The sequence below is a fragment of the Mesorhizobium sp. M2A.F.Ca.ET.046.03.2.1 genome (genome assembly GCF_003952425.1).
Lineage (GTDB): Bacteria > Pseudomonadota > Alphaproteobacteria > Rhizobiales > Rhizobiaceae > Mesorhizobium.
In genome coordinates this window covers 5,071,930-5,126,964 of record NZ_CP034449.1, presented here as the reverse complement: position 1 = coordinate 5,126,964, position 55,035 = coordinate 5,071,930, and the positions used below count along the sequence as shown (strand labels likewise).

Sequence of the window (55,035 nt, the reverse complement as noted above, 5' to 3'; positions counted from 1 at the left end):
CCATCGAACACCTCGATCGGCAGGCCGCCTGGATTGGCGTCGCTCTTCAGCATGATCGGCGGCACCGCCCCAATCAGCACGGCCTTGGCGACACGACCACCGCCGCCATATTGGGCGACGTAGCGCGCCACCTCGCCGCCGCCGGTCGAATGACCGACATGGATCGCGTTCTTAAGATCGAGATGCGCCACGAGCGCCGCTACATCGGCGGCATAGGTGTCCATCTCGTTGCCGGTGTCCGTCTGGGTCGAACGGCCGTGTCCACGCCGGTCATGCGCGATGACGCGGTAGCCCTTCGACAGGAAGAACAGCATTTGGGCGTCCCAGTCATCGCTGCTCAATGGCCAGCCATGGTGGAAGACGATCGGTTGGCCGGTCCCCCAGTCCTTGTAGAAGATCTGCGTGCCGTCCTTGGTGGTGATCGTGCCACTGCCGATCTTGGTCTGCGAAGCTTCAGTCATCTCTATCTCCTTTGTAATTTTCGCAATAAATAATATCACGATAACGATATGGGTACCGCCATCGAGCCGGCTTGTCCATAGAAATATGTATCACGATAACATTTTCCGTGGTACATAATCGTTGCTCAGTCGGCAAAAGGATCGTGCCGTGCCTCTTCCCTTGGACAATCAGCTCTGTTTCACGCTTTACGCGACCAGCATGACAATCAATCGTACCTACAAACCGATGCTGGACGAAATGGGCATCACCTATCCGCAATATCTCGTGCTCAATGCGCTGGGCGAGGCTGACGGCATGTCGGTGGGCGGCATCGCACACCGGCTCGCTTTGGAATCGAGCACCATCACGCCTCTGGTGAAGCGAATGGAACAGGCCGGCCTCGTCACTCGCCAGCGCAGCCAGGCCGACGAGCGCCAGGTGCAGGTCGACCTGACGCCTAGCGGACGAGCCCTGCTCGTCCAGTGCAATTGCCTGAACGAGACCCTGATCGAGCGCTCGGGCATGACGTTGGCCGAGCTCGATGCCTTGAACCGGCAAATCCAGGCGCTGCGCGACGCGCTGAATGGCGGCCAGGCAGACGACGCCTAGCGTCCGGAATCGCGCAAAAGCTGGGTCACGCCTCGATCTTCACCGGCGCCAGCGGCGGTGCCTCCAACCCCTGGAACGGGTCGCGCCAGGCGTCGATCGCCTCCAGCCGGCCGTACCAGCGGCGTGTCGCCGGATAGTCGTCGAGCGGCAATCGGGCGGCGTCGTTGAAGGGCAGGAATGTCGCCATGCGGAAATCGGCATAGGAGATGGAATTGCCGACCAGCCAGTCGCGTCCGGAAAGCTCGGGCTCCAGGATCGCCGCGGCGCTATGGAATTGCCTCAACCCCTCCTCGACCAGCGCCTGATCGATGGGACCGATCCCATAGCGCTGCTTGGTCCCGCGCTCGAAATGCACCATGTCGCACGCGAAGGCGAACCGTTCCTTGCCCCAGCTTAGCCAGCGGATCATGTCCGGCTCGTCGTTCCCGCTACGCCAGAAATCGGAGCGAACGTCGCGGGACAGCCGGCAGGCGATGGCATCGGCCTCCCAAAGGCTCCAGCCCGGACCGACCAGGATCGGCAAGGTCAGATTAGGGTTGAGCGCCCGGTAGTGCTCGGCCTGCCCCGGCGCCGTGGGCGATGCGTATTCGAACGCGATCTCTGCCTTGAGATGGCGCGCCGTGGCGACAGCGAGGCGAGGATTTGGATTGCGGCTGAACAGGAGTTTCATTTGCGTCCCCACGCGTTTTCGGGTGTCTGCCCCAGGACGATTGAAACCCGCCCGATCCTACATTCACACATCTCATGTCGCCGAGACCGATCTCGCCCGCTGGATGAAAAATTCCCGTCGCGGGCGCTTGCGGCACGACAAAAGGTCTGCTTCGTTCAATCGACGTCAGATTTTAGCAATTCGGCCAGTTCCGGGAGATTGGCATGTACAGGATGGTCGTGGCCGCGTTGGGCCTGCTCCTTTCCGCTTTGCCGGTTTCGGCGAAGATTGTCCCGTTCCCTCACGGCTTCAAGACACAGACGATCGAGACCAACCGCACCAGCCTTCATGTCCGCGTCGGCGGACAAGGCCCGGCCGTCATCATGCTGCACGGCTTTGGCGACAGCGGCGACATGTGGGCGCCTGTCGCGGCGAAGCTGATGAAAGATCACACCGTGATCGTGCCCGATCTGCGCGGCATGGGGCTGTCGGCGCATCCCGACACCGGTTACACCAAGAAGAACCAGGCCCTCGATATCGCCGGCATCCTCGACCATCTGAAGATCGACAAGGCGGATCTCGTCACACACGACATCGGTAACATGGTGGGTTACGCCCTCGTCGCACAGTATCGCGACCGCATCACCCGCTGGGTCGTCATCGACGCGCCGCTGCCCGGCATCGGCGACTGGGACAACATCATCCGCCTGCCGCTGTTGTGGCACTTCAATTTCCGCGGTCCCGACATGGAGCGTCTGGTCGCCGGGCGCGAACGCATCTATCTCGACCGCTTCTGGAACGAGTTGTCCGGCGATCCCAAGAAGATCGACGAGGCCACCCGCGCGCATTATGCCGCGCTTTATGCGCGTCCCCACGCCATGCACGATGCGTTCGAGCAGTTCGCCGCCTTCAGCCAGGATGCCACGGACAACAAGGAATTCCTCGCCAAGGGCGGCAAGGTCGCCATGCCGGTTCTGGCCGTCGGTGCGGAGAAGTCTTTCGGCGCGGCGCAGGCCGACGATCTGCGTTTCGTCGCCAGCAATGTGACGGCCGGCATCGTGCCCGGCTCCGGCCACTGGATCATGGAGGAAAATCCCGACGCGACCGTCAAGCTGATCCTGGACTTCCTCGCCAAATAGCGCTGATGCCGACAGGCCTTTGGGCACGGCTGGGGAAATCGCCAATACGGCGTCCTTCTCCAATTCTACGAATGTCCTTCATGGTCGCCTCGGTAAAGCCGGCCCATGCCGGCACGAGCATCGTTTGAAGCCCTGGCGGGCAGCGCCGAGGCCTACCGCCGTTGATCTTGCGCCCTTGCCCGCCTTCCGCTATAGAGCCGCCACCCGCGTAGACACCCTTGGAGGCAACGCGGAGGAAGGCCGGCCAGGCCTCGCATGATTCCAACGCATTTGGATTGCCAAACGCATCGGACGGATCGTGCAAGGCCGCGACGGCTTTCGACGTTTACGGTCGGGCTTACGCCGACCGCGAGCGCTCCACAACACGCGAAAGGAAATGCCATGAGCCACGATGCTTATGAGCTCAAAGCCGAAGCGCGCGAACAGGTCGGTAAGGGGTCCGCCCGTGCAGTTCGCCGCAACGGTAAAGTGCCTGCAGTTATCTACGGCGACAAGCAGCCTCCCCTGGCGATTGCGCTGAACTACAAGGACATCTTCTACAAGATCCATGGCGGCGGGTTCCTGACCACGGTCGCCACGATCGATGTCGACGGCAAGAAGATTCAGGTCCTGCCGAAGGACTTCCAGCTCGACCCGGTCAAGGATTTCCCTGTCCATGTCGACTTCCTGCGCATCGGCAAGGACACCGAGGTCAATGTCGACGTGCCCGTCCACTTCATCAATGAGGACAAGTCGCCCGGCATCAAACGCGGCGGCGTGCTCAACATCGTTCGCCACGAAGTCGAGTTCCACTGCCCGGCCAACGCGATCCCGGAATTCATCACCGTCGATCTCGCCGGCACCGACATCGGCGACTCGATCCACATCTCGGCGGTCAAGCTGCCGGCCGGCGTCAAGCCGGTCATCTCCGATCGCGACTTCACCATCGCGACCATTGCCGGCTCGTCGGCCATGAAGCCGGAGACGGAAGCCACCACCGAAGTGGCGGCGACCGAGACGGCGGCCCCGGCGGCCGAAGAGAAGTAACCTATTTCTGCATCCGGAGGCGGCGATGCTTGTCTTTGCAGGCCTCGGCAATCCGGGCGCGAAATACGAAAACAACCGGCACAATGTCGGCTTCATGGCGGCGGACGCGATTGCCCGCCGCCATTCCTTTTCGCCCTGGTCGCGAAAATTCCAGGGCCTGATTTCGGAAGGCACGCTCGGCGGCGAGAAGGTGCTGCTGATCAAGCCGCAGACCTTCATGAACCTTTCCGGACAGTCGGTGGGCGAAGCGCTGCGCTTCTACAAGCTCGAGCCGTCCGCGCTCACCGTCTTCTACGACGAGATCGACCTTGCCGCCGGCAAGCTCAGGGTCAAGGTGGGCGGCGGCTCCGGCGGCCATAACGGCATCCGCTCGCTCGATCAGCATGTCGGCAATGCCTATCGCCGGGTGCGCATCGGCGTCGGCCACCCCGGCGTCAAGGAGATGGTGCACGGCCATGTGCTCGGCGATTTCGCCAAGGCCGATCGCGAATGGCTGGATGTCCTGCTGGACGCAATCGCCGACGATGCCGCTCTGCTCGCCAAGGGCGACGACAATTCCTTCATGAACCGCGTCACGCTCGCCTTGCGTGAAAAACTCGTGCCGACCGGCGATGAGGACCGCCCGCCGCCCAAACCGCCGAAGCAGCAAAGCCATGTTCGCCAGGCGCGCCCGCAGCAGCCGGCGGCAAAGCTTCCCGAGAGCGGCCCGATGGCCGCCATGCTGAAGAAGCTGTTCAGCAAGGAGTGAGCGCCGAACGAACGGGCGCCTGGGGCTTGACGTTCGTCACCGCTATCGCCCATAGCCCTCAGCAAAATCGAATTCCGACGGGACTGGACGAACATGGGTTTCAAATGTGGCATCGTTGGCTTGCCCAACGTCGGCAAGTCGACGCTGTTCAATGCGTTGACCAGGACGGCCGCCGCGCAGGCCGCCAACTATCCTTTCTGCACCATCGAGCCGAACACCGGCGAGGTGGCGGTGCCGGATCCGCGCCTGCAGAAGATCGCGGCGATCGGCAAGTCGAAGGAGATCATCCCGACCCGCATCTCCTTCGTCGACATCGCTGGTCTGGTGCGCGGCGCCTCCAAGGGCGAAGGGCTGGGCAACCAGTTCCTTGCCAATATCCGCGAGGTCGACGCGATCGTGCATGTGCTGCGCTGCTTCGAGGATGACGACATCACCCATGTCGAGGGTCGCATCGATCCGGTCGCCGACGCCGAGACGGTCGAGACCGAGCTGATGCTTGCCGACCTCGAAAGCCTCGAGCGCCGCATCGCCCAGGTCCGCAAGCGCGCCGCCGGCAAGGACAAGGAAGCCATGGCCGTCCTGCCGATGATGGAGGCGTCGCTCGAACTGCTGCAGGCCGGCAAGCCGACGCGCTTCCTGCTCAACGGCATCGCGGCGGAGGATCTGCGCATCCTGCAGGGGCTGAACCTGCTCACCTCGCATCCCGTTCTCTATGTCTGCAACGTCGCCGAGGCGGACGCCGCCACGGGCAACGAGCACACCAGGGCGGTGGAGAAGATGGCGGCAGCCCAGGGTGCCGGCACGGTGGTGATCTCGGCGGCGATCGAGGCGGAGGTCGCCCAGCTTTCCGACGAGGAGGAAATGGAGTTCCTAGCCTCGATCGGCCTCGACGAGCCCGGCCTCAACAAGGTGATCCGCGCCGGCTACGAACTCTTGCATCTGATCACCTACTTCACCGTCGGACCGAAGGAGACGCGCGCCTGGACGATCCACAAGGGCGATAAGGCGCCGCAGGCGGCCGGCGTCATCCATACCGACTTCGAGCGCGGCTTCATCCGCGCCCAGACCATCTCCTACAACGACTTCGTCACGCTGGGCGGTGAAGTGGCCGCCAAGGAAGCCGGCAAGGCGCGCGACGAAGGCAAGGAGTATGTCGTCCAGGACGGCGACATCATGCTGTTCAAGTTCAACACCTGATCCTTCAGGAGACCCGGCGATGATAAAGGCCTTCGTCGTGGACAATGACCGCCTGCGTCTCACCGAGGATCTCGCGGCGGATGGCGACAGGGTCGTCTGGGCTGACCTCTTCAACCCGACCAAGGAGGAAGAGGCGCGCATCGAGAGCTGGCTGGGCATAGCCATCCCGACCCGTGAGGAGATGGAGGAGATCGAGATATCGAGCCGCCTCTATGTCGAGGACGGCGGCTACTTCATGACCGCCGTGCTGCCGGCACAGACCGAGGCCGACGATCCTTTGATGTCGCCGGTGACCTTCGCGCTTGCCGGCAATCGGCTGATCACCATCCGCTACCACGAACCCAAGGCCTTCAAGACCTTCCCGCTGCGCGCCGAAAAGGTGGCGACCGGCTGCACCAGCGGCGACACCATCCTGATCGGCCTTCTCGAGGCGATCGTCGATCGCCTGGCCGACATCCTCGAGCGCGCCGGCCGGGAGGTCGAGGCGATTTCGCGCGACATTTTCCAGGCGCGCTCGACCAAGGCTTCGAAGCGCAACCGCGATTTCCAGGAGCTCCTGAAAGGCATCGGCCGCAAGGAGGACCTCGCCTCCTCGGTCCGCGACAGCCTGATCTCGCTGCAGCGCCTCGCCGGCTTTCTTGCCCATGTCGCGGGCCAGACCAAGATGAGCAAGGATGTGCGCGCCCGTATCAAGACGCTGTCGCGCGACGTGCTGTCGCTCGCCGACCATGCCACCTTCCTGTCGCAGAAGATCTCCTTCCTGCTCGACGCCACGCTCGGCATGATCTCGATCGAGCAGAACGCCATCATCAAGATCTTCTCGGTCGCCGCGGTCATCTTCCTGCCGCCGACGCTGGTCGCCTCGATCTACGGCATGAATTTCGACATCATCCCCGAGCTCAAATGGGAGTTCGGCTATCCCTTCGCCATCGGCCTGATGGTGGTCTCGGCCATCCTGCCCTTCTGGTATTTCCGCCGCCGCGGCTGGCTCTGACAGTGTCGGCCAGCGACGGCTGGCTTACCAGAAATCACTTGACCAAATTGCCTTGGACCTTCATCCGGGAATGCCGATTTGGGGATCACGCATTCGTCAACCGGATTGCCAGCATGACCGGAAAGACCTGGGCCTATGAGGATTTCGTCGAGGGCTCCTCGCTCGACCTCGGCAGCAAGACTGTAAGCGCTGCCGAGATCATCGAATTCGCCTCGGAATTCGATGCCCAGCCGATGCATCTCGCCGAGGAAGCCGGCAAGGCGAGCATCCTCGGCGGCCTTTCGGCTTCGGGCTGGCACACCTGCGCGATGTTCATGCGCATGCTGTGCGACGCCTTCCTGCTCGATTCGACCTCTCAAGGGTCGCCCGGCATCGAGCATGTGAAATGGAAGAAGCCGGTTCTGGCCGGCGATACCTTGCGCGGCACGGTCACGATCCTGTCCAAGCGCCAGTCCAAATCGCGGCCTCAGCTCGGCTTGATCACCATGCGCAGCGAACTGGTCAACCAGCGCGGCGAGAGTGTCTTCGAGCTGGAGAACACCGGCATGTTCCTCGCGCGTGATGCCGCACGAGGCCTATCATGACTTTGGACGAATACTTCCTGATCGGCCAGACCGTCACGCTCGGCTCGCACAAGTTCGAGGCCGACGAGATCAAGGCGTTCGCCAGGAAATACGATCCGCAGGTCTTCCATGTCGATGAGGAGGCGGCGAAGAAGAGCGTGCTCGGCGGGCTCTGCGCCTCGGGCTGGCACACCGCCGCCACCTGGATGAAATACAATCTCGAAAAGCGCATGGAGACCGAGGGCGTGCGCTGGACCGGCCCCGGCCCGCAGCCCGAATTCGGTCCCTCGCCCGGCTTCCGTAATCTGAAATGGCTGAAGCCGGTCTATGCGGGCGAGACCGTGACCTTCACGCGCACCGCGCTGGCGCACCGCCCGCTCGCCCGACGCCCCGGCTGGAACCTGCTCACGTTGCGCTCGGAAGGGTTCGATTCGACCGGCGACAAGGTCATCGAATTCGACAGCGCCGTGCTGGTGAAGGTGGAGTAGCGCCTCTTCCTTCTCCCCTTGTGGGATAAGGTGGATCGGCGCGTAGCGCCGAGACGGATGAGGGGTGTTCCAGCGGAGTGAGACGTTGGCTTTCCCTGGAGCACCCCTCATCCGTCGCCTTCGGCGACACCTTCTCCCACAAGGGGAAAAGGAAGAGGCGCCTCAATGCCCCTCGAACCCGATCAGCGTCCTCACCGGCACGCCGAGCGCTTCCAGCTTCTTGCGACCGCCAAGGTCCGGCAGGTCGATGACGAAACAGGCCGCGACGATGTCGGCGCCGATCTGCCTGAGCAGCCTGACCGCTGCTTCCGCGGTGCCCCCGGTGGCGATCAGGTCGTCGACCACGATCACCTTCTCGCCGGGCGACACGCCGTCCTTATGCATCTCCATCTCGTCCAGGCCGTATTCGAGGCTGTAGGCGACGCGCACCGTCTCGTAAGGCAGCTTGCCCTTCTTGCGGATCGGCACGAAGCCGGCGGAAAGCTGGTGCGCCACGGCGCCGCCCAGGATAAAGCCGCGCGCCTCGATGCCGGCGATCTTGTCGATCTTCAGCCCGGCATAGGGATGCACCAGTTCGTCGATGGCGCGGCGGAAGGCGCGGGCATCGCCAAGCAGCGTGGTGATGTCGCGAAACAAGATGCCAGGCTTGGGGTAATCCGGAATGGTGCGGATGGCCGCAAGCAGCGTGTCTTCGAGGGAGGATTTCATAAGCGGTTGATCCGTTGCCGCACAGTTTTGCCGGCAAGCGGCCGAAAAGAAAAGGGCGCCTTTCGGCGCCCGAGCATTTTTCTGGAAGCCGGCCGGCTCAGTGCGCGACGTCTGCCCACACCCTGCGCTTGGTCATGTAGACCAGCGCGCCGAAGAGCAGCAGGAAGACCATGACGCGGAAGCCGGTCTTCTTGCGGTCCTCGAGATGCGGCTCGGCGGCAAACATCAGGAACGCCGAGACGTCACGGGCATACTGGTCGACAGTCTGCGGCGAGCCGTCGTCATAGGTCACCTGGCCGTCCGAGAGCGGCTTCGGCATCTTCAGGGACACGCCGGACAGGAAGTACGGGTTGTAATGCGTGCCTTCCGGGATCACCATGCCGGCCGGCGGCGTCTGGTCGTAGCCTGTGAGCAGCGAGTGGATGTAATCCGGGCCGCCCTGCGCATACTGGGTGAAGATGTCGAAGATGAAGCGCGGGAAGCCGCGCTCGACGCCGCGCGCCTTGGCGAGCAGCGACATGTCCGGCGGGGCGGCGCCGCCATTGGCGGAAGCCGCAGCCTGCTCGTTCGGGAACGGCGCCGGGAAGTGGTCCGACGGCTTGCCGGGACGGTCGAACATGTCGCCGGCATCGTTCGGGCCGTCATGGATGGTGTATCCGGCGGCCAGCGTCTTGATCTGCGCTTCCGAATAGCCGAGCCCCTCCAGCGTGCGGAAGGCCACCAGGTTCATCGAATGGCAGGCCGAGCAGACTTCCTTGTAGACCTTGAGGCCGCGCTGCAGCTGCGCCTTGTCGTAGGTGCCGAACGGGCCGGCGAAGCTCCAGCTCATTTCCTTCGGCTCGTTGATCGGGAAATGCGTCGGAGCGGCCGCGTTGTGTTCCTCTTCCGCGGCGATGGCCCCAGCACTTGACATCCAGGTGCCCGCGACCACCAGGCCGAGCAGCGCCAGCGAGGTGAGAATCTTCTTCATACCCAAAATCCCCTCAGATCCTCAGCCTTTGGTTTCCGGCGCGGCGGTCGCGCCTGCCGGATGTCCGCTGCCGCCCTTGTTCTTTTCCAGCACCGCTTCGGTGATCGAGTTCGGCAGCCTGCGCGGCGTCTCGATCAGGCCAAGCACCGGCATGACGATCAGGAAGAAGGCGAAATAGAACAGCGTCGCCATCTGCGCCATGAACACGTAAGCGCCTTCCGCCGGCTGCGAGCCCAGCCATCCAAGCAGGATGGCGTCGGCGACGAACAGCCAGAAGAACAGCTTGTACCACGGACGGTAGACCGCCGAGCGCACCTTGGAGGTGTCGAGCCATGGAACCAGGAACAGCATGGCGATGGCGCCGAACATGCACAGCACGCCGCCGAGCTTGGAGTTGATCGGGCCGATGTTGAAGGTGATGGCGCGCAGGATCGCGTAGAACGGCAGGAAGTACCATTCCGGAACGATATGGGCCGGCGTCTTCAGCGGGTTGGCGACCGTGTAGTTGTCCGGGTGGCCGAGAAAATTCGGCAGGTAGAAGACGAAATAGGCGAAGAAGAACAGGAACACGATCATGCCGAACGCGTCCTTGATGGTCGCGTAGGGCGTGAAGGCGACGGTGTCGGTCTTCGACTTGACTTCGATGCCGGTCGGGTTCGACTGGCCAACGACATGCAGCGCCCAGATATGCAGCACGACGACGCCGGCGATCATGAACGGCAACAGGTAATGCAGCGCGAAGAAGCGGTTCAGCGTCGGATCGTCGACCGCGAAGCCGCCGAGCAGCAACTGCTGGATCCAGTTGCCGACCAGCGGAATGGCGCTGAAGAAGCCGGTGATGACGGTGGCGCCCCAGAAGCTCATCTGCCCCCAGGGCAGCACATAGCCCATGAAGCCGGTGGCCATCATCAGAAGGTAGATGATGCAGCCGAGAATCCACAGCAGCTCGCGCGGCGCCTTGTAGGAGCCGTAGAACAGGCCGCGGAAGATGTGGATGTAGACGGCGACGAAGAAGAACGAGGCGCCATTGGAATGGAGATAGCGCAGGAGCCACCCCGAATTCACGTCGCGCATGATCTTCTCGACCGAATCGAAGGCGAGATTGGTGTCGGACGTGTAGTGCATCGCCAGCACGATGCCGGTCAGGATCTGCGAGACCAGCATGATCGACAGGATGCCGCCGAACGTCCACATGTAGTTGAGGTTGCGCGGCACCGGATAGGCGACGAAGCTGTCATAAATCAGCCGCGGCAGCGGCATGCGCGCATCGAACCAGCGCTCGACACCGGTCTTGGGCGTATAGGTCGAGTGTCCCTCGCTCATCGAAATGTCCCCTGCCTCAACCGATAAGGATCTTGGTATCGGAAATGAACTTGAATACCGGGATCGCCATGTTCTCCGGCGCCGGGCCTTTGCGGATGCGGCCGGCGGTGTCGTATTGCGAACCATGGCACGGGCAGAACCAGCCGCCGAAATCGCCTTCCTGGCCGAGCGGGATGCAGCCGAGATGGGTGCAGACCTGCACCATCACCATCCAGGCTTCCTTGCCGGGCGTCGTGCGGTTGGCGTCGGTCGCCGGCGCGTCGGAAGGCAGGTTGGCATTGCGCGCGATCGGATCCTTGAGATCGGCAAGATTGACGGCCTCGCCGTCCTTCATTTCCTTTTCGGTGCGGTTGCGCACCACCACCGGCTTGCCGCGCCACTTGACGATCAGCGAGCTGCCAGGCTGCAGCGAGGAGACGTCGACCTCGACCGAGGCCAGCGCCAGCGTCGAGGCGTCGGGGCGCATCTGGTCGATGAACGGCCACGCGACGGCTCCCGCGCCGACAACGGCGGCCATGCCGGTGGCTACGTAGAGAAAATCGCGACGGTTGGGATCGTGGATGTCGGTTGCGCTCACGGGTGCCTGATCCTTTCGCCTCTTCCTAACCGGAGGCCGAGCCTTGTCCCCGCTCAATCGCACCTGCCCGACAGCGCATGGCGAACAGGCTAGCGAATTCCTCCGGCATTTGGATTTTCGGTTTATGCGTGCGGCCCGTTTTTGTCCAGCGGGGTGAGGCCACAAGGGCAGATTGTCGCGGGGATGCGCGGCAGCCGTGACCGGCACGTTCCCGCCAGGCCGCCGGACGGCTTCAAACAGCGGGAAATCTGGGATGAAATCGGGGCGGTGTTCGCCTCGACATCAGCTCCTGGCCCGGTCTATTCTGTCGCCATGGCGCATGTCATTGAACGCGACAGCTGGGCCGCATCCCCCGACCGCTGGAAGGGCGAGCTGCAATGCGGCCAGTTCGGCGCCAACTCCTGCCTGATCTTCAACTATCAGGAAAGGATCGGCGGCGGCCCGCGCCTGCACAAGCACCCCTATGCGGAGATCTTCGTCATCCGTTCCGGCACCGGCCTTTTCACCATCGGCGACCAGGAAATCAAGGCCACCGCCGGCCAGATCCTGATCGTGCCCCCCGACACGCCGCACAAATTCACCAATCTCGGCCCCGGTCCGCTCGAAAGCACCGACATCCACGAGAACGGCCACTTCATCACGGAATGGCTGGAATAGACCATAATACCGAACCGCAGGTCAGCGCAGCAAAAAGTGGGAACCGGTTTTCGGGAAAGATTGTGGTCAAACCAAAGAGCGCCTAGCTGGCGCCGAGCCTGACCAAAACCGCCCGTGGGATGTCGTATTCGCGGATCACTGCATCGTGCTTGCGCAGACCGCAAAGCTCGCGCTGGATGAAATAGGCGTGCACGGCCGCGGCCGCTTCCTTGAGCAGCCGGTTGCGGTGCTCGCCCTCCCCACTCTGGCGCAATCTGGCAAGGATTTCCTCCACGCGCTGGCCGGCGCGGCCGAGCGCTGCGGCCTTTTCGGCGAGGATTTCGTGGCCGAGCAGGTCGAGCGCGCTTTCCTGCGCGCCTGACCGTCCAAAGTTTGTGGGCATGCGTACCGGCATGACGCCGTTCTACTCCGCCGGCCGCGTCTCTGCCAGCGCGCTTTCCTCGTTGAACAGGAAGCCGCCGGACTGCCGTTTCCACAGCCGCGCATAGAGCCCGTCGAGCGCCACCAGCTCGTCATGCGTGCCCTGTTCGACGATGCGGCCGCCGTCGAGCACCACCAGCCGGTCGAGCGCCGCGATGGTGGAGAGCCGGTGCGCGATGGCGATCACGGTCTTGTTTTCCATTAACCGAGTCAGGTTTTCCTGGATCGCCGCCTCGATGTCCGAATCGAGCGCCGAGGTCGCCTCGTCGAGGATGAGGATCGGCGCGTCCTTGAGGAAAACGCGCGCGATCGCCACGCGCTGCCGCTGCCCGCCGGAGAGCTTCACGCCGCGCTCGCCGACATAGGCCTCGTAGCCGGCGCGGCCGCGGTTGTCGCGCAGTCCCAGGATGAAGTCATCCGCCTCGGCCTTTTGGGCCGCGGCAATCACCTGCGCGTCGGTAGCGTCCGGCGTGCCGAGCTTGATGTTGTCGCGCAGCGAGCGGTGGAACAGCGCGGTGTCCTGGCTGACCACGCCGATATTGCCGCGCAGCGAGTTCTGCGTCACATGCGCAATGTCCTGGCCGTCGATCAGGATCCGGCCGCCTTCCAGGTCGTAGAGGCGCAGGATCAGATTGGTCAAGGTCGTCTTGCCGGCGCCGGACGGACCGACAAGGCCGACCTTCTCGCCCGGACGCACGACAAGGTCGATGCCGTCGAGCACTCCTGCCCCCTTGCCGTAATGGAAGGTGACGTTGCTGACGTCGATGCGGCCGCCGGTGACGATCAGTTCCTTTGCATCCGGGGCGTCGGTGAGGCCGAGCGGCTGCGAGATCATCGCCTTGGAATTCTCCAGCACACCGAGATTTCGCAAAATGCCGTTGAGCTGCATCATCACTCTTCCAAGCAGCATGTTGAGCCTGAGGACGAGAGAAAGCGTGAAGGCGACAGCGCCGACCGTGATCGAGCCTTCGACCCAGAGATAGATGGCGAAGCCGGCGATCACGGTGATCATGACGCCCGACAACGTCGTCAGCGCCATGCGCACGCCGGTCAGACGGCGCGTGAACGGACGAAGCGCGTCGAGATAGATGTCGAAACCGTTCCTGATGTAGCGGTCGTCGCCATCCGCCGAGAACAGCTTCAGCGTCTGCACGTTGGAGTAGGAATCGACGATCCGGCCGGTGATCATCGACCCGGCCTCGGCCGTCGCCTCGGCGTTCTTGCGGATCTGCGGCAGATAGAGTTTGGCCAGCCAGCCGAACACGGCGATCCAGACCACCACCAGAACCGCCAGCCTGAGGTCCAGGCCGGCGACCAGCGCCAGCGTCGTCACAGTATAGATGATCATGAACCAGATGACCTCGATGAAACTTTCCATCAGGTCGCCCGTTGCCTGCCCCGCCTGCCAGACTTTTGTCGCGATGCGGCCGGCGAAATCGTTCTGGAAGAAGGCATAGGACTGGCGCGAGACATGCCGGTGCGCCTGCCAGCGCACCAGATTGTAGAAGCCGGGCGTGATCGTCTGTTCGTCGACCAGCGCCGACAGGCCGACCACGGCGGTGCGGATGACGAGCACCACTGCGCCCATGAACAAGAGCTCAGGTCCGGCCGCGGCCCACAGCGCATGCCAGCTGCGCTCGCCGGGCAGCTGATCGAGGATGTCGACCAGCCTGCCGACGAAATAGAACAGGCCGGCCTCGACCAGCGGCGCGATGCCGCCGATGATCAGCATGGCGAAGAAGGCAAGCTTCGCCTGTCCGACATAGTGGCAGAGGAAGCCGCCGACGCCGGCGGGCGGCCGCAGATTCGCGGGCTCGCGGAACGGGTAGACCCAGTGCTCGAACCAGCGATAGATGGCCTGCATCATTCGGCGGCTTCACCTTTCGTCGGCGGGGCGTCGGCGACCGGCTTTTCCTCCAGCAGGAAGCCGCCAGACTGGCGGCGCCAGAGCTGCGCATAGAGCCCGCCCTTGGCGATCAGCGCCTCATGCGAGCCGTCCTCGACGATGCGGCCCTTGTCCATGACGACGAGCCGGTCCATCGCCGCGATCGTCGACAGCCGGTGCGCGATGGCGATGACGGTCTTGCCCTGCATGAGCTTGTAGAGGTTCTCCTGGATGGCGGCCTCCACCTCCGAATCGAGCGCGGAGGTCGCCTCGTCGAGGATGAGGATCGGCGCGTCCTTCAGCATAACGCGGGCAATGGCGATGCGTTGCCGCTGGCCGCCGGACAGTTTCACGCCGCGCTCGCCGACAAGCGCCTCATAGCCGCTCTGCCCATGCGGATCGGTCAGCCCCGCGATCACCTCGTCGATCTGGGCGGCTTTCGCGGCGTTGAGCATCGCCTCGTCGCTGGCCGACTGGCGCCCATATTTGAGGTTCTCGCGAACAGATCGATGCAAGAGCGAGGTGTCCTGGTTGACGAAGCCGATCGCCCCACGAACGCTCTCCTGCGAGACGTTGCGGATGTCCTGCCCGTCGATCAGCACCTTGCCGTCCTGCACGTCGAACAGCCGCAGCACGAGATTGACCAGCGTCGATTTGCCGGCCCCGGAACGGCCGATCAGGCCGACCCGCTCGCCCGGCGCGATCTTCAGCGACAGGTTGTCGATGACGCCGCCTTTGCCGTCCTTGCGCCAAAAGTTGAAGTTCACCCGGTCGAACTCGATGCCGCCGGCGGTTACGACGAGGGCCGGTGCGTCCGGCTGGTCCTGCATGACGATCGGCCGCGCGATCGTCGTCATCGAGTTGCTGGCGACGCCGATCTGCCGGAAGACATTGGCGCCGACATCGAGGATCCTGCCGGAGATGTTGGCGATCTGCAGCGCGAAAGGTATCGCGGTCGCCACGGCGGCGGTGGTCATCGTCCCGGCGTTCCAGCCGGCGAGCGCCACCCAGCTCACGGCGATAAGCAGCGCCGCGTTGAGGACGAATAAGGCCGACCACATCAGCGTGAAAACGCGCATCAGCTGGTAGAATGTGTCGGCGTGCTCGACCACCGCCTGCGAGACATATTTGTCCTCGTGCTCGCCGGTCGAGAATGTCTTGAGCGTCAGGATGTTGGTGTAGCTGTCGACCATGCGGCCGCTCACCTGCGACCACCGCTCCGACAATTGGGACGAGCGTTGCGTGATCCTGGGCATCGCGGACCAGAAGATCAGGCAATAGAACACCAGCCAGACCGCCACGACCGCCAGCAGAAGCGGGTCGAGCCGCGCCAGCACCACGATGGCGACCGCGACGAAGACCAGCGCATACCAGACGGCATCGACGGTGAGATTGACGCTCATCTCCACCGAATCGCCGCTCTGCATGACCTTGGTCCCGATGCGGCCGGCAAAGTCGTTCTGGAAGAACGACCAGTCCTGGCGCACGACATGCCAGTGGCTCTGCCAGCGGATGAGGTCGATGAGGTTCGGCGCAATGGCATGGTTGCGGATCAGCGCATCGACGACCATCGACAGCGGACGCAAAAGCACGACGAAGGCCATCAGGACGAGCAGCGGCCCATGCGCGGCGAAGAAATCGCCGGGCCTGGTGCTGGCGAGCAGGCCGACGATCAGGCCGACGAAAATCGGCAGCATCGCGTCGATGATCGCCGCCACGGCAACGATGATCATGCGCAGCCGATAGGCGGCGCGAAACTGCCTTATGAAATACCAGTAGAACCGCCAAAGCCCCATTGGCGGCTGCCCGTCGTCGGCCAGCGCCACCGGCGAATAACGGCTTTCGAAGCAGGTGAAGATGCGGTCGAACATTTTTCTCTCGTGGAGGCCACAAACCCGCCGGCGTCCGATCTGGTCGCCGGCGGGGCTCTACGCAGGTAACCACGGCAGGACCTCTGGCCGTGCCGTGGTTACGCCCGGGATCGATTCCCGGCAATCGCCGTAACCTTGATCCCAATCGCGATCGCGTTACTCCGCCGCCATTTCCGTCGCCTTGGCGTCGGACTCGGCCGGTCCGTCATCGAGCAGGAAGCCGCCCGACTGACGCTGCCAGAGCTGGGCGTAGAGCCCGCCCTTGGCGACGAGCTCCTCATGCGAGCCCTCCTCGATGATGCGGCCCTTGTCCATGACGACGAGCCTGTCCATTGCCGCGATCGTCGACAGCCGGTGCGCGATGGCAATGACGGTCTTGCCCTGCATCAGCTTGTAGAGGTTCTCCTGGATCGCCGCCTCGGCCTCCGAATCGAGCGCCGAGGTCGCCTCGTCGAGGATCAGGATCGGCGCGTCCTTCAGCATGACGCGGGCGATCGCGATGCGCTGCCGCTGGCCGCCGGACAGTTTGACGCCGCGGTCGCCGACATGGGCATCGAACCCTTTGCGCCCATTGTGGTCGGAAAGCCCGGCGATGAAATCGAGCGCCTCCGCCCGCCGCGCCGCTTCGATAAGCATCTCCTCGGTCGCGTCCGGCCGGCCGTAGAGGATGTTCTCCTTCACCGACCGGTGCAGCAGCGAGGTGTCCTGCGTCACCATGCCGATCTGCGCGCGCAGCGAATCCTGCGTCACCGCCGCGATCTCCTGGCCGTCGACGAGGATCCTGCCGCTTTCCAGGTCGTAGAAACGCAGCAGCAGGTTGACCAGCGTCGACTTGCCGGCGCCGGAACGGCCGACGATGCCGACCTTCTCGCCGGATTTCACGGTGAGCGACAGGTTCTCGATGACGCCCTTCTGCTTGCCGTAATGGAAGCGGATGTCCTCGAAGCGGATCTCGCCCTGGCTGACGGCGATGTCCCTGGCGCCCTGCCTGTCTTCGACCAGGCGCGGCAGCGAGATCGACTGGATGCCGTCCTGCACCGTGCCGATATTCTCGAACAGCCCGGACATCTCCCACATGATCCACTGCGACATGCCCCACATGCGCAGCACCAGGCCGATGACCACCGCGACCGCGCCGATCGTTACCGCCTGGCCGAGCCACAGCCACAGCGAGATTGCCGTCACCGAGAACAGAAGCAGCGAGTTCAGGATGTAGAGCAGGCCGTAGAGCACCGTGACCAGCCGCATCGAACGGTAGACGGTGTCAAGGAAGCTCGCCATGCCTTCCCTGGCGAAGGTCGCCTCGCGGCGCGCGTGGCTGAACAGCTTCACCGTCTGGATGTTGGTGTAGCTGTCGACGACGCGGCCGGTCATGGTCGAGCGGGCATTGGCCTGCTCCTCGCCGACCTTGCCCAGTCTCGGGATGAAAAAGCGCAGCAGCCCGATATAGCCGACCAGCCAGACGGCGAGCGGTGCCGCCAGCCGCCAGTCGGCCGAGCCGACGATGAACAGCATGCCGAGGAAATAGACGATGACGTAGTTCAAGACGTCGATCAGCTTGATCACGCATTCGCGCACGGCGAGCGCCGTCTGCATCAGCTTGGTGGCGATGCGGCCGGCGAATTCGTCCTGGTAGAACGCCATCGATTGCTTGAGCAGGTAGCGGTGCACCTGCCAGCGGATGCGCATGGGATAATTGCCCATCAGCGTCTGCTGGTTGAGCAGCGAATGCAGCCAGACCGTGCCCGGCAGCGCGAACAGCACGACGAAGGCCATGCCGGCGAGCTTCCAGCTCTCGGTCTGCAGGAAGGTTTCGCGGTTCTGCCCCGACAGCCAGTCGACGATGCGGCCCATGAAGCCGAACATCCACACTTCGGCGATGGAGATCGCCGTCACCAGCACCGCATCGAGGAGGATGTAGGGCCAGGCGCCGCGCGTATAATGCACGCAAAACGCGACCAGCGTCTTCGGCGGCTCGACCGGCTCCGCGGCGGGAAATGGATCGAGCCTCTGTTCAAACCAGCGGAACATTCCAGGCACTCACGATGCTATGCGCGCTCACGCGGCGCGGGATTGATGGGCTAGGCTTTGCGGCCGCGCGGCATTGCGGGCCGGCGATACGGAATCATCCGCATCGCCGGCCTTGCTGCTCGCAATATAGGGTTTCGCCGGCATTTCGCCGACAGGCTCGTTCGACGATCCTGACGGCGCCGGGCTTCCCGACGAAAAGCCGGAGCCTGCCCGGTTTCGGTCGCCCGGCCGGAACAGACGGATGATCCGGCGCACCAGCGTCGGCCGGCTGTGGTCGGGCACCGCGCGCGAGAAATCGACGTCCGGCAGCATGCCGCGATGCGGCCTGCGCCGCTCCTCGGCATGCACCGCCGACGAATAGGTCTCGCCGATCAGCAGCGCCCAGGTCGCCGCCTTGCGCTCATGCAGGCTTCTTGACCCCGGTATCTTGTAGGGATCGAACATTGGTCCGTCCTCCATATGCAAATGCGTTAAAAAGGGTGATATGGCCTCGATCCTCGGCATTCGACCGAAGGCGCGGATCGAATCGGTCGTAACGGCGCGGCAAGCGTCGGTCTCGACACGTTCAGCTGGGGCGCGGCGCCCCTTTGGCAGTTTGAAAAACATCGCAAGATTCCTTCGAAGGCCGAAAATTGGGTTCGGCGGGAATCGGTGCGATGAAGACTTAAAGTGTCAGTAGAATCGTCGTACCGAAACCGCCATTGGGCATAGGAGAGCCCAGGAGAGGCGCTGGATGTGCATGGTCATCATGTGTTCCCCTCCATTCGGTTCGGGTTGACGATGATGGTCCTATACTCGACTTCGCAGAAATTGGCCACCCGACAGGCCAGAAATCGCCGAAAGCGGGAGATGCCTGTGGCCGATCTGCCACTTATTAGCAGGATGCGAAAATGAACGACCGTCTCCGCATCGCGCTCTACCAGCCGGATATCGCCGGCAACACCGGGACCATCCTGCGCTTCGCCGCCTGCCTCGACATCGCCGTCGATATCATCGAGCCTGCCGGCTTCCCGCTCTCCGACCGGGCGCTGGAACGGGCCGGCATGGACTACCTCGAAATGGCGACGCTCACCCGCCACGCCGACTGGCACGCCTTCGAGGAATGGCGAAACGCGCATGCGCGCCGCCTTGTGCTGCTCACCACCAAGGCCACGGCCGCTTATACCGGCTTTGCTTTCGCCGCCGGCGACATCCTTCTGTTCGGTCGCGAATCCGCCGGCGTGACGGAACAAGTCCACCAGGCGGCGGATGCCCGACTGACCATTCCGATGCGGCCGGGCGCACGCAGCATCAATGTCGCGCTGTCGGTCGCCATGGTCGCCGGCGAAGCGCTCCGCCAGATCGGCTAAAGCAATTCCAGGAAAAGTGTGAAACGGTTTTCTGCCCGGAATTGCGTCGAAACAATGAGCCAGCTTTCGCGCCTCCGCGCTATCCCGAACCGCCATCCCTTCCGCCGTCATTCCTGCCCAGGCGCACATCGCCTTCTCCTGCAATTGCCCTAGCGATATTTCCTGGCTACAAGCTCAACTTAACTTGAGGTCAAGCAGGAATTTGAGAATGGCTCCGGTAAGGGAATTGACGGTCGGCCAAGTGGCGATGCGCAGCGGCGTCGCGGTATCGGCGCTGCATTTCTACGAGGCGCGCGGGCTGATCCGCAGCCATCGGACGGCTGGCAACCAGCGGCGCTACGGCCGCGATGTGCTCAGGCGCGTTGCGATCATCCGCGTTGCCCAGGAGGTCGGCATCTCGCTTGCCGACATTGCACGGGCGTTCCAGTCCCTGCCCGAAGAGCGCACGCCGACGCGCGAGGACTGGAACCTGCTTTCGACGGCCTGGCGCGACGAGCTCGATCAGAAGATCGCCCAGCTCAAGAAATTGCGCGACGGCCTGACCGACTGCATCGGCTGCGGCTGCATGTCGATCGACAAATGCCCGCTGAGGAACAAGGAAGATCGGCTGGCCCGGGAGGGCACGGGCGCGAGAAGGCTGGCGGTGCGCTGACGGGTTGGCCGCCAAAGATGTCTCAGTCGGCCGCCGGCAGCCGGCGCATGGTGAATTCGATCACATCGCCTGGGCGTTCGAACCAGCTTTCGATCTCGGTCCAGTAGGCCTGCTTCGGAAAGCGCTCGAACCACTCCTTGGCCTTGAGGCGGGCGGCGGGCCTCGGCAGCACGAAGGTCTCGCGCAGGAAACCGTCGCGCGGCAGGTTTGCGCGCTCGGCGCGCGAGCGCTCCAGCCTCTTCTTCAAGCCATCCAGCGGCGGTCTTGCCGGGGTGCGCACGAAGGAACTCCTTTGCACCTGGATCAGACAGGACTTGACCCTTGTCTTTAACAGATTAGGGATCGCGCGCAGAAAAAACGAGTCATTTGTCGGCCGCGACTGGAGACAGCTTTTGGAACGACCCGAAATACCGGTGGGGTTGCCGGCCGACATCGAGCAGAAGAAGATGAAGGCCCGCCTCTGGTTCGAAGCGCTGCGCGAACGTATCTGCGCCACCTTCGAGCAGCTCGAGCAGGAGCTTCAGGGACCGCTGTCCTCATGGTCGCCCGGCCGTTTCGAGAAGACGCCCTGGGAGCGCGACGAAGGCCGCGGTGGCGGCGGCACCATGTCGATGATGCGCGGCCGCGTCTTCGAGAAGGTCGGGGTGCACACTTCGACCGTCCATGGCGAATTCTCGCCGGAATTCAGGAAGCAGATACCCGGCGCCGAGGAGGATCCGCGCTTCTGGGCAAGCGGCATCTCGCTGATTGCGCATCCCTGGAACCCCAACGTGCCTGCCGTGCACATGAACACGCGCATGGTCGTCACCACGCGCCAATGGTTTGGCGGCGGCGCCGATCTGACGCCGGTGCTCGACCGTCGCCGTACCCAGGACGACCCCGACACGATCGCCTTCCATCGCGCTATGCAGTTCGCCTGCGAGAAGAACGCCGCGGTCGCCGACTATCCCAAATTCAAGGCCTGGTGCGACGAATATTTCTTCCTGCCACATCGCAACGAGCCGCGCGGCATCGGCGGCATCTTCTTCGACTGGCTGCATTCGGGCGAGGACAAGGGCGGCTGGAACGCCGATCTCAATTTCGTACAGGATGTCGGCCGCTCCTTCCTAGTCGTCTATGCCCATCTGGTTCGTGGCAACTTCAACCAGAACTGGACCGATGGCGAGCGCGACGAACAGCTGATCCGGCGCGGCCGCTACGTCGAATTCAACTTGCTTCACGATCGCGGCACCATCTTCGGCCTGAAGACCGGCGGCAATGTAGCCTCGATCCTGTCCAGCCTGCCCCCCGAGGTGAAATGGCCGTAACGATCAGGTGAGCGCGGCTGTGGCCGCATTGCTGTCCCATTCGTCGAATCTTGGCAGGCAATGTGGCGGGCCGGATTTCTTTTACGTCTAATATCCTTTTGAAAAAATTGAGCTATTTAAGGTTGCCGGGCCGGGAAGCGGCGGCGGCAGAGGTGGCGATCATCGCGTCCCACGACCGCGACTCGACGCGACTTGACGGCCCTGATCTAAGAGAGGTGCCTGATCCAACGGGCGCCTGCATTTCCAGGAGAGCATGCCATGCGCAAGCTTATCGTGACGGCGGCAACCGTCGCCTTCCTCGCCTCCGGTGGCGCCGCGTTCGCGGCTGCCAAGCACACCACGGGAACCGTGAAGAGCTTTGATGGAACGGCCATGAGCCTGGTTCTCGACGATGGGTCGACCTTCACTCTGTCCAAGGCCTTCAAGGATCCCGGCATTCAGGCCGGTGAGAAGGTTCGCGTGTCCTGGGACATGAGCGGCAAGAAAAAAATCGCCGAAGCCGTCAAGATCATGAAGTAACGGCTGGAGCAATTCCAGGAAAACCGCACCCGGCGAGGCATAGCAGGCTCAGGCGGCGCGAAGGGCGGAGCACCAGTGCTTCGCCCTTCGTTTCATGCTTTTACCGCGCCGACCGCCCTCGGCCACTCCTTCGTGCAACCGAAAGCGGCGGCATGTGTTATTGATATCCATCCGGGCAATCCTGCGAAAACGCGCATCGGCTTTGGGCGGGATTGCATAAAGACAAATGGCTGGAGCGCTCTGGCTGAGCAGCCCCGTCGCGAGGAAAGGAAAATCCCCATGAAGGAATTTCAATGCGGATCGCTGGTTCCCGGCTGTGACTGGCATACGCGCGCCGAGGAAGAAGCGGAGGTCATGCGCCGCGCCGTCGAGCATATGCGTGAAACGCATGGCGAGACCATCATCCGCGAGACGATGATCGAGGCGATCCGCTCGCGCGTCCAGAAGGTCCGCGACGCCGCCTGATCGGGCCGGATCGGACTTCCAGACGTCACCGGCCGGCAAGGCTGGCGGGAAACTGCTTGCCTCGCATCCCGCCCTCTTCGTCGGCGATCCTCGATCGCCGGCCTAAAGCGCGTCGCGATCTTTCAGATTCGCTCCATGCGCTTTAGGTTTTTAGTTTTACGCGACATGCATAGGCGCTGTGTATCCATAATTCGGGGGAATTCTTATATTCGTAACAGCTTAGATAACCTGGCGGTAACGGTCTGCGTGCGATTCTCCCGTGCATGATCCGGCCAGAGGCGGCTGCCCGAGAAGCCCTTCGCCATCAAGGCGCTGTCCGGAATGGTGGGGCGAGGTGCTTCGCGCATGCGCGAGCGGTCCAACATCCGAGGCGGTTTCTGCACGGCGGTGCTTTTGGCGTGCGCCTTCCTCTTCGCGTCCGGCGCGGCCGCGCAGGAATGGACCACCTCGCTCGTCGATGTCCATCAGGGTTCTCCGCTCAGCGACAAGGCCAGGGGCCTCGGCACTGGCGGCTATGAATTGCAGAGCGGAAGCTGGATCTCCTTCAGCCGTTGGTATCACGCGAGTTGGATCGACATGCATGTCGACTTCCTCACCCAGATCACGCCCGATACGGGCTTTCTCTGGGGGTTCGGCACCGGCGAGCAAGCCGAGAAATATCGTATCGAGCCGAGCCTCAAGCTCGGATTTCTCACCCAGACCCATCCGAATCCCAACAGCACCCTGTCCCTGTCGGTCACCACCACCATCGGCGGCAATCTGACGGAAAAGCCCTGCGAGGCCGACTACGGCGAGTTCGGAACCTACAGCGTCAATTGCCGGCTGGCGGCGGGGGAGACCGCGCCTGAGGAAACGCTGAAGTATCTGGTCAGCGCCAGGCCGGAGACCATGCATCTCTGGCTGAACTACCGTCTCACTTTCTGATCGGAGGGCAGGCAAATGAAATCATCTTGTCCCGAAACTCACGATCGCCCGTCCTGGTTCTGTCTGACTGGAGAATGAACATGTCGGTTAAGTCCTTGAAGTTCGGCCTCGCCGCCGCCTTGGCCATTCTTTCGGCGCCGATGGCATCAGCGCAGGAAGCGCTCAGCCCGGACGAAATGGCCGCGCTCTGCCATGGCGGCGGGTCCATCTGCGTAAGCGCCACGATCCCGGTCGCGCGCACGACGCAGACCCTACAGAACTGGATGAGCCCCGACGTCGGCGCCGCATGGTCCGCCGGTTACAAGGGCAAGGGCGTCACCATCACCATGGTCGACGATTTCAGCAGCACGTCGCGCTTCTCCGGCAATTTCGGAATCGGCGTGCAGACGCAGCGGCACGGTGAATGGACGCGCGAGGAGGCGAGCATGATCGCTCCCGCGGCGACCATCCGCTCCAAGGATTTCTCGACCGGAACGACCGTTTCGCTGGCACGCGGTCTTAATGTGCTCAACCTGAGCTACGGCATGTACACCAACGCGGGCTACAGCGTGAATCAGATCTGGTGGGCCCCGGAAGAAGCCTCGATCATAAACTATGCGACCAGGGGAACGGCCGTCGTCTCCAAGGCGGCCGGCAACGACGCCGTCGCCGTTGGCGCGGCCATCAACGGCCAGCAGGACTATCTCGATCTCGCTTTGATCGGCAAATCGACGGCGATCTTCGTCGGCGCGCTGTCGACGAACGGCACGACGGCCAACAAGGCTCAGCTTGCATGGTATTCCGACTACGCCGGTACCAATACGCAGGTGCAGAGCCAATTTCCTGGTTGGTCGGCGTCGAAGGCGACAAGACGGGTCTCTATGGAACGTCTTTCGCCGCGCCGATCATCTCGGGCTACGCCGCGATCATCGGCAGCAAGTTCACCAAGGCGACGCCGGTGCAGATCACCAATGACCTGCTCAACACGGCCCGCACGGACACGCTGGCCAACTACGACCCGTCAATCTACGGCAAGGGCGAGGCAAGTCTCTCGCGGGCGCTGGCTCCCGTGGCGATACACTGACAGGCGCGGGTCCCCCCGGCCGACAGGAGCAATTCCAGGAAAGTGTGAGCGGTCAGGCTCAGGTCTTCGCCGTAGCCTTCCGTCCGGAATTGCATAAAACAAAGAGATAGAGCGGTTCGCCGTTTCCATGAAATGGTGAAACGACCTAAGGCTCCAAGGCCTGCGCGGCGCGCTCCATGAGCGCGCCGCGTTCCAGGGTGAAGCTCGACCCGACCCATTCCCTTTCGAGGTTCTTCAGCGTCGCGCCGAGCTTCGGCCCTGGTGACGCGCCAAGGCCAGTCAGGTCGGCGCCCTTGATCGGAAACACCGGTTTTGTCCATTTCAGCGTGAAGTTGAGCAGGCGTGAAAGGCCGCCAGCCTCCATCATTGCCTGGTTGTCTTCCACGGCACGCGTCCGCGCGGCGGCAAGCGCCAGCCGGATGCGGTCGAGATAGCCGTCGCGATCGCCGTAGTAGAGCTTCTTGGCCAGTTCGGTCTCGGTCATCTTCGCGTCCGGGGCGATGGTCAGCGCCCAGTGCCGCAGGCGAGCGGCCTCGTCATTCGAAAGCCGCAGCCGCTCGCCAAGCGTCTTCATGCGCACGGCATCGGGCGGGACGATTGCCTCGAGCCGCAGCATCGGATCGGCGATCCAGCCGAGATCCTTCCCGGTCCTGGCCAGCCCGTGGATGGCATCGATGCCCCATTTCTCGCTTTCCGGCAGCACGGCGGTCAGCACGCCGGCCTGGCGCATCCAGAGCAGGGCGCGCGAAGGGTCTGGAGCCGACAGCAGCTTCTTCAGTTCGGACCAGACGCGTTCGGCCGAAAGCTGGGCAAGCCCCTCCTTCAGCCTGGCGCAGGCCTTCAGGCCTTCGGCATCGGGGCGGCCGTCGCCATACCAGGCGAAGAAGCGGAAAAACCGCAGGATGCGCAGATAATCCTCGCGGATGCGCGCCCCCGCGTCGCCGATGAAACGCAGCCGCCGCGCCTCGATATCGGCAATGCCGCCGACAAGATCGACGACCGTGCCGTCGGCTTCGGCATAGAGCGCGTTGATGGTGAAGTCGCGCCGCTCGGCATCAAGCTTCCAGTCGCGCCCGAAAGTCACTTTCGCCCGGCGGCCGTCGGTCTCGACATCAGCGCGCAGCGTGGTGACTTCATAGGGCTTGCCACCCGCAATCACGGTGATGGTGCCGTGTTCGATCCCTGTCGGCGCCGTCTTGAAGCCGGCCGCCTCCGCGCGCCGGATGGTCTCTTCGGGCAGTGTCGTCGCGGCGATGTCGATATCGGCCACCGGTTGGCCAAGCAGCGCATTGCGCACCGCGCCGCCGGCGACACGCGCTTCCTCGCCGCCCTGCTTCAGCGCAGCCAGCAATTGCTGCAGGGCCTTGTCGCCAAGCCAACCGGCCTGGCTCGAGAGGGACAGCTCGACGCTCACGCATAAAGCCTTTCATACAGCGTGCGGATGATGCCGGCGGTGACGCCCCAGATTCGCTGGTCGCCATAGGGCATATCGTAAAAGAACCATTCGAGATCGTTCCACATGCGGCTGTCGCGCGCGTGGTTGGCCGGGTCCATCAGGAAACTCAAGGGAACCTCGAAGGCGGCGTCGACTTCGTCGGCATTGAGCGTCAGCGAAAAGCCGGGGCGCACCACCGAAAGCACCGGCACGATGCGGTAGCCGCTGCCCGATACATAATCCGGCATGCGGCCGATGATCTCGATATGGCCGCGATCGAGGCCGATCTCCTCGAAAGTCTCCCGCAGCGCGGTCGCCTCCGGACTGGGGTCGGTCGCATCGATCGTGCCGCCCGGAAAGGCCACCTGGCCGGAATGGCTGCGCAGCTTCTCGGCGCGCTTGGTGAGCAGCACCATGGCGCCCTCGGCGCGGTCGACGACCGGGATGAGCACGGCCGCGTCCCGCAGCGGCTTGACGTGCTGGAGCCTGGGGTGATCGGGGTTGAAGCGATGATCGCCGAAATCCTCGCCAGGGGTAATCGCGGCCTGCGCGGCGGCCCGGGCCCGGAAATCCGCGATCGAAAACGGCGCCCGCGTCACCTGGTCCATCACGCGCTCAGCCGTTTCAGTTTTTCGGCCGGCATGATCGGATAGACCTCGCCGCCCGAGCGGACGGCGAACATCGCCTTGCCGTCGATGTCGATCTCCTCGCCATGCGCGACCAGCTCATACATCACAGCCCGCGCCACCAGCGCCTCCAGCCGTCCGCGCACCAGCACATAAGGCTTCAGCCCACCGGTTTCGTCCTCGTCGACGAAACGCAGCGGATGGCCGGGCCCGGCGGCGACAACGTCGCCGACATTGGTGCGGAAGGTGATGACTTGCTCGTCGCCGCTCCCGGACGCATTCATTTCAACGGCGATGAAAGGCGCGTCGACGACCCGGATTCCGACCCGCTCGACCGGAGTCACGAGATAGGTCTTTCCGTCGGCATCTTTGCGCAGCACGCTGGAAAAGAGCTGCACCAGCGGCATCCGGCCGATCGGCGTGCCAAGATAGAACCAGGTGCCGTCCGCCTTGATCTCCATGTCGAGGTCGCCGCAGAAATCCGGATTCCAGCGCTCGACCGGCGCCGGCCCCTTGCCCGCCCGGGCCGCGCGCGAGATCAGCGCCTCGAGGCCGCGCGCCTCGGTAGCGCTCGTCAAGCTCTGCCCACCCGGGCTTTGTTCACGATGTTCGCTGCGTTCGGCCATGGTCACGAAATAGTCACTGTTGTCCCGATTGTCAGCCTTGTCCGCCCAAGTCTGTGATTTAAGTTCGAATGCAGGCGCCAGGCGGGGCCGAATCGCGGCATTCTGCGACGTTGAGAATGCAGGCCGGTATTTCCAACCACAAGGGATCGAAACGGCATGAGCGTGATGATCAAGGAAAGCCCGATCAGCGAAAAAGCGATGATCGAGGAAGCTGAAAAAGCGCTGGCCGACATCTCCAAGGTCCGCGACGCGGTCGGCCGGGTGATCTTCGGCCAGGAAGCGGTCGTCGAGCGCACGCTGGTGGCGCTGCTGGCGGGCGGCCACGCGCTGCTGGTCGGCGTGCCGGGCCTCGCCAAGACCAAGCTGGTCGAGACGCTGGGGATCGTGCTCGGCCTCGATTCGCGCCGCGTCCAGTTCACGCCCGACCTGATGCCGTCGGACATCCTCGGCTCCGAGGTGATGGAGCAGGACGAGTTCGGCAAGCGCTCCTTCCGCTTCATCTCCGGTCCGATCTTCACGCAATTGCTGATGGCCGACGAGATCAACCGCGCCTCGCCGCGCACGCAGTCGGCGCTGCTGCAGGCGATGCAGGAATATCACGTCACAATCGCTGGCGCCCGCCACGACCTGCCCTCGCCCTTCCACGTGCTGGCGACACAGAACCCGCTGGAACAGGAAGGCACCTACCCGCTGCCCGAAGCCCAGCTCGACCGCTTCCTGATGCAGGTCGACATCCTTTATCCGGAGATCGATGCGGAGCGCCGCATCCTGCTCGAAACGACCGGCATCGACGAAGCCAAGGCCGACAAGGTGCTGCAGCCGGCGAGACTGAAGGAGATCCAGACGCTGATCCGTCGAATGCCGGTGCCGGAAAGCGTCGTCGAGGCGATCCTCAAGCTGGTGCGTTCGGCCCGGCCCGGCCAGGGCAATGCCGAGACGGACAAGCATGTCGCCTGGGGGCCGGGCCCCCGCGCCAGCCAGGCGCTGAACCTGTGCACCCGCGCCCGCGCCCTATATGATGGAAGGTTGGCGCCGTCGGTGGACGACGTCCGCGCCTTGGCCGAACCGGTGCTGCAGCACCGCATGGCGCTGACGTTCGCCGCCCGCGCCGAAGGCACTTCGGTGCGCGACGTGGTGGCGAAGCTGGCAAAAGGCATCTGATGGGTCGAATAGGCGAGGTCCAGGCACCGGTTGCGACGCGCGACGCGCTCGCCCGCGGCCGGTTGCGGGCTTCACTGGTGCCGGACCTGCTGGTCGAGGCGCGGCGCATCGTCAATACGGTGATCGCCGGTTGGCACGGCCGTCGCAAGCGCGGCATCGGCGAGAATTTCTGGCAGTTCCGGCCTTATGTCGAAGGCGATTCCTCGCGCATCGACTGGCGCCGCTCGGCCAGAGACGACCATACCTATGTGCGCGACCGCGAATGGGAAGCCGCGCACACCGTCTGGCTCTGGGCCGACCCCTCGCCTTCCATGCTCTACAAATCGGCCGGCGCTGGCGTTTCCAAGGAATCGCGCGCGCTGGTGCTGGCGCTCGCCTTGGCCGAGCTTTTGTCGCGCAGCGGCGAGCGCATCGCCTGGCCGGGCCTGACCGACCCGTTCACCGCCCGCAACGGCGCCGAGCGCATCGCCGCCCAGCTGAGCCACGCCGCCGCGCTGCCGGCCAAACCTGACCTGTCGGCCATCCGCCGCTTCTGCGACATCGTGCTCGTCAGCGATTTCCTCGACCCGGTCGAGGAAACCATGGCCTGGCTCGAGGTGCTTGCCCGCCATGGCGTGCGCGCGCACCTTATCGAGGTCGCCGACCCGGCCGAGGAAACCTTCCCCTATGCCGGCCGCACCGAGTTCACCGATCCCGAGACCGGCGACAAGCTGACCGCCGGTCGCGCCGAGATGCTGGCCGAGGAATACCGCCTGCTTTACCGGGCCCGCCGCGATGAGCTGGCCGCATGGTGCAAGCGCCTCGGCTGGAGCTTTACCGTCAATCACACGGACCGGCTCGCCTCCGAAGCGCTGGTGCGCGTCCACATGGCAATGACCGCCGACGGCAGTCATGCAGGGCTGGCCGACAAAGGTCATGCAGGGCTGGCCGATAGAGGTCACCCCCCGCAGGCCACTGGAAAGGCGGTCGCATGAGCTGGCTGCCGCTTTCCTTCGGGGCGCCCATGGTGCTGTGGGGCCTTGTGGCGCTGCCGGTGATCTGGTGGCTGCTCAGGCTCACCCCGCCCAAGCCGCAGACGGAAGTTTTCCCGCCGCTGAAAATCCTGGCCCGGGTCCTCCGACGCGAGGAAACCCCGCAGCAAAGCCCGTGGTGGCTGACGCTGCTTCGGCTGCTCATGGCGGCGCTTGTCGTGATGGCGCTGGCCGAGCCGGTCTTCAATCCGCGCGAAAAGCTGCCGGCGGAAGGTTCCGCCCTGGCGCTTGTCATCGACAACAGCTGGGCAAGCGCCGCTGACTGGGGCAAGCGCGTCGCCACCGCCGAGCGGCTGATCGCCGACGCCGGATCGAACGGCGTGCCGATCGTCATCGCCTTCACTGCCGAGAAGCCCAACGCCGAGATCGGCCCCTTCGATGCCTCAGCCGCGCTCGACCATCTGCGCGCCGCCAAGCCGCGGCCGATCCCCACCGACAGGCCCGCCGTCTATGCCCGCGTCGCCGCCGCGTTGGAGCGCCTGCCGGGCGCCAGCGTCGCGGTGCTCGCCGATGGCCTTGCCGCCAAAGGCGACGAAGCCGCTTTCAAGACGCTGCTCGAAAAGAACGCGAAGCGGCTGGTCTGGGCCACGTCCGACCGGCCCTCGGTGACCGGCCTGACTAGCGCCGACAACCAGGTCGACGGTTTCGCTTTGACCGCTATCCGCGCGCCGGGCAATCCGGCGCCGGCGCAGGTCACCGCCGGCGCCTTCGACGACAAGGGCCGCCGCATCGCCGACGCGACGCTGACCTTCGCGCCGGGCGAAGCCGCCGCCACGGCGACGATGGCGGTTCCCTTCGAGCTGCGCAACGATTTCGCCTCGATCGCGCTCGACGGCGAGCACCAGGCGGGCGCGGTACGGGTGCTGGACGAAAGCTCGAAACGACGCCGTGTCGGCCTGCTGTCTCAGGCCGAGGCCGACCAGGCGCAGCCGCTTCTGTCGCCGCTCTACTATATCCGCCGCGCCCTGCAGCCCTTCGCGGACCTGGTCGAGCCGTCGAGCGCCGACCTCACCGACGCCATTCCGCAGCTTCTCGACCAGAAACCGGCGATGATCATCATGGCCGATGTCGGCACCATCCCGGAGCAGGTCAGGCAGCGTCTGGTCGACTGGGTCGACAAGGGCGGCACGCTGGTCCGCTTTGCCGGCCCGCGTCTTGCCGCGGCCGGCAATGACGACGACCTTTTGCCGGTCCGGCTGCGCAGCGGCGAGCGCGCGCTCGGCGGTGCGCTATCCTGGACGACACCGCAGGCGGTCACCGAATTCCCGAAGAACGGTCCCTTCGCCGATCTTTCCCCGCCCTCCGAGGTGACGGTCAGCCGGCAGGTTCTGGCCGAGCCGACGCCCGACATCGTCGAGCGCACCTGGGCCACGCTTGCCGACGGCACGCCGCTGGTGACAGGCATGAAGAAGGACAAGGGCACGCTGGTGCTCTTCCATGTCACGCCCGAGGCGACCTGGTCGAACCTGCCGATCTCCGGCACGTTCGTCGAGATGCTGCGGCGCGTCGTGCAGCTGTCGCGCAACCAGGGCGCGGCGATCGCCAATGCCGAAGCCACCGCCGCGTCGCTGGCACCCTACCGCATGATCGGCGCCGACGGCATGCTGACGCCGCCCCCGCCAGATGCCCGGCCGCTGGTGCCCGGCGCCGGCCCGCTGCCGGTGACCCTGGAGAACCCGCCCGGCCTTTACGGCTCCGAGACGGGCGTCTTCGCGCACAATCTACTCGAGGCATCGAGCACCTTCGCGCCGCTGGTGCGCCCGCAGATTTCGCTGCCGGTGACCGCCATCCCCTATGCCTTCGACGAGTCGGAAAACCTCAAGGGGCCGCTGGTCGCCGTCGCGCTCCTGCTGATGGCGCTCGACACCTTGGCCGTATTCTGGATGGGCGGCCTGCTGGCGCGCCGGCCGCGCCGCGCGGCCGTGGCGACCACAGCCGCCGTCCTGGTCGTGCTCAGCGGCCTCTTCGGCCACGCCGATCTCGCCCGCGCCGACGATTCGAAGCCAGGCGACGCCCAGGCGGTCGACGACATTTCGAAGACCCGCATCGCCTATGTCATCACCGGCGAACCCGGCGTCGATTCGATCAGCCGTGCCGGCCTTGAAGGCCTGACCCGTTTCCTGATCGAGAAGACCGCGCTCGAGCCCGGCCCGCCGGCCGGCGTCGACATCGCCAAGGACGAACTGTCCTTCTTTCCTCTGATCTACTGGCCGATCGATGCATCGGCGCCGATGCCCAGCCAGGCGGCGATCGCCCGCATCGATGCCTATATGCAGCAGGGCGGCACGGTCCTGTTCGACACGCGCGACCAGTTTTCCAATGGCATCGGCGCCGGCTCGGCAAGTCCGGCGACCGAGCGGTTGCGCGACATCCTCGCCAATCTCAACGTGCCGCCGCTGGAACCGGTGCCTTCGGACCACGTGCTGACCAAATCCTTCTTCATCCTGCCGGAATTCCCCGGCCGCTTCAGCGGCAGCCCGTTGTGGGTCGAGGCCTCGCTCGACGCCAGCAACACCGAGAACCGCCCCGTGCGCACCGGCGACGGCGTCTCGCCGATCATGATCACCGCCAATGATTTCGCCGGCGCCTGGGCGGTCGACGAGAACGGCGATCCGATGCTGCCGACCGTGCCGCCGGACCCGATGCAGCGCGTCTATGCGCTGCGCGCCGGCGTCAACATCATGATGTACATGCTGACCGGCAACTACAAATCCGACCAGGTGCATGTGCCCGTGCTGCTCGAACGGCTGGGGCAGTAGATCGTGAACTGGTCGATTTCCTTCGAACCGCTCGTCTCCTGGCCGCTCTTCGGCCTGCTCTTCGTGCCATTGCTTCTGCTGGCGCTGGTCGGCCTGTGGTTCCGCCAGCGCGGATCGGCATTGCGCTTCATCGCGCTGCTCGCGCTTGCCGCGGCTTTGCTCAACCCGGTGTTCCTCGCCGAGGAGCGCGAGGCTCTGAAGAGCGTCGTCGCGCTGATCGTCGATCGCAGCCAGAGCCAGGATATCGGCGACCGCGCCAGGCAAACCGACGAGGCGCTGGCCGGGATGCAGGAGCGTCTCGGCCGCTTCAAGCAATTCGATGTCCGCGTCGTCGAGGCCGGCAAGTCCGAAGCCGCTGACGAACGCACCGAAACCAGGCTGTTCAGCGCGTTGGAGGGCGCCTTCCGCGACGTGCCGCCGTCACGCATCGGCGGCGCGATCATGATCACCGACGGCGAGGTGCATGACGCACCCGGCGGAACGCCGGATTTCAACGCGCCGCTGCATGCGCTGATCACCGGCAGCGAGCACGAGAAGGACCGCCGCATCCGCTTCGAGAACGCGCCGCGCTTCGGCCTCGTCGGCAAGCCGCTCGACATGACCTACCGCGTCATTTCGACGGAGGGCAATGGCGCCCCGGTGGATGTGCGGGTCTCGGTCAATGGCGAGCAGGTCTCGGTCGAGCACGCGACAGTCGGCCAGCCGATGAAGCTCTCGGTCACCATTCCCAATGCCGGCCGCAACATCGTCCAGCTCGGCATCGACCGCGAGCCCGGCGAGCTGACGGACGCCAACAACCGGGCGATCGCCCTGGTCGACGGCATCCGCGAGAACCTGCGCGTGCTCTTGGTCTCCGGCGAGCCGCATGCCGGCGAGCGCACCTGGCGCAACCTTTTGAAGTCGGACGCGTCGGTCGATCTCGTCCACTTCACCATCCTGCGCCCGCCGGAAAAGCAGGACGGCACGCCGATCAACGAGCTGTCACTGATCGCTTTCCCGACGCGCGAGCTGTTCGTCGAGAAGATCAAGGATTTCGACCTGATCATCTTCGACCGCTACCAGCACCGCGACGTGCTGCCGATCCTCTATTACGACTACATCTCCGAATATGTCGAAAAGGGCGGCGCGCTGCTGATTGCGGCCGGGCCCGAATATGCGGGCGAGAACTCCATCGCCCGCACCCCGCTTAATGCCGCGCTGCCGGCCATGCCGACGGGCGAAGTGGTGGACAAGGCCTTCTATCCGCGCCTGACCGATCTGGGCCAGCGCCACCCGGTGACGCGCGGGCTCGACGGCTCGGCAAGCGAGCCGCCGCATTGGAGCCGCTGGTTCCGCACCATCGGCGTCAAGAATCCGGAAGGCGAAGTGGTGATGAAGGGCGCCGACGACCGGCCCCTGCTCCTGCTCGACCGCAAGGGCGAAGGCCGGGTGGGCATGCTCTTGTCGGACCAAGGCTGGCTGTGGGCGCGTGGCTTCGAGGGCGGCGGCCCGCATGTGCAGCTTTATCGCCGTATCGCCCACTGGCTGATGAAGGAGCCGGAGCTGGAAGAGGAACGGCTGACGGCCGACGGCCACGGCATGATGCTGGAGATCCGCCGCCAGTCGATGATCGACGATCCGGGCCCCGCCCAGGTGATCACGCCCTCCGGCAAGACGATGACGGTGAAGCTCGAGAAAGCCGAGCCCGGCATCTTCACCGGCAGCCTGCGAACCAGCGAGATCGGACTCTACCAGATCGGCAATGGCGATCTCACCGCGCTCGCCCATGTCGGTCCGGTCAACGCGCCGGAATTCCAGGACGTGGTCTCGACAGAGGACAGGCTCAAGGCGCCGGCCGAAGCGACGGGCGGCAGCGTGCGGCGGCTGGCGCCGTCATCCACGCTCGCCAATCTCGCCGGCGGCGTGGCCCTGCCGTCGATCGTGCCGATCCGCTCTTCGGCGGCGGCTTCGGGTGACGATTGGATAGGCCTGCGCACCACCGACGACAGCACGCTCAAGGCCGTATCACGCGTGCCGCTGTTCGGCGGCTTTCTCGGCCTCGGCCTCTTGCTGCTCGCCATCGGCTCGATGTGGTATCGCGAAGGGCGGTAGCTCTTCCTTCGCCCCGTTCACGGGGAGAAGGTGCCCGAAGGGCGGATGAGGGGCGGCGCCAACGTTTGCAATTAGAGATCGGCGCTTGCCTTACCCCTCACCCTGCGCGGCCGGCAAGCCGGCCTCGCTGTCCCTCTCCCCGTAAACGGCAGGGCTGTCCGGGGAAAGGTTCGGGTGAATCGAAATGCCGCATGTGCATGCCCCGTAAGACGGGGATTTTCCGTCTACCTTCTGGTTGTCGAGACTCAGAAAGGGAACGGGGCATGCGCTTTACGCCTAGCATTCTTGGCAAGCTGGTTGAACCGATCAATCGTCGCCGCTTCCAGACGATTGTGGATAGCCATGACGGGGATGCGTATGACAAGTCGTTCAAGAGCTGGGACCATCTCGTGGTGTTGATCTATGCTCAGCTCAGCGGCGCGACGAGCCTTCGCAGCCTGCAAGCCGGCTGGAACGCCAACTGCCAGCACCATTACCACCTCGGCAGCGACCTGTTGCGGCGCTCGACCTTGTCGGACGCCAACCGGCGCCGCCCTGTAGCCGTCTTCGCCGAGACGTTCGCCCTGCTTGCAGGCCAACTCGACCGGCAGATGCGTCGCGAAGGCAGTGCCATGCTGCGGCTGATCGATTCCACGCCCATCCCGCTCGGCAAGCTTTGCGACTGGGCCAAGTCGAACGGCCGCATCCGCGGCATGAAGCTGCATATCGTCTATGATCCAGACAGCGACTGTCCGCGCGTCCTCGACATCACCGATGCCAACGTCAACGACGCCCAGATCGGCCGCACCATCTCTATCGAAGACGGTGCGACCTACGTGTTCGACAAGGGTTACTGCCACTACGGCTGGTGGACGGCGATCGCGGCGGCGCAAGCCTTCTTCGTCACCCGGCCCAAAACCAACATGGGGCTCAAGCTGGTGTGCGATCGTCCCCTCGCAGCCATGCACGGCGATGGCTTCACCGTGCTTGAGGATGCCGAGGTGAGCTTTGCCAGCAAAGGCGATTCCAAACTGCCGATCCGCTTGCGTCGCATCATCGTGAAGCGAGACGAAGGCGACACCATCACGCTGCTGACCAACGATCTCGAGCGCTCGGCCGCCGACATAGCAGCCCTCTACAAGGGGCGCTGGCAGATTGAGCTCCTGTTCCGCTGGATCAAGCAGCACCTCAAGATCCGTAAGTTCCTCGGCAACAATGACAACGCCATCCGCCTGCAGCTCTTCGCCGCCATGATCGCCTATGCGCTGTTGCGCATTGCAGCGCGCGCATATCGCGTTGCACTGCCGATCCTGCGCTTCACCGACCTGGTGACACGATGCCTGTTCGAGCGGCGCCACATCGCCGCCATCGACAAACCGCCGCCCGTCAATCCAAGTCGAAGGTACCCCCGCTGCTCTCCCGATCAGATGAGCCTCGACTATGTCTAACTTTCCCCGGACAGCCCTGCGTAAACGGGGCGAGGGAAAAGACCCTACTCTTCCGGCTCGACGGTGAACAGCAGCGGATAGCCCTTGGCCTTGCCGGCATCGGTCGCCCGCGTCGCCTTGGTTTCCGCGACATCCTTGGTGAACACTGCAACGACGCAGACGCCGCGCGTGTGCGCCGTGATCATGACACGATGCGCCTGGTCTTCGCTGAGCTTGAACTCGCCTTTGAGCACAGTGACGACGAATTCGCGCGGCGTGAAATCGTCGTTGATCAGGATGACTTTGTAAAGCTTCGGCCGCTCGGTCTTCGGCTGCGCCTTGACACGGGGTTTGATGACGGTTTCGGGCATCGGAATCCACCAGCGAGGAACTGGGTTTCACATCACTTTGTCACGCAGAAACGCGCTCGTCCATTTGACTGCGCAACGGCGACAAGGCCAGGGCGATCAACTCTATGTGGGGAAGCGCTGGCTGCCGGTCAACGGCCCTGCCGCCCGGCCGTGCGCGACCTGTCGGGGCCGCCCGATCCGCGCTCCAGCAGCGCAAAGAGCATCCAGGCGGCAAAGCCGATCATCGTCGAGCCGGTCAGCACGAGAAGAATCCAGGACTGCGCCGGCGTGATGTAGTCGAAGCTTGAAGAGCTCAGCGGAGCGAACAGCTCTGGCTCGGTCCTGCCGCTGGCGGGATCCGGCACGGGACTTGCGGTAAAGATGATCAACGATCGCGCGGCCGCGGTGGCGATCAGGCCGCCGAGTGTCAGCGAACGCATCAGGGACGAAAACCGCTTCTTCATGCGGATTGTCCTACAGCACCGGCATTGCAATCAGGTTAAGGCTGCGCGGCGGAAACTTGCCGATCGAGAAGGCTTCCGTCGCGCGTAAGCCGCCCCGGCCTGAACCGGAGCGGCTTTGCAGGATGATGTCGAAGCCCGGGTCAGGTCTTCGGGGCGTCCTTCTTCTCGGTCTTCTTGACGACCTTCTTCGTGTCGGCCTTCTTGTGCTTCTTGACGGTCTTCTTGGCCGAAACTTTCTTCACCGGCTTGGCCGTGGCGTCGGCCGGAGCGGTCGTGGTCGTCGAGGCAGCCGGAGCAGCGGTCGTCGTGGCGGCGGCGTTGCCGAGAGCCGGCATGGCGAAAGCGAGGGCAACACCGAGGCCGAGGGCGGAGAGGATGGACTTCTTCATGGCTTCATTTCCTTTTTCTTGCAGATCTGGATGAGCGTCACTGAACGGGATCGATCGGTGTCACTCCAAGCAGCTTCAAAGCGTTTGCGAGCATCCGGATTCCCTGTGCCTGTTTCTTGTTGGCGCAGAACCGGTCTCCCTTTCTTTGCAGTGCTTTCGCCGCGGTGACCTGCGTTGCCGCGGCATGGGTTTCGAGGGCTTCGTCAACCTGACGGCTCAGATTGGTGCAACGCTCGGTCCGGGTGAGCGGCGGCGCGACCTTTGGGGTTGAGGCGCCGGCCGCTGCTGTGATGAGCGATATGCTGAGCAAAGCACCCATCACGCTGATCCAGAACCTCTGCATTGGTGTCGTCCGTTACTCCGGAAACTTGCGTCGCAGCCGATGACCTGACCGCCACGGCACCGGTTATGCCCTTGAAATTTTTCACCAGTTTTTCTCGACTGTAGAATTTTGTTTCTGGATTGTTTCTGGGGAACCCGACCGGCGCGGCGATCGCGGCCACTGGCCAAGATGTGGCCCGAATTCTATCGTGTGAGAGATCGCCGAAGGGACGCCCGGCTAACAGAATCATAGGTTTCGAGTGAAATCGGACGCACACATACTGATCGTCGACGACGACAAGGGCATACGCGACCTGCTGCAAGAGTTTTTCCAGAAGCGCGGGCTGCACACGACGGTAGCCGGTGACGGCACCGAGATGGAGGCGGTCCTGCGCCGCACGCCGGTGGACCTGATCGTTCTCGACGTGATGCTGCCCGGAAGGAGCGGACTCGAGCTTTGCCGCGAGATCCGCGCTAACTACACCACGCCGATCATCATGCTGACCGCGGTCACCGAGACGACCGACCGTGTTGTGGGTCTCGAAATGGGCGCCGACGACTATGTGCCCAAGCCCTTCGATCCGCGCGAGCTTCTGGCCCGCATCCGCGCCGTGCTGAGGCGCAACGGCAGCGCCGAGCCGCGCCGCCCCGTCGCCAAGCAGATATACCGCTTCGCCGGCTGGACGATGGACTGCGCCCGCCGCCGCCTGACGGCCCCCGACGATGTGCGGGTAGAGCTGACTATGGCCGAGTTCAACCTGTTGCAGACCCTCGTGAAGAGCGCGGGACGCGTGCTGACCCGCGAGCAGCTGATCGAGCTCTCCGGCGGCGACACCGGCTACAGCTTCGACCGCAGCGTCGACATTCTGGTGAGCCGCCTGCGCCGCAAGATGGAAGACGATCCGAAAACGCCGAAACTGATCCTGACGGTGCGCAGCGGCGGCTATCAGTTCCTGCCCGAGACAACGTCCGAATGAGACGCTTCCTGCCGCAGACCCTGCCTGCCTGGGTGCTGCTCATCGTCATTGCCGGCCTCATGCTCAGCCAGGTGGCGACGCTCTACATCGTGGCGCGCGACCGCGCCGCCGCCAACGGTGTCGTCGATCTCTACCGGTTGAACGACCGTGCCTATTCGCTCGTGCAGTTGATGCACGACGCCACGCCCGAAGAGCGCAAGGCGACCGCATCCGGCCTGTTCAACTCGACCTATGCGCTGACGGTTTCGGACACGCCCGCCGTCACCTCCTCGATCGCCGGCGATGATGAACTGGCCGAGCTGGAGGACATCCTGGTCGGCCGCCTTTCGAAATTCGGCGTCACCGACGCGCGCGTGCGGCGCGATCCGGCCACCCAGGAGGCCGACGTCCCGGACGGTCAGGCGGTGAACAGGGATGTCGGCCAGGTCGAACGCGACCTTCTGGTGCTCGCCGCGGATTTCGCGCAGAGCGACAAGCTGACGGCGTCATTGCGTTTTTCCGACGGGCAGTGGTTGAATTTCACGGAACCGATCACGCCGGCGGGGCCGATTCTGAGCCTCGACAGCCTGCCGCTCTATTCGCTGATCGCCGGTCTGATCGTCATCATGTCGATCTGGTCGCTGCGCCGGCTGACCGCGCCTTACCGGATGATGGAGACGGCGGTGACGCGGATCGGCAACGATCTGAAAAGCCCGCCGATCTCCGAGAGCGGCAGCCGCGAGATCCGCGCCGCGGCGAAGGCGATCAACGCCATGCAGATGCGGCTTCGCGATTATGTCGAGGACCGCGAGCACCTCGCGGCGGCGCTGGCGCATGACCTGCGCACGCCGCTGACCCGCATGCGGCTCCGCCTCGAACTGTTGCGCAGGTCGCCCGCACGCGAAGCGCTGGCGCACGACCTCGCCGACATCGAAAGCATCGCGAGTTCCGTCATCGACTTCGCCAAATTCGAGGTGACCGAGGAAAAGGCCGAGCGGATCGATTTCTGGTCGCTGGTGGAATCGGTGGCGGACTCTTTCGAAGATGCATCCTTCGACGAGGATGCGACGCCTTCGCGCGGCCTGATCTGCATCGCGCGGCCGGTGGCGCTGCGCCGCTGCATCACCAATCTCATCCAGAACGCGGTGACCTACGGCAAGAAAGCGCATCTCGGCGTGCGGCGAACGGGCGACACGATCACGCTCTCGATCCGCGACGAGGGCCCCGGCATCCCGCAAGCGAAGCTGGACGCGGTGTTCGGCTCCTTCGTGCGGCTGGAGGAATCGCGCAACCGCACCACCGGCGGCCTCGGCCTCGGCCTGACCATCGCCCGCAACATCGCCCGCGGCGCCGGCGGCGAGGTCATTCTTTCCAACTATCCGGGCGGCGGCCTGCTGACGGAGCTGCGGCTGCCGGTGGCAGCTTGAGTCAGCAGGCGGTTGCCGGTTCCACGCCGGTACTGGATCGATAACCTCTTCCTTGTGATAGTGCGCCCGTTTCTGCACGAGGAATCCACCCCCATGTTTTACGCCATCCTGGCCTACCACGTCGAAGACACCGTCCAGTCCTGGACGCCCGACGAGGATGCGGCGCTGATGAAGGATCTGCTCGATGTCAACGACAGGCTCACACGCGAGGGCAAGCTCGGCCCGGCAGCGAGGCTCGACGCGACGGTCAAGGCCGTGACGCTGCGCGGTCCCGGCGACGGCATGGTGATCGACGGTCCCTTTGCCGAGACCAAGGAACAGTTGCTCGGCCTCTATGTCCTCGACTGCGCCGACCAGGACGAAGCTATCGCCGCCGCGCGCGATCTCAAGCGCGTCAACCCTTCCGCCGTCTACGAGATCCGGCCGATCATGCTCTATCTGCCGGGCGCCGCGCTGGCGGCTGGTTGAGATCTATTCCCGCTGCCGCCTACTCGCCAGCGGTTCACTGGTGCGCGCGACGCCTGACAATGCGGTCGCGCGCCGCGATATCGGCGGGAGCCTCATCGACTGGATAGCCGAAATCCTTCAGTTCTGACATCGACAGCCCGGCCAAAGCCCGACGCCGCCTTGCAACCTGATATCGGCGCTGGAGCCCAGCGAAGACCATCGCGATATTGGTGGCAAGCGTGCCGGCAAGCCAAGTGGTGGGGTGGAAGGTTCTGATGCTGATATACGCCATTCCCATTCTCCCTCGTTCGAATTCACGAAGGCAATGTTCCACCGGCGCGCTTGGCCGATGTTCATTCAGGCGTGAAAGCGCGGGAAAAACCGCGCTAAATCGTCGTTAAGTCGAATGCAGGACGTGATATTCTGCCCAGGGCTTTTTCAAGGGGGCCGGGGTGCATATCCGATTGCTTGGCGGCATCGAGGTTGTCTCCGCAGGCGGGCAACCTCTGCATTTCGCGACGCGCAAGACGTCGCTGCTCTTTGCCGCGCTCGTCCTGGCCGGTCCCAAGGGCCTTCGCCGCGAGAGGGTGGCGGCGATGCTGTGGGCAGGTAGCGGCGAGCAACAAGCGCGAAACAGCCTGCGCCAGGCCCTGGTCGACATCAGGCGGCTGTTTCCGTCAACCGGCGACGCCGCCATTCGCGTCGAAGGCAACGCCGACACCATCTGGCTGGCGGCGGATGCCGATGAGGCTGACATCTGGGTTTTCGACCGCGCGTGGCAGGCCGAAGACGGCACTAACCTTGCGGCTGCTGCCGACCTCTACCGGGGGGATCTGCTCGACGGGTTGTCTTTCGCGGGCGAGGTCGACGAATGGCTTGCGCCGCTTCGGGCGAACTACACGCGCAAGGCGCTGGATTTGGCCGAGCGGCTTAGCCTTTTGCCGGGATGGGACGCACGCGAGGAACAGGCCTGCGAAGCATTGGCCGAAAGATTAGTAGCGCTCGACCCATGCGCCGAGCAGGCCCACCGCGCCCTGATCCGCATCTTCCACCACCGCGGTAAGACCAACGACGCCTTCCGCCAGTTCCTGGCCTGCAGGGAAGCCCTGAAGCGCGAGCTCGGCGTCGAACCCGAAGAGGCGACGCGGGCGCTGGTCGAACGGATCGAAGCGCCCGACAAGGCGCCGAAGGAGCCAGTAGCTGACAGCGGCACGTCCGAGGAAGTGAAGGCGCCGCGCCCTGCCGTTTCGGTGCCGGAAAAGCCGTCGATCGCAGTCCTGCCGTTCCAGAACATGAGCGGCGACGTCGAGCAGGACTATTTCACCGACGGCGTCGTCGAGGAGATCACGACGGCGCTGTCGCATGTCAGCTGGCTGTTCGTGATCGCACGCAATTCCGCCTTTGCCTACAAGGGCCGGGCGGTCGACGTCACCCGCGTGGGCCGCGAACTTGGGGTCCGCTACGTGCTGGAAGGCAGCGTCCGCAAGGCCGGCAGCCGGCTGCGCGTGGCCGGCCAGCTCGTCGAGGCGGCGGCGGGGACAAGTCTCTGGGCCGATCGCTTCGAGGGCGACGTGTCGGAGGTATTCGAACTGCAGGACCTCGTCGCCTCCCGCGTCATCGGCGCGATTTCGCCCCGGCTCGAGCAGGCCGAGATGGCCCGCGCCAAGCGCAAGCCTACCGAAAGTCTCGACGCCTATGACCACTATCTGCGCGGCATGACGAGCCTTTACCGCTGGACGAGGGAGGGGTTGGATGAGGCGCTGCCACAGTTCTACAAGGCCATCGAGCTCGACCCCGACTTTGCCGCGACACAGGGCGCTGCCGCCTGGTGCTATTTCTGGCGGATGGCAAATGGCTGGATGACCAACCGGCATCAGGAGACCGCCGAAGTCGCCCGCCTGGTCGGCAACGTCGTCATTCACGGTCAAGACGATGCGGTGGCGCTGGCCTTCAGCAGTGTGGCGCTTGGCTACGTCGTCGGCGACTACGAGGCCGGCTCGGCGCTGGTCGATCGGGCGCTCGTGCTCAACCCGAACTGCGCCACCGCCTGGAGCGCCAGCGGCTACCTCAAGGCCTGCTACGGCGATCCGGACATCGCCATCGAGCACCTGTCGCGGGCAAGACGGCTGAGCCCGCTCGATCCGCTGACCTTCTTCATGCAGACCTTCACCGCATTCGCCCATTTCGTGGCCGGCCGCTACGATACCGCCTGGCCGCTGGCGGAAGCGGCTTCACGGGCGCAGCCATATTATCTTACTGGTCTGCGTGTAGCCGCCGCCAGCAATGCCATGGCCGGCAGGCGGGATGCCGCGAGCAAGTATATCGCGCGTTCGCGGCAGCTCGACCCAGAACTGACGCTTTCCAACCTCAAGCACCGGGTTGGGCCAATCAGGCCGGCCTATTTCGCCAAATATTTTGAGGCCCTGCGGCTGGCCGGCCTGCCCGAATGACACGTCCTAGGCGCACTTGTCTTCAATCCGGCAGCGTCGCAGCGGCAGCTCGACCCAGAACTGACGCTTTCCAACCTCAAGCACCGGGTTGGGCCAATCAGGCCGGCCTATTTCGCCAAATATTTTGAGGCCCTGCGGCTGGCCGGCCTGCCCGAATGACACGTCCTAGGCGCACTTGTCTTCAATCCGGCAGCGTCGCAGCCTCGATTTCCCGTCCCAGCCGAAGCGTTTCGCGCACCAGCAGGTCGAGATCGTCGCGGCGCGTGCGGTGATTGGCGATCGCCACTCTCAGGCAATGCCGGCCGTGCACGGTCGTGTCGGACAGAGCCGCGATGCCCTCTTCCTGCAGTCTCAACATGATCTCGGTGTTGAACGCCTTGAGCCGCTCTTCGGACCCGTCATCAAGCCGGTGTCGAAAACTGACGATGTTGATGGTGGTCGGCGCCATCAGTTCGAGCGCCGGCTCCGCCTCGATCAGTCCGGCGAGGTAACGAGCCTGGGCGATGTTCTGGTCGATCAGCCGGCCGAACTTTTCGACGCCATGCTCCTTCAGCGCCATCCAGATTTTCAGCGCGCGAAAACCGCGCGACGTTTGAAGCCCGTAGTCGTTCAGCCACGCTCCGGAGGCAAGGCCGCGCGGCGTCGATTCCAGATATTCCGGCGTGACGGCAAATGTGTTGCGGTGGGCCGACGCGTCCCGCACCAGCGCGCAGCCGGCCTCGAAAGGCGCATGCAGCCATTTGTGCGGGTCGAGCGCGATCGAATCGGCTTGTTCGATACCGGCGACGAGCGATCGGTTCTCGGGCGCGATCGCGATCAGCGCGCCGATGCAGCCGTCGACATGGAACCAGAGGTCTTCTTCGGCCGCCACTTTCGCCAGCACCTGCAGATCGTCGACCGCGCCGGTGTTGACCGTGCCGGCGGTGCCGATCACGCAGGCCGGCTTGAAACCCGCCTCGCGATCCTCCGCGATGGCCGCTTTGAGCGCGCCGATGTCGATGCGCAACCCTGCGTCGGTCGGGATTCGCCGCAGCGCCCGGTTGCCGAGGCCAAGCGCTTCCATGGCCTTGCGGTGGCAGGAATGGACCTGGTCCGAAGCGTAGTAGCGCAACGGCTTCGGCATAGCGGCGACACCCCGCTCGCGCACGTCGACGCCGGCCTTGGCGTTGCGCGCCACGGTCAAGCCGATGATGTTGGCCATCGAACCGCCGCTGACCAGCGTGCCGCTGGACGAGGCCGGGAAGCCCATCATCTCCTTCATCCAGTTGACCACCTGGCTGTCCAGCAAGCCGGCGGCATGGTTGCCGCCGCCGAGATTGGACCCCTGGATCGCGGCCAGGAAATCGCCGATCGCGCCGGTGAAGTTGCTGGCCCCCATATACCAGGACCAGAAACGCGGATGGATGTTGCCCATCGGATAAGGCATGACGTTGCGGGCGACATCGTCATAGACCTCGGCCACCGGCGCCGGCGATCGCGGCAGGGGTGTCTTGAAGAACGATCGCACCTCGGCCGGCATCTCGCGCCACACCGGACGCTCACGCACATCCCTGAGATAGGTGATGGCGTCATCGAGTATCCGGTGCGAGAGCGCTTCCGCATCGGCCCAGTCCGCCGGATCGAGCGTTTCGTCAGCGGCCGTTAATTCCCGCAAGCTATCCATGCGATTTCTCCCGCAGCCCTTTCCAGATCGGCCAATGTGCAGCCAATCACCGCGGCGTCGCCACTCGAAAATGGACGACGCCGCGGATCGTCGTCAGGCCTCGAACTGGCAACTGGGCGTCGAGCGCGACAGCGCCGTCTCCTCGGCGTCCATCTCGGCCTCGATGCCGTCGAAGAGCGGCGTCGACATGTAGCGTTCGCCAGTGTCGGGCAGCATGCACAGGATCACCGAGCCCGCCGGGGCCTTACCGGCGATCTGGCGCGCCACGGCGAAGGTGGCGCCGCCGGAGATGCCGGTGAAGATACCTTCCTGCTGCGCCAGCGCCTTCGCCCACTTGATGCCTTCGGGACCAGGGATCGGCACCACCTCGTCATAGTAGCGCTGGTCGATCGCCTCCTGCAGCACATTGGGGATGAAGTCAGGAGTCCAGCCCTGGATCGGATGTGGCTCGAAAGCCGGATGGCTGGCGGCCGGCGCGCCGCCGGCGCCGCGCTCCTGGGCCTTGCCGCTGCCGATCAGCTGCGCGTTCGCCGGCTCGGCGAGCACGATCCTGACTTCCGGCCGTTCCTGGCGCAGCACGCGGCCAACGCCGGTCACCGTGCCGCCCGTGCCGTAGCCGGTAACCAGATAGTCCAGCCTTGAGCCCGCGAAATCGTTGATGATCTCGCGGCCCGTGGTCGCCTCATGGATGGCGGCATTGGCTTCCGTCTCGAATTGGCGCGCCAGGAACCAGCCATTGGCCTCGGCGAGCTCCACCGCCTTCTTGTACATGCCGAAACCCTTCTGGGCGCGCGGCGTTAGCACCACCTTGGCGCCCAGCATGCGCATCAGCTTGCGGCGCTCGATGGAGAAGCTGTCGGCCATCGTCACCACCAGCGGATAGCCTTTCTGCGCGCAGACCATGGCAAGGCCGATGCCGGTGTTGCCGCTCGTTGCCTCCACGACCGTCTGGCCGGCCTTGAGCTTGCCGCTGCGCTCGCCTTCCTCGATGATGTTGAGCGCCAGCCGGTCCTTCACCGAGGCCGCCGGATTGAAGAACTCGGCCTTCACATAGATCGTCGCGTGACCCGGCCCGAGATTGTTGATGCGGATGACCGGCGTGTCGCCGACCGTGTCGAGAATGCTGTCGAACAGCCGGCCGCGCCCGGCCGTGGTCCTGATTTTCAACTGATGCAACATGGATCTCTCTCCTCGAAATCTCACATGCCGGTTACAGACCGGCGGACTGGGCGGCGCGGTTTCGACACCTTGCCGCGTTAGGTTGCTTGCCGACATTCGGCAAAGGCCGCATCCGGCTCGAGAACTCGTCGCCAGATGCGCCCTGTTGTGTTTGGTGATAGAACATGGACCAACCAGTCAGCGTGGGAGCGAGCGTGGAAACGGACGTGGAATCCGTTTGGTCGGCCCAGAAAAGCAAGGCAGCCCGCCTGTCGATCCGACTGCTCGGCCCGCTCGCGATCATGCGCGACGATGTTCCCGTCGCGCTGCCTTCGTCACGCAAGCTGCGCGCGCTGCTTGCCTATCTGGCGCTGGCGCCGCGCCCCGTCAGCCGCAGCCGTCTTTGCGAGCTTCTCTGGGACGTGCCCAACGATCCGCGCGGCGAGCTGCGCTGGTGCCTGAGCAAACTGCGCGCAGCGCTCGACGAACCCGGCCTGCGCCGGATTGAGACGGAAGGCGACACCGCGGCGCTTCGCCTCGGCGATATGAGCGTCGATGCCGTCGTGGCCGCTGCCGCGGTGGCGGAAGGGATCGAGACGCTTAGCCTCGACCGTCTGCGGGCGCTTGCGCAACTGTTCGCGGGCGACTTCCTCGACGGGCTGGAAGTCGATCGCAGCCCGCATTTCGGCAGCTGGCTGACGGCGCAGCGCCGCCGTTTCAGCGCATCCCATGTCGCGGTTCTGGAGCACATCATCGACCTTCTTCCGCGGGGAGCCGACGAGGCCGGCGCCTATATCGACAAATGGCTGGAGCTTGCGCCCTTCGACGGCCGCGCGCATGTGGCGCTGCTGGAGAACCTGGCACGGCGCGGGCAGTTCGGCGCCGGCGAAGAGCACCTAGTGACGGCGGCGGAGCTGTTCCACTCGGAAGAGCTGGATTTCACGCCGTTGCGCGAGGCCTGGCAGGAGATAAGAGCCCGCAACGCCGGCGCAACGCCATGCGCCCGATCCGGGCCGCCCTTCCCGGCCCCGGACCTGCCGGCTGGAGCGATCGAATCCGAGCCCGCGGCGACGCGCCGGGCTTCGCTCGCGGTTATGCCGTTTGCGGAGAGCGCCGGCGCTGGCGGCTTCCGTGGCGGTCTTGCCGACGGCCTCACGCATGACATCATCACGCGGCTTGCCAAGCTTCGCGATTTCTTCGTCATCGCCCGCGGCTCGGTCTTCGCGCTCGCCGAAAAGAACATTGCGCCGGAAGACGCCGGACGTCGGCTGAATGTCGACTATGTCGCGACGGGCTCGGTGCGAGCTCTGCCGGGCCGATTCATCGTGTCGGTCGAGCTTGTCGAGGTCCGCACGGCAAGGATCGTCTGGGCCGAGACCTTCGAGCACAAGCCCGACGACATCTTCATCGTCATCGAGGATATCGGCAACAGCATCGTCTCTTCCATTGCCGCCGAGATCGCGACGGTGGAGCGCAACCGCGCGTTGCTGAAGGCGCCCAATTCGCTCAATGCCTGGGAAGCCTACCATCGCGGCCTCTGGCACATGTATCGCTTCACCCGACAGGAAAACGAGCTCGCGCAGCATTTCTTCGGCGAAGCGTTGAAGCTGGACCCCACTTTCGCGCGCGCCTATGCCGGCATGTCCTTCACCCATTGGCAGAACGCTTTCCAGCGCTGGGGCGACCGCGATCGCGAGACCGCGCTTGCCTTCGAAAGCGCCGGCCAGAGCCTGCTGGTCGACGACCGCAACCCCGCCGCCCACTGGGCGATGGGCCGCGCGCTATGGCTGCGCGGCGAGCAGGACGGCGCGCTGCTGGAACTGGCGAGTGCCGTCGACCTCAGCCCCAATTTCGCGCTCGGCCATTACGCGCTGTCTTTCGTTCATTCTCAGTCGGGCGACCCGCAATCGGCGATCGGCTCGTCCGACCATTCGCGTCACCTCAGCCCCTTCGATCCGCTGCTGTTCGGCATGATGGGCGCGCGCGCCATGGCCCATGCAAGGCTGGGCGAATTCGAAGCGGCGGCCGAATGGGCGCTGAAGGCGGCCGCGAGGCCAAACGCCCATGTCATCATCCTGGCGATCGCCGCCCATTGCCTGGCGCTGGCCGGCCGGCATGACGAGGCGCGGACCTTCGCCGCCACGATCCGCAGCACCTTGCCGAACTATCGTGCCGACGATTTCATCGCCACCTTCCGCTTCGACCGGGATGGGGAGGCTCTGTTCCGCAACGGCGCCAAGCTGATCGGACTGAATTGAATCCAGTCGGTTGCTAGAGCAATTCCAGGAAAAGTGTGAGCGGTTTTCCGTCCGGAATTGCGTAAAAACAAAGGGATAGAGCGGATCGCCGTTTCCGTGAAACGGTGAAACGCTCTAGTGGGATAGCGGCCCGCTTGCCTTCCGCCAGGCGTCGATGCCGCCTTGGATGTGGCGAGCGTTGGAAATCCCGACATCCTGCGCCGCTTGCACCGCCATCGCAGAACGCTCGCCGAAGGCGCAGTAGAACAGCAGCTGCTTGGCTGTTGATTTGGCCAGCTCATGCAGCATGCCGCCGGCCATGATGTTCTCCTGGAGCCGCGCATAGGGCAGATGGATCGCGCCAGGGATGACGCCGTGGCGCTCGCGTTCGGACTGCTCGCGCAGGTCGATCAGCGCCACGTCGGGCCGCCCGACAAGCGCCAACGCCTGCTCGGCGCTCACCGCCCAGCCGCGGGCGGCGATGTCGTCCTGATGCAGCCCGACCCGCATGTTGGCGGGCACGGCCACATCCATCATCTTCGGGTTGGCCAGGTTCAGATTGTTCATGATGTTCACATATTCGTCGACCGACTTCACCTGCAGGCGCGGGTTGAAGGCCTTCTCCTCGCCGATCGTCGACACGGTCTCGCCCTTATAGTCATGCGCCGGGAAGATCAGCGTTTCGTCGGGCAGCTTGAGTAGGCGACCGAAGATCGATTCATACTGCTGGCGCGGATCGCCGTTCTGGAAGTCGGTGCGGCCGGTGCCGCGGATGAGCAGCGTGTCGCCGGTGAAGACCCGGTCGGGCAGGACGAAGCTGTAGGAATCGTCGGTGTGGCCGGGTGTGTAGATGACGTCGAGCGCCAGCCCCTCAATGCCGAGCTTATCGCCGTCGGCAAGCCGCATCGACACCACGTCGGCCTTGGTCTGCTCGCCCATGACGGTCACGCAATGCGTCCTGTCGCGCAACGCGCCGAGGCCGGTGATATGGTCGGCGTGAAGATGGGTATCCACCGCCTTTACCAGCCTCAAATCCAGTTCGTTGACCAATTGCAGGTAACGCTCGACCTTCTCCAGCACCGGATCGATGATCAGCGCCTCGCCGCCCTTGCGACTGGCGAGCAGATAGGAATATGTGCCCGAGACGGAATCAAAGAGCTGGCGGAAAATCATCGTCGCGTACCCCGCTGCATTTTCACCGCCGGGCATCGCCCTCGCGGCCGTAGCAATATTCTACTGCATAGGCTTCTGAAATCAGAATGGATTTCGAAAAATATATAATTCGGTAGACGGCCTTCCCATGGCGATGGAATGCCACCTTCAAACGCGGCGCCGGCCGGCGGTCAGCTGTCTCAAAAAGCCTTGCTGAGACGAGCTACCCCCCAGACAGTGAAGGCATTGTCGCTGCCGTAACCCACCTCTAAGCCGGCATTGAGCGTCATGCCGGCGCTCACCTCCGCCGCGACGTCCGCGCCGGCAAAGCCGCGCAACACGAATTTTCTGCCGCCCGCGGGAAAAGAGATGTCCTGGCCGAGCAGCGTTGCCGAAACGTCGTCGCTGTTTTGCGCGATCGCGTCGACCCCCGCGCGAAGCGTGGTTTGCCAGGCCTGGCTTGGCGTGCTGACGGGAGCGAGCGCCAGCCCGAGCTGGCCGCGGGCCTCGAAGACGTTGACGTCACGCCGCGAGACCGCAAGATCGCCGTCCGAGCCGGTCTCCGTGTAGTCGTCGAAGAAGAGCCCAGCGTAGCGCAGCCGCACGCTGGGTATCAGCGTTCCGGCCGTCACCGGCAGCCGCATGCCGAGCGTGACCGAGGGGCTCAGGAAAACGCCGTTGAAATCGGCCCGCGCCGTTTCGATGCCGCCGAGCACCAGATTGTTCGCGACATGGCGGCGGCTGCGCTCCTGTAGCACGCCGGCGACGAACGCCGCCTCGGCGAAATGCGCACCTGCGTCATAGCCGAGATAGCCGCCCGCAAACGCGCCGCGATGGACGATCTCCTGCGCGTCGTCGTCGACCTCGGTAGACCCGGCGGCGCCGCCGAGGAACAAGCCGCCGAGGAAGCCGTCGCCCGAGCGCCTTTCAGCGCCGGCGACCACACCGCCCAGCGCCTCGCTGAACCCGGCCGATGCGCCGGAACCACCCTGGGAGCGTATCCCGCCGAAAGTGGAGATCCAGGCGTCCGGACCTTTCCGTAGCGCAGGCAAGCCGTCGTCTGGGGCAGCCATACGGGCCTCGGCGACACCGGCTATGCCGTCGACAAGGTCCTCGATCAGCGGCCCGCTGCTCGCAAACCCGGTGATGTCGACCACCGCCACGCTGTCGCCGCTGGTCACGAACGGCCTGCCGCCGGTGAGGATGGTTTGCGGCGGGCCGCTTCCTGAAAAACTCATGACGGCGTTAAGCCCAGGGCCGAAACTGACGGTGTTGCCGCCACCGGAAAAGACGATCGGCCCCTGGATGGCCGTCCCGCCCAACAGGTTCAGCGTGGCGCCAGACGCGCCGAAATAGATCGCCACGCTCTGGTCACTGAAGACGTGACCGGAATTGGTGATGACGGAACTGCCGCCCTGGGCCGCAATGCCGACACCGCCCAGACCCTCTACGATCACCGAACCGGAATTGGTGATCGTGGCGTTGCCGAACAGCGCACTGATACCCGTCGAAGCCGTCCCGAAGACATCGACCGTGCCGCTGTTGGTGATGGTGATGTCATTGCCGCTCGCGCCGATGCCGACCGAAGCCAGGCCCGACACAACGATCGACCCGGAATTATCGAGTCGCAGCCCGTTGCTCTGCCACAGAATCCCTCCGGCCGCGGTCCCATAGGCCTCGATGGATCCGCTGTTGTCCACCGTCAGGTCCGGCCCGTCGCCGATTATGCCCGCGGCAGCCGTGCCGGAAACGCCAATAAAGCCATGGTTATCCACATGCCCGGCCGGAGCATCGCTGATGATCCCGTATGTGGCGACGCCAAGCGCTTCGATCGTGCCGTTGTTCACGATCTGCGTATCGCCGCCTTCCGACAAAATGCCGATCGAGCCATCGCCGATCGCCAGGATGGCACCGTTGTTGAGGATGGTCGCGTCGGGCCCTTGCGAATGCACATTGGCGGCGCCGCCGCCCAATCTTGCGATCAGCCCGTAATTGGTCAGCCGTTGACCCGAATTGAACATCTGCACGGCATCGACGCCGGCGCCGAATGTTTCGATCGCTCCGTTTGCCTGCACGAGGCCGGTATCACCGGCATTGCTCATCGTCTGCTGGCCGGCAATGACGCCATTGCCGATGACAAAATCTTGGGCGAGCGCCGCGCCGCTTCCAAGCGAGACTCCGGCGACAATCGACAGCGCTATCGCGCCTGGAACCCCTGTGCGCGACGTCGGCATCACCCCTCTGGCGCATGGCCACGCAACAGGTGGATTCTGCGCCCGAAGGAAGCGAAAGACAAGCCGCAGGCAAAACGCCCAGCCAGGGCGCTATACGCCTGCGAAGAAGCCTATCGCCGCAGTACCGCGCTCAGCACGTCGCGGATGCCGATCGCGCCGACGAAGCGCGAGCCTTCGTCGAACAGCGCCACCGGCGCCGTCTGCGAGCGGTGCATGGCGAGCATCACCGTTTTCAGCGGCGTGCCGGGATTGGCCCAGAACACCTGGGCGCCCTCTTCCGGCTGGCGCTCGACATCGGCGCAGGAGACCCACACCGCCGGCTTGCCGTCGCGCTCGGCCGCGGCCACCAGGCCATGCTCGTCGATCTTGAAGCGCGTCGTCTTGCGCCTGTCGAGCCACACCCAGCCATCCTCGCCCTGCTCCAGGTCGCGGCGGTCGCGCATCACGTTCCACGCCGTCAGCACCGACAACGGGTTCACATTGGCGATGAAGTCGCGGACATAGTCGTTGGCGGGCCTGAGCACGATGTCTTCCGGCGCGCCGGTCTGGACGATGCGGCCGCCTTCCATGATCGTGATGTGGCTGCCGATCTTCAGCGCCTCCTCGAGGTCATGGCTGACGAAGATGATGGTCTTCTTCAGTTCCGCCTGAAGCTGCAGCAATTCGTCCTGCAGCTTGGTGCGGATCAGCGGGTCGAGCGCCGAGAACGGCTCGTCCATCAGAAGGATCGGCGCCTCGGTGGCGAAGGCCCGCGCCAGGCCGACGCGCTGCTGCATGCCGCCCGAAAGTTCATGGGCGTATTTCTTCGACCACTGGTCGAGATGGACGAGCTGCAGCTGCTTCTGCACGCGCGCCTTGCGTTCGGCTTCCGGCACGCCGGCGAGCTCGAGGCCGAAGCCGACATTTTCCTCGACGGTGCGCCAGGGCAGCAGGCCGAACTGCTGGAACACCATGGCCACCTGCTTCTGCCGCAGCCGCCTCAAGGTCGCCTCGTCGCAGGTGACGACATCGACGATGCGGTCGCCGTCCTTGACCAGCACCTGGCCGCGCGACACCACGTTCAACCGGTTAACGGCCCTCAGCAGCGTAGACTTGCCGGAGCCGGACAGGCCCATCAGCACCGAGATCTCGCCTTCGTGCACGGTGAGGCTGGCGCCGGCGCAGCCCAGCACATTGCCGGTCTTTTCCAGGATCTCGGCGCGCGTGGCGCCCTGGTCGATCAGCGCCAGCGAACCTGCCTGGTCGGCCCCGAAGACGATGTCCACATTCTTGAAATCAACCGCGACGGTCATTTCTTGCCTCCAACGCCGATGCGGGTCATGCGGTCGAGCACGATCGCGAGCACAACGATCGCGAGGCCCGCCTCAAGCCCGAGATCGATGCGGCGCGAGCCGAGCGCGCGGTTGATTTCCGTGCCGAGGCCGCCGGCGCCGATCAGGGCGGCGAACACCACCATCGACAGCGACAGCATGATCGATTGCGTCAGACCCGCCATGATGGTCGGCAGCGCCGATGGCAGCTCCACCTTCCACAGGAGCTGGCGCTTGGTGGCGCCGAAGGCCTCGCCCGCCTCGATGATCGCCTTGGGCACCGAGACCACGCCGAGATGGGTGAGCCTGACTGCCGTCGGGATGACGAAGATGATGGTGACGATGAGACCGGGCGCGTTGCCGAGGCCGAACAGCGTGAGCACCGGGATCAGGTAGACGAAGGTCGGCAGCGTCTGCATCAGGTCGAGCACCGGCAGCATGACGCGGTAGACCTTCGGCTTGTGCGCGGCCCAGATGCCGAGCGGCACGCCGATCGCCATCGCCATGGCGGCGGCGGCAACGACCAGCACCAGCGTTTGCACCGTCTGTTTCCACAGGTTCTGGTTGATGATGAAGATCAGGCCGAGGAAGACGCCGATAGCGAGCGGCCGCGAACGCTGCAGAAGCCAGGCGACGATCGCGATGACCAGCGCCAGAAGCACCGGCGGCACCATCAGCAGGATGCTCACCGCCCCGTCGAGGATGAAATTCAGCCCGTTTGAAAAAGCCCGGAAGATGGTGTCGAAATTGTCGGTCAGGAAGCCGAAGAACGCCTTGCCCCACGGCCCGATGGGGATTCTGTAGTCGGTCAGGAATTTCGAAATCGGATCCATCTTTCCCCTCTCGGCTTCGCCGCGCTTGCCGCGCGGTCACCCTCTCACGTCTCCAGGCATATGAAAAAGGGCAGCCTCTTCAAGGGCTGCCCTTTTCCGGAAATCATGCCGGTCCCAAGCGGCTCAGCTCCCGAGCGCGGTCTTGACGGCGGCAGCCGCGTCGCCGCCATCAAAGGTGGTGACGCCGGCAATCCACGGCGCAATGGCGTCGGGATGCTTCTTCAGCCAGTCTTTCGCCACCGTCTGGGCATCGCCGCCCTTCAGGATCGCGTCCATCATCTCGCCTTCCATGTCGAGATTGAACTTAAGGTTGGCGATGAACTTGGCGGCGTTCGGGCATTCGGTGGTGTAGCCCTTGCGCACGTTGGTGTAGACGGTGGCGGCGCCGAAGCCGCTGTCGCCCATGCCGTCGAGATAGGTGATCTTCATGGCGCCCATCACCGGGTGCGGCGTCCAGCCGAGGAAGGCGATCCACTCATTGTTCTTCATCGACTGCTCGGCCTGCGTCAGCATGCCGGCTTCCGACGACTCGACCAGCTCAAAGCCCTCGAGATTGTCCTTCGGGTTCTTGATCATATCGAGGATGATGCGGTTGCCGTCGTTGCCGGCCTCGATGCCGTAGATCTTGCCGTTGAATTTGTCCTTGAACTTGCCGAGATCGGTCAGCGTCTTGACGCCGGCATCCGCGACATAGGTCGGCACGACGATGCCATAGCCGGCGCCGGTCAGGTTGGTGCTGATCGTCTCGACCGAGCCGTCGGCGGTATAGTCCTTGATGTCGTTGGTCATCGACGGCATCCAGTTGCCGAGGAAGACGTCGAGGTCCTTGTTCTTCAGCGACGCATAGGTCACCGGCACCGAAAGCTGGATCGTCTGCGGCTCGTAGCCGAGCGCGGTGAGCAGCACCGAGGCCAGCCCCGTCGTGGCCTGGATGTCGGTCCAGCCGACATCGGAAAGGCGAACGGCCTTGCAGCTCGCCGGATCGCCGGCATAAGCGGCGGTCGTGGTCAGAAGCGCCGCAAGGCCGATGCCCGCGGCGATAGATTTCATACGCGACATGAACTTTCTCCCATTGCAATTACCAGGCGGTGCGAAGTCACGGTTCTTGCGCCCGCCTTGTTTCGTCAGCCAAACACCATTTTGAAGCCGTTTCAAGCGCTTCAACCTCACGACGAACGGCGCGCGCTGGCCTTTACGCGACATGACAGGCTTTTGAACGACATCGGATTTTAGACGGCAGGGAGTTTTTGGTGGACGGAGCCTCCGCCCCCCTCCCCCGGTGCCGACATGTGAGCTTAGAAGGACGCATGGCCAAGCTTTACTTCCACTACGCGACGATGAACGCCGGCAAGACGACGATGCTCTTGCAGGCGTCCTACAACTATCGCGAACGCGGCATGTCGACGATGCTGTTCGTCGCCGGACATTATCGCAAGGGCGACAGCGGCTTGATCTCGTCGCGCATCGGCCTCGAATCCGAGGCCGAGATGTTCCGCGACGGCGACGATCTCTTCGCCAGGGTCGCCGAGCATCACGAACATACGACCGTGCATTGCGTATTCGTCGACGAGGCTCAGTTCCTCGAGGAGGAGCAGGTCTGGCAGCTCGCGCGCATCGCCGATAGGCTGAACATCCCGGTCATGTGCTACGGCCTGCGCACCGATTTCCAGGGCAAGCTGTTCTCCGGCTCGCGCGCTTTGCTCGCCATCGCCGACGACCTGCGCGAGGTGCGCACCATCTGCCGCTGCGGCCGCAAGGCCACGATGGTGGTCAGGCTCGGCTCCGACGGCAAGGTGGCGAAGCAGGGCCAGCAGGTCGCCATCGGCAAGGACGTCTATGTCTCGCTCTGCCGCCGCCATTGGGAAGAGGAAATGGGCAGGTCTGCTCCCGACGATTTCATTGGTTTTGTCAGCCCCTGAGGTTTAGGCGGCCGA

57 protein-coding genes (2 of these 57 cut by a window edge) are annotated in these 55,035 nt (G+C 64.3%); 27 read left to right on the top strand and 30 right to left on the bottom strand.

What is annotated here, in order from left to right; translation table 11 throughout:
* Positions 1-461: the 5' portion of an alpha/beta hydrolase gene (locus tag EJ072_RS24410; protein WP_126081659.1), read on the bottom strand. Its footprint begins 397 nt before the window's first position; the window shows 461 of its 858 coding nt (coding positions 1-461); it begins with the start codon at positions 459-461; its stop codon lies beyond the left edge, outside the window.
* 148 nt (positions 462-609) lie between these two features.
* Here EJ072_RS24410 and EJ072_RS24405 point away from each other — a divergent pair, with 148 nt between their 5' ends.
* Entirely contained in the window at positions 610-1,050 is a 441-nt protein-coding gene (locus tag EJ072_RS24405) for a MarR family transcriptional regulator (RefSeq protein ID WP_126081658.1), read from the top strand.
* A gap of 25 nt (positions 1,051-1,075) precedes the next feature.
* On the opposite strand, the gene EJ072_RS24400 is transcribed toward EJ072_RS24405, so the two are convergent.
* A complete protein-coding gene (locus EJ072_RS24400; RefSeq protein ID WP_126081657.1) occupies positions 1,076-1,720 on the bottom strand; it encodes a glutathione S-transferase family protein in 645 nt (214 codons plus the stop codon).
* A gap of 203 nt (positions 1,721-1,923) precedes the next feature.
* On the opposite strand from EJ072_RS24400, the gene EJ072_RS24395 reads away from it, so the two are divergent.
* The 7 genes from EJ072_RS24395 to EJ072_RS24365 all read left to right on the top strand — a co-directional run bounded on the left by EJ072_RS24395 (position 1,924) and on the right by EJ072_RS24365 (position 7,854).
* Positions 1,924-2,838, top strand: coding sequence for an alpha/beta hydrolase (locus EJ072_RS24395; protein ID WP_126081656.1), 915 nt, complete (start codon positions 1,924-1,926; stop codon positions 2,836-2,838).
* A gap of 381 nt (positions 2,839-3,219) precedes the next feature.
* On the top strand, positions 3,220-3,864 hold the full coding sequence (locus tag EJ072_RS24390; protein WP_126059761.1) for a 50S ribosomal protein L25/general stress protein Ctc: 645 nt from the start codon (positions 3,220-3,222) through the stop codon (positions 3,862-3,864).
* Between the two features lie 25 nt (positions 3,865-3,889).
* A complete protein-coding gene (gene pth, locus EJ072_RS24385; RefSeq protein WP_126081655.1) occupies positions 3,890-4,612 on the top strand; it encodes an aminoacyl-tRNA hydrolase in 723 nt (240 codons plus the stop codon).
* A gap of 93 nt (positions 4,613-4,705) precedes the next feature.
* The gene (gene ychF / locus EJ072_RS24380) at positions 4,706-5,809 is read left to right on the top strand and encodes a redox-regulated ATPase YchF (RefSeq protein WP_126081654.1); all 1,104 of its coding nucleotides are present in this window, start codon (positions 4,706-4,708) and stop codon (positions 5,807-5,809) included.
* Positions 5,810-5,828: 19 nt separating this feature from the next.
* Positions 5,829-6,803 carry a magnesium/cobalt transporter CorA gene (gene corA, locus EJ072_RS24375; protein WP_126081653.1) on the top strand — a complete coding sequence of 325 codons (975 nt, stop codon included), beginning with the start codon at positions 5,829-5,831 and terminating at the stop codon, positions 6,801-6,803.
* 113 nt (positions 6,804-6,916) lie between these two features.
* Positions 6,917-7,387, top strand: coding sequence for a MaoC family dehydratase (locus tag EJ072_RS24370; RefSeq protein ID WP_126081652.1), 471 nt, complete (start codon positions 6,917-6,919; stop codon positions 7,385-7,387).
* On the top strand, positions 7,384-7,854 hold the full coding sequence (locus EJ072_RS24365) for a MaoC family dehydratase (protein WP_126081651.1): 471 nt from the start codon (positions 7,384-7,386) through the stop codon (positions 7,852-7,854). The genes EJ072_RS24370 and EJ072_RS24365 overlap by 4 nt, the downstream gene beginning before the upstream one ends.
* A 162-nt stretch (positions 7,855-8,016) precedes the next feature.
* On the opposite strand, the gene EJ072_RS24360 is transcribed toward EJ072_RS24365, so the two are convergent.
* The 4 genes from EJ072_RS24360 to petA form a co-directional block, all read right to left on the bottom strand.
* Positions 8,017-8,562 carry an adenine phosphoribosyltransferase gene (locus tag EJ072_RS24360; protein WP_126059756.1) on the bottom strand — a complete coding sequence of 182 codons (546 nt, stop codon included), beginning with the start codon at positions 8,560-8,562 and terminating at the stop codon, positions 8,017-8,019.
* A 97-nt stretch (positions 8,563-8,659) separates the two neighbouring features.
* Positions 8,660-9,532: a cytochrome c1 gene (locus EJ072_RS24355; protein WP_126081650.1), complete on the bottom strand. Its 873-nt coding sequence runs from the start codon at positions 9,530-9,532 to the stop codon at positions 8,660-8,662.
* A gap of 21 nt (positions 9,533-9,553) precedes the next feature.
* Positions 9,554-10,855, bottom strand: a complete 1,302-nt coding sequence (locus tag EJ072_RS24350; RefSeq protein ID WP_126081649.1) for a cytochrome b N-terminal domain-containing protein — start codon at positions 10,853-10,855, stop codon at positions 9,554-9,556.
* Positions 10,856-10,871: 16 nt separating this feature from the next.
* Positions 10,872-11,432: a ubiquinol-cytochrome c reductase iron-sulfur subunit gene (gene petA, locus EJ072_RS24345; protein ID WP_042647595.1), complete on the bottom strand. Its 561-nt coding sequence runs from the start codon at positions 11,430-11,432 to the stop codon at positions 10,872-10,874.
* Between the two features lie 312 nt (positions 11,433-11,744).
* On the opposite strand from petA, the gene EJ072_RS24340 reads away from it, so the two are divergent.
* A complete protein-coding gene (locus EJ072_RS24340) occupies positions 11,745-12,089 on the top strand; it encodes a cupin domain-containing protein (protein ID WP_126083739.1) in 345 nt (114 codons plus the stop codon).
* An 82-nt stretch (positions 12,090-12,171) separates the two neighbouring features.
* Here the strand turns inward: EJ072_RS24340 and EJ072_RS24335 are convergent, their stop codons facing one another.
* The 5 genes from EJ072_RS24335 to EJ072_RS24315 all read right to left on the bottom strand — a co-directional run bounded on the left by EJ072_RS24335 (position 12,172) and on the right by EJ072_RS24315 (position 18,740).
* On the bottom strand, positions 12,172-12,483 hold the full coding sequence (locus EJ072_RS24335) for a DUF6665 family protein (RefSeq protein ID WP_126081648.1): 312 nt from the start codon (positions 12,481-12,483) through the stop codon (positions 12,172-12,174).
* A 9-nt stretch (positions 12,484-12,492) separates the two neighbouring features.
* Positions 12,493-14,376 (bottom strand): ABC transporter ATP-binding protein, encoded by a 1,884-nt coding sequence (locus EJ072_RS24330; RefSeq protein WP_126081647.1) that lies wholly within the window; start codon positions 14,374-14,376, stop codon positions 12,493-12,495.
* Positions 14,373-16,265, bottom strand: coding sequence for an ABC transporter ATP-binding protein (locus EJ072_RS24325; protein ID WP_126081646.1), 1,893 nt, complete (start codon positions 16,263-16,265; stop codon positions 14,373-14,375). The genes EJ072_RS24330 and EJ072_RS24325 overlap by 4 nt, the downstream gene beginning before the upstream one ends.
* A gap of 156 nt (positions 16,266-16,421) precedes the next feature.
* Positions 16,422-18,296: an ABC transporter ATP-binding protein gene (locus tag EJ072_RS24320; RefSeq protein WP_126081645.1), complete on the bottom strand. Its 1,875-nt coding sequence runs from the start codon at positions 18,294-18,296 to the stop codon at positions 16,422-16,424.
* A gap of 27 nt (positions 18,297-18,323) precedes the next feature.
* Positions 18,324-18,740 carry a hypothetical protein gene (locus EJ072_RS24315; protein WP_245466976.1) on the bottom strand — a complete coding sequence of 139 codons (417 nt, stop codon included), beginning with the start codon at positions 18,738-18,740 and terminating at the stop codon, positions 18,324-18,326.
* A gap of 446 nt (positions 18,741-19,186) precedes the next feature.
* Here EJ072_RS24315 and EJ072_RS24310 point away from each other — a divergent pair, with 446 nt between their 5' ends.
* On the top strand, positions 19,187-19,645 hold the full coding sequence (locus EJ072_RS24310; RefSeq protein ID WP_126081643.1) for a tRNA (cytidine(34)-2'-O)-methyltransferase: 459 nt from the start codon (positions 19,187-19,189) through the stop codon (positions 19,643-19,645).
* Between the two features lie 208 nt (positions 19,646-19,853).
* Positions 19,854-20,297, top strand: a complete 444-nt coding sequence (gene soxR, locus EJ072_RS24305; RefSeq protein ID WP_126081642.1) for a redox-sensitive transcriptional activator SoxR — start codon at positions 19,854-19,856, stop codon at positions 20,295-20,297.
* A 22-nt stretch (positions 20,298-20,319) separates the two neighbouring features.
* On the opposite strand, the gene EJ072_RS24300 is transcribed toward soxR, so the two are convergent.
* A complete protein-coding gene (locus EJ072_RS24300) occupies positions 20,320-20,577 on the bottom strand; it encodes a hypothetical protein (protein ID WP_042639873.1) in 258 nt (85 codons plus the stop codon).
* Positions 20,578-20,689: 112 nt separating this feature from the next.
* On the opposite strand from EJ072_RS24300, the gene hemF reads away from it, so the two are divergent.
* The 4 genes from hemF (at position 20,690) to EJ072_RS24280 (ending at position 23,512) form a co-directional block, all read left to right on the top strand.
* Entirely contained in the window at positions 20,690-21,604 is a 915-nt protein-coding gene (gene hemF, locus EJ072_RS24295; protein WP_126059743.1) for an oxygen-dependent coproporphyrinogen oxidase, read from the top strand.
* Between the two features lie 258 nt (positions 21,605-21,862).
* On the top strand, positions 21,863-22,123 hold the full coding sequence (locus EJ072_RS24290; RefSeq protein WP_126081641.1) for a DUF1344 domain-containing protein: 261 nt from the start codon (positions 21,863-21,865) through the stop codon (positions 22,121-22,123).
* Positions 22,124-22,402: 279 nt separating this feature from the next.
* Positions 22,403-22,588: a DUF1059 domain-containing protein gene (locus EJ072_RS24285; RefSeq protein ID WP_126081640.1), complete on the top strand. Its 186-nt coding sequence runs from the start codon at positions 22,403-22,405 to the stop codon at positions 22,586-22,588.
* Between the two features lie 345 nt (positions 22,589-22,933).
* Positions 22,934-23,512, top strand: coding sequence for a hypothetical protein (locus EJ072_RS24280; RefSeq protein WP_126081639.1), 579 nt, complete (start codon positions 22,934-22,936; stop codon positions 23,510-23,512).
* On the opposite strand, the gene EJ072_RS37005 is transcribed toward EJ072_RS24280, so the two are convergent.
* The gene (locus EJ072_RS37005) at positions 23,502-23,735 is read right to left on the bottom strand and encodes a hypothetical protein (protein WP_245466975.1); all 234 of its coding nucleotides are present in this window, start codon (positions 23,733-23,735) and stop codon (positions 23,502-23,504) included. The genes EJ072_RS24280 and EJ072_RS37005 overlap by 11 nt on opposite strands.
* A 75-nt stretch (positions 23,736-23,810) precedes the next feature.
* Positions 23,811-23,939: a hypothetical protein gene (locus EJ072_RS37360; RefSeq protein ID WP_281059394.1), complete on the bottom strand. Its 129-nt coding sequence runs from the start codon at positions 23,937-23,939 to the stop codon at positions 23,811-23,813.
* A gap of 345 nt (positions 23,940-24,284) precedes the next feature.
* Here EJ072_RS37360 and EJ072_RS37000 point away from each other — a divergent pair, with 345 nt between their 5' ends.
* Positions 24,285-24,575, top strand: a complete 291-nt coding sequence (locus EJ072_RS37000; protein ID WP_245466973.1) for a S8 family serine peptidase — start codon at positions 24,285-24,287, stop codon at positions 24,573-24,575.
* 145 nt (positions 24,576-24,720) lie between these two features.
* Here the strand turns inward: EJ072_RS37000 and EJ072_RS24270 are convergent, their stop codons facing one another.
* From EJ072_RS24270 to EJ072_RS24260, 3 genes are read right to left on the bottom strand one after another with little or no spacing between them, the layout of a single operon-like run.
* On the bottom strand, positions 24,721-25,989 hold the full coding sequence (locus EJ072_RS24270) for a CCA tRNA nucleotidyltransferase (protein ID WP_126081638.1): 1,269 nt from the start codon (positions 25,987-25,989) through the stop codon (positions 24,721-24,723).
* On the bottom strand, positions 25,986-26,618 hold the full coding sequence (locus tag EJ072_RS24265) for a CoA pyrophosphatase (RefSeq protein ID WP_126081637.1): 633 nt from the start codon (positions 26,616-26,618) through the stop codon (positions 25,986-25,988). The genes EJ072_RS24270 and EJ072_RS24265 overlap by 4 nt, the downstream gene beginning before the upstream one ends.
* A complete protein-coding gene (locus EJ072_RS24260) occupies positions 26,618-27,262 on the bottom strand; it encodes a DUF1285 domain-containing protein (protein WP_126083738.1) in 645 nt (214 codons plus the stop codon). The genes EJ072_RS24265 and EJ072_RS24260 overlap by 1 nt, the downstream gene beginning before the upstream one ends.
* 156 nt (positions 27,263-27,418) lie before the next feature.
* Here EJ072_RS24260 and EJ072_RS24255 point away from each other — a divergent pair, with 156 nt between their 5' ends.
* From EJ072_RS24255 to EJ072_RS24235, 5 genes are all read left to right on the top strand, one after another.
* The gene (locus tag EJ072_RS24255) at positions 27,419-28,423 is read left to right on the top strand and encodes a MoxR family ATPase (RefSeq protein WP_126081636.1); all 1,005 of its coding nucleotides are present in this window, start codon (positions 27,419-27,421) and stop codon (positions 28,421-28,423) included.
* Entirely contained in the window at positions 28,423-29,397 is a 975-nt protein-coding gene (locus EJ072_RS24250) for a DUF58 domain-containing protein (RefSeq protein ID WP_126081635.1), read from the top strand. Before EJ072_RS24255 ends, EJ072_RS24250 begins: the two co-directional genes overlap by 1 nt.
* Positions 29,394-32,213 carry a DUF4159 domain-containing protein gene (locus EJ072_RS24245; RefSeq protein ID WP_126081634.1) on the top strand — a complete coding sequence of 940 codons (2,820 nt, stop codon included), beginning with the start codon at positions 29,394-29,396 and terminating at the stop codon, positions 32,211-32,213. The genes EJ072_RS24250 and EJ072_RS24245 overlap by 4 nt, the downstream gene beginning before the upstream one ends.
* 3 nt (positions 32,214-32,216) lie before the next feature.
* Complete coding sequence (locus tag EJ072_RS24240; protein WP_126081633.1) at positions 32,217-34,304, top strand: hypothetical protein; 2,088 nt, start codon at positions 32,217-32,219, stop codon at positions 34,302-34,304.
* Between the two features lie 263 nt (positions 34,305-34,567).
* On the top strand, positions 34,568-35,731 hold the full coding sequence (locus tag EJ072_RS24235) for an IS4 family transposase (protein WP_126078352.1): 1,164 nt from the start codon (positions 34,568-34,570) through the stop codon (positions 35,729-35,731).
* A 44-nt stretch (positions 35,732-35,775) separates the two neighbouring features.
* Here the strand turns inward: EJ072_RS24235 and clpS are convergent, their stop codons facing one another.
* From clpS to EJ072_RS24215, 4 genes are all read right to left on the bottom strand, one after another.
* Positions 35,776-36,081, bottom strand: coding sequence for an ATP-dependent Clp protease adapter ClpS (gene clpS, locus EJ072_RS24230; protein ID WP_042640247.1), 306 nt, complete (start codon positions 36,079-36,081; stop codon positions 35,776-35,778).
* 128 nt (positions 36,082-36,209) lie between these two features.
* Positions 36,210-36,524: a hypothetical protein gene (locus EJ072_RS24225; protein ID WP_245466971.1), complete on the bottom strand. Its 315-nt coding sequence runs from the start codon at positions 36,522-36,524 to the stop codon at positions 36,210-36,212.
* 140 nt (positions 36,525-36,664) lie between these two features.
* Positions 36,665-36,913, bottom strand: coding sequence for a hypothetical protein (locus EJ072_RS24220; protein WP_126081632.1), 249 nt, complete (start codon positions 36,911-36,913; stop codon positions 36,665-36,667).
* A gap of 37 nt (positions 36,914-36,950) precedes the next feature.
* Entirely contained in the window at positions 36,951-37,256 is a 306-nt protein-coding gene (locus tag EJ072_RS24215; RefSeq protein ID WP_126081631.1) for a hypothetical protein, read from the bottom strand.
* A 238-nt stretch (positions 37,257-37,494) separates the two neighbouring features.
* Here EJ072_RS24215 and EJ072_RS24210 point away from each other — a divergent pair, with 238 nt between their 5' ends.
* The 3 genes from EJ072_RS24210 (at position 37,495) to EJ072_RS24200 (ending at position 40,085) form a co-directional block, all read left to right on the top strand.
* The gene (locus tag EJ072_RS24210) at positions 37,495-38,211 is read left to right on the top strand and encodes a response regulator transcription factor (protein ID WP_126081630.1); all 717 of its coding nucleotides are present in this window, start codon (positions 37,495-37,497) and stop codon (positions 38,209-38,211) included.
* Positions 38,208-39,617 carry an ATP-binding protein gene (locus tag EJ072_RS24205; RefSeq protein WP_126081629.1) on the top strand — a complete coding sequence of 470 codons (1,410 nt, stop codon included), beginning with the start codon at positions 38,208-38,210 and terminating at the stop codon, positions 39,615-39,617. The genes EJ072_RS24210 and EJ072_RS24205 overlap by 4 nt, the downstream gene beginning before the upstream one ends.
* Before the next feature lie 93 nt (positions 39,618-39,710).
* Complete coding sequence (locus EJ072_RS24200; RefSeq protein WP_126081628.1) at positions 39,711-40,085, top strand: YciI family protein; 375 nt, start codon at positions 39,711-39,713, stop codon at positions 40,083-40,085.
* A 34-nt stretch (positions 40,086-40,119) separates the two neighbouring features.
* On the opposite strand, the gene EJ072_RS24195 is transcribed toward EJ072_RS24200, so the two are convergent.
* The gene (locus tag EJ072_RS24195; RefSeq protein ID WP_126081627.1) at positions 40,120-40,356 is read right to left on the bottom strand and encodes a hypothetical protein; all 237 of its coding nucleotides are present in this window, start codon (positions 40,354-40,356) and stop codon (positions 40,120-40,122) included.
* Positions 40,357-40,516: 160 nt separating this feature from the next.
* On the opposite strand from EJ072_RS24195, the gene EJ072_RS24190 reads away from it, so the two are divergent.
* Positions 40,517-42,514: a BTAD domain-containing putative transcriptional regulator gene (locus EJ072_RS24190; RefSeq protein WP_126081626.1), complete on the top strand. Its 1,998-nt coding sequence runs from the start codon at positions 40,517-40,519 to the stop codon at positions 42,512-42,514.
* A 181-nt stretch (positions 42,515-42,695) separates the two neighbouring features.
* Here the strand turns inward: EJ072_RS24190 and EJ072_RS24185 are convergent, their stop codons facing one another.
* Both EJ072_RS24185 and EJ072_RS24180 read right to left on the bottom strand, forming a co-directional pair.
* Positions 42,696-44,177 carry an aspartate aminotransferase family protein gene (locus tag EJ072_RS24185; RefSeq protein ID WP_126081625.1) on the bottom strand — a complete coding sequence of 494 codons (1,482 nt, stop codon included), beginning with the start codon at positions 44,175-44,177 and terminating at the stop codon, positions 42,696-42,698.
* A 93-nt stretch (positions 44,178-44,270) separates the two neighbouring features.
* A complete protein-coding gene (locus EJ072_RS24180; RefSeq protein ID WP_126081624.1) occupies positions 44,271-45,356 on the bottom strand; it encodes a pyridoxal-phosphate dependent enzyme in 1,086 nt (361 codons plus the stop codon).
* Positions 45,357-45,637: 281 nt separating this feature from the next.
* Between EJ072_RS24180 and EJ072_RS24175 the strand changes: the two genes are divergently transcribed.
* Complete coding sequence (locus tag EJ072_RS24175) at positions 45,638-47,593, top strand: transcriptional regulator (RefSeq protein ID WP_126083737.1); 1,956 nt, start codon at positions 45,638-45,640, stop codon at positions 47,591-47,593.
* A gap of 114 nt (positions 47,594-47,707) precedes the next feature.
* On the opposite strand, the gene EJ072_RS24170 is transcribed toward EJ072_RS24175, so the two are convergent.
* From EJ072_RS24170 to EJ072_RS24150, 5 genes are all read right to left on the bottom strand, one after another.
* Positions 47,708-48,745, bottom strand: coding sequence for an MBL fold metallo-hydrolase (locus EJ072_RS24170; RefSeq protein WP_126081623.1), 1,038 nt, complete (start codon positions 48,743-48,745; stop codon positions 47,708-47,710).
* A gap of 179 nt (positions 48,746-48,924) precedes the next feature.
* The gene (locus EJ072_RS24165) at positions 48,925-50,958 is read right to left on the bottom strand and encodes an autotransporter outer membrane beta-barrel domain-containing protein (RefSeq protein ID WP_126081622.1); all 2,034 of its coding nucleotides are present in this window, start codon (positions 50,956-50,958) and stop codon (positions 48,925-48,927) included.
* A gap of 110 nt (positions 50,959-51,068) precedes the next feature.
* Entirely contained in the window at positions 51,069-52,250 is a 1,182-nt protein-coding gene (choV, locus tag EJ072_RS24160) for a choline ABC transporter ATP-binding protein (RefSeq protein WP_126081621.1), read from the bottom strand.
* Entirely contained in the window at positions 52,247-53,101 is an 855-nt protein-coding gene (gene choW / locus EJ072_RS24155; protein ID WP_126081620.1) for a choline ABC transporter permease subunit, read from the bottom strand. The genes choV and choW overlap by 4 nt, the downstream gene beginning before the upstream one ends.
* Before the next feature lie 123 nt (positions 53,102-53,224).
* Entirely contained in the window at positions 53,225-54,160 is a 936-nt protein-coding gene (locus tag EJ072_RS24150; RefSeq protein WP_042640272.1) for a choline ABC transporter substrate-binding protein, read from the bottom strand.
* A gap of 248 nt (positions 54,161-54,408) precedes the next feature.
* On the opposite strand from EJ072_RS24150, the gene EJ072_RS24145 reads away from it, so the two are divergent.
* On the top strand, positions 54,409-55,020 hold the full coding sequence (locus EJ072_RS24145) for a thymidine kinase (RefSeq protein ID WP_126081619.1): 612 nt from the start codon (positions 54,409-54,411) through the stop codon (positions 55,018-55,020).
* Positions 55,021-55,023: 3 nt separating this feature from the next.
* Here EJ072_RS24145 and EJ072_RS24140 read toward each other — a convergent pair whose 3' ends face one another.
* A protein-coding gene (locus EJ072_RS24140) for a DMT family transporter (RefSeq protein ID WP_245466969.1) crosses the window boundary here: on the bottom strand, positions 55,024-55,035 show its 3' portion. It continues 888 nt past the right edge of the window; the window shows 12 of its 900 coding nt (coding positions 889-900); its start codon lies off the right edge, out of view; its stop codon occupies positions 55,024-55,026.

What these genes read in the sequence shown, in the direction of transcription:
- EJ072_RS24320 (WP_126081645.1), bottom strand. Translation starts at nt 18,296, where the DNA reads ATGTTCCGCTGGTTTGAACAGAGGCTCGATCCATTTCCCGCCGCGGAG.
- EJ072_RS24250 (WP_126081635.1), top strand. Translation starts at nt 28,423, where the DNA reads ATGGGTCGAATAGGCGAGGTCCAGGCACCGGTTGCGACGCGCGACGCG.
- EJ072_RS24400 (WP_126081657.1), bottom strand. Translation starts at nt 1,720, where the DNA reads ATGAAACTCCTGTTCAGCCGCAATCCAAATCCTCGCCTCGCTGTCGCC.
- EJ072_RS24350 (WP_126081649.1), bottom strand. Translation starts at nt 10,855, where the DNA reads ATGAGCGAGGGACACTCGACCTATACGCCCAAGACCGGTGTCGAGCGC.
- EJ072_RS24185 (WP_126081625.1), bottom strand. Translation starts at nt 44,177, where the DNA reads ATGGATAGCTTGCGGGAATTAACGGCCGCTGACGAAACGCTCGATCCG.
- EJ072_RS24195 (WP_126081627.1), bottom strand. Translation starts at nt 40,356, where the DNA reads ATGGCGTATATCAGCATCAGAACCTTCCACCCCACCACTTGGCTTGCC.
- EJ072_RS37360 (WP_281059394.1), bottom strand. Translation starts at nt 23,939, where the DNA reads ATGCTCGCCTCCTCGCGCGTCCATTCACCGTGCCGCTGCGTCTGCACG.
- EJ072_RS24200 (WP_126081628.1), top strand. Translation starts at nt 39,711, where the DNA reads ATGTTTTACGCCATCCTGGCCTACCACGTCGAAGACACCGTCCAGTCC.
- EJ072_RS24370 (WP_126081652.1), top strand. Translation starts at nt 6,917, where the DNA reads ATGACCGGAAAGACCTGGGCCTATGAGGATTTCGTCGAGGGCTCCTCG.
- EJ072_RS24255 (WP_126081636.1), top strand. Translation starts at nt 27,419, where the DNA reads ATGAGCGTGATGATCAAGGAAAGCCCGATCAGCGAAAAAGCGATGATC.
- EJ072_RS24245 (WP_126081634.1), top strand. Translation starts at nt 29,394, where the DNA reads ATGAGCTGGCTGCCGCTTTCCTTCGGGGCGCCCATGGTGCTGTGGGGC.
- EJ072_RS24335 (WP_126081648.1), bottom strand. Translation starts at nt 12,483, where the DNA reads ATGCCGGTACGCATGCCCACAAACTTTGGACGGTCAGGCGCGCAGGAA.
- EJ072_RS24265 (WP_126081637.1), bottom strand. Translation starts at nt 26,618, where the DNA reads ATGGACCAGGTGACGCGGGCGCCGTTTTCGATCGCGGATTTCCGGGCC.
- soxR (WP_126081642.1), top strand. Translation starts at nt 19,854, where the DNA reads ATGGCTCCGGTAAGGGAATTGACGGTCGGCCAAGTGGCGATGCGCAGC.
- EJ072_RS24315 (WP_245466976.1), bottom strand. Translation starts at nt 18,740, where the DNA reads ATGTTCGATCCCTACAAGATACCGGGGTCAAGAAGCCTGCATGAGCGC.
- EJ072_RS24150 (WP_042640272.1), bottom strand. Translation starts at nt 54,160, where the DNA reads ATGTCGCGTATGAAATCTATCGCCGCGGGCATCGGCCTTGCGGCGCTT.
- EJ072_RS24340 (WP_126083739.1), top strand. Translation starts at nt 11,745, where the DNA reads ATGGCGCATGTCATTGAACGCGACAGCTGGGCCGCATCCCCCGACCGC.
- EJ072_RS24360 (WP_126059756.1), bottom strand. Translation starts at nt 8,562, where the DNA reads ATGAAATCCTCCCTCGAAGACACGCTGCTTGCGGCCATCCGCACCATT.
- EJ072_RS24170 (WP_126081623.1), bottom strand. Translation starts at nt 48,745, where the DNA reads ATGATTTTCCGCCAGCTCTTTGATTCCGTCTCGGGCACATATTCCTAT.
- EJ072_RS24220 (WP_126081632.1), bottom strand. Translation starts at nt 36,913, where the DNA reads ATGAAGAAGTCCATCCTCTCCGCCCTCGGCCTCGGTGTTGCCCTCGCT.
- EJ072_RS24330 (WP_126081647.1), bottom strand. Translation starts at nt 14,376, where the DNA reads ATGATGCAGGCCATCTATCGCTGGTTCGAGCACTGGGTCTACCCGTTC.
- EJ072_RS24285 (WP_126081640.1), top strand. Translation starts at nt 22,403, where the DNA reads ATGAAGGAATTTCAATGCGGATCGCTGGTTCCCGGCTGTGACTGGCAT.
- clpS (WP_042640247.1), bottom strand. Translation starts at nt 36,081, where the DNA reads ATGCCCGAAACCGTCATCAAACCCCGTGTCAAGGCGCAGCCGAAGACC.
- EJ072_RS24180 (WP_126081624.1), bottom strand. Translation starts at nt 45,356, where the DNA reads ATGTTGCATCAGTTGAAAATCAGGACCACGGCCGGGCGCGGCCGGCTG.
- EJ072_RS24290 (WP_126081641.1), top strand. Translation starts at nt 21,863, where the DNA reads ATGCGCAAGCTTATCGTGACGGCGGCAACCGTCGCCTTCCTCGCCTCC.
- EJ072_RS24215 (WP_126081631.1), bottom strand. Translation starts at nt 37,256, where the DNA reads ATGCAGAGGTTCTGGATCAGCGTGATGGGTGCTTTGCTCAGCATATCG.
- EJ072_RS24260 (WP_126083738.1), bottom strand. Translation starts at nt 27,262, where the DNA reads ATGGCCGAACGCAGCGAACATCGTGAACAAAGCCCGGGTGGGCAGAGC.
- EJ072_RS24165 (WP_126081622.1), bottom strand. Translation starts at nt 50,958, where the DNA reads ATGCCGACGTCGCGCACAGGGGTTCCAGGCGCGATAGCGCTGTCGATT.
- EJ072_RS24355 (WP_126081650.1), bottom strand. Translation starts at nt 9,532, where the DNA reads ATGAAGAAGATTCTCACCTCGCTGGCGCTGCTCGGCCTGGTGGTCGCG.
- EJ072_RS24225 (WP_245466971.1), bottom strand. Translation starts at nt 36,524, where the DNA reads ATGAAGAAGCGGTTTTCGTCCCTGATGCGTTCGCTGACACTCGGCGGC.
- EJ072_RS24205 (WP_126081629.1), top strand. Translation starts at nt 38,208, where the DNA reads ATGAGACGCTTCCTGCCGCAGACCCTGCCTGCCTGGGTGCTGCTCATC.
- EJ072_RS24235 (WP_126078352.1), top strand. Translation starts at nt 34,568, where the DNA reads ATGCGCTTTACGCCTAGCATTCTTGGCAAGCTGGTTGAACCGATCAAT.
- pth (WP_126081655.1), top strand. Translation starts at nt 3,890, where the DNA reads ATGCTTGTCTTTGCAGGCCTCGGCAATCCGGGCGCGAAATACGAAAAC.
- EJ072_RS24280 (WP_126081639.1), top strand. Translation starts at nt 22,934, where the DNA reads ATGCGCGAGCGGTCCAACATCCGAGGCGGTTTCTGCACGGCGGTGCTT.
- choW (WP_126081620.1), bottom strand. Translation starts at nt 53,101, where the DNA reads ATGGATCCGATTTCGAAATTCCTGACCGACTACAGAATCCCCATCGGG.
- choV (WP_126081621.1), bottom strand. Translation starts at nt 52,250, where the DNA reads ATGACCGTCGCGGTTGATTTCAAGAATGTGGACATCGTCTTCGGGGCC.
- EJ072_RS24145 (WP_126081619.1), top strand. Translation starts at nt 54,409, where the DNA reads ATGGCCAAGCTTTACTTCCACTACGCGACGATGAACGCCGGCAAGACG.
- EJ072_RS24395 (WP_126081656.1), top strand. Translation starts at nt 1,924, where the DNA reads ATGTACAGGATGGTCGTGGCCGCGTTGGGCCTGCTCCTTTCCGCTTTG.
- ychF (WP_126081654.1), top strand. Translation starts at nt 4,706, where the DNA reads ATGGGTTTCAAATGTGGCATCGTTGGCTTGCCCAACGTCGGCAAGTCG.
- EJ072_RS37000 (WP_245466973.1), top strand. Translation starts at nt 24,285, where the DNA reads ATGGTATTCCGACTACGCCGGTACCAATACGCAGGTGCAGAGCCAATT.
- EJ072_RS24365 (WP_126081651.1), top strand. Translation starts at nt 7,384, where the DNA reads ATGACTTTGGACGAATACTTCCTGATCGGCCAGACCGTCACGCTCGGC.
- EJ072_RS24390 (WP_126059761.1), top strand. Translation starts at nt 3,220, where the DNA reads ATGAGCCACGATGCTTATGAGCTCAAAGCCGAAGCGCGCGAACAGGTC.
- EJ072_RS24175 (WP_126083737.1), top strand. Translation starts at nt 45,638, where the DNA reads ATGCGCGACGATGTTCCCGTCGCGCTGCCTTCGTCACGCAAGCTGCGC.
- EJ072_RS24310 (WP_126081643.1), top strand. Translation starts at nt 19,187, where the DNA reads ATGAACGACCGTCTCCGCATCGCGCTCTACCAGCCGGATATCGCCGGC.
- corA (WP_126081653.1), top strand. Translation starts at nt 5,829, where the DNA reads ATGATAAAGGCCTTCGTCGTGGACAATGACCGCCTGCGTCTCACCGAG.
- EJ072_RS24325 (WP_126081646.1), bottom strand. Translation starts at nt 16,265, where the DNA reads ATGTTCGACCGCATCTTCACCTGCTTCGAAAGCCGTTATTCGCCGGTG.